The sequence below is a fragment of the Sphingomonas sp. CFBP 13603 genome (assembly GCF_014892665.1).
Classification (GTDB): domain Bacteria; phylum Pseudomonadota; class Alphaproteobacteria; order Sphingomonadales; family Sphingomonadaceae; genus Sphingomonas.
In genome coordinates, this window is record NZ_JADBIA010000012.1 from 57224 (window position 1) to 113522 (window position 56299).

A 56299-nucleotide genomic window follows, 5' to 3' on the forward strand; every position below is an offset into this window, starting at 1 on the left:
GGTGCCGGCGAACTACGCAGGCTCGCTCAGCGATTACGCGGCGTTGAAGAAGGCGGGCGTGCCGCTGCTCGGCTATGGCGCGTTCGCAACGCAGCTGGTCAATTTCGTGATCGTCGCGGGTATCATCTTCATGATCCTGCGCGTGGTGAACCGGACGGCGGCGTTGATCGAGCGCGAGACGGCGCGGTTGAAGCGCGAGGAAGAGGCGGTTGTCGTCGCACCTGCGCCTGAGCCGGTCGAGATCGCGCTGCTTCGCGAGATCCGCGACGAGTTGAAGGCGCGGGGGTGACGTACCTGTCCCTCTCCCCGCTGGGGAGAGGGAGGGAGGAGCCTTGGGCGACGGAAGGGTGAGGGGCGTGAGGCTCGGGACGGGATCCCAACTCCCCCTCATCCGACGCTGCCGCGCCACCTTCTCCCCGAGGGGAGAAGGATAGGGTTACGCCGCTACCAGTTCCTCGGCGTTCGCATCCGCCAAGCTGGTGCCGTCCAGAATCCGCGCGGTCTCGTCGCGCACGCGCATCATCGCAAAGCGGATCGCACAATCCGCCTCGCTCTTGCAGTCGAGGCACGGCCGGTATGCGGTCCGGCTCACGCACGGCACCAGCGCCAGCGGCCCCTCGATGATCCGGATGATCTCACCCAGCGAAATCAGATGGCTCGGCCGCGACAGGCGGTAGCCGCCCATCTTGCCGCGATGGCTGTGCAACAGGCCGGACTCGCGCAGGTCGGCGAGGATCAGCTCGAGGAATTTGCGCGGCACGTTCGCCTCAGCGGCGATGCGGGTCATCGGGATGGGAGGGCCACCGGCGGGGGCGCCGCCAAGGAAGATCATCGCGCGGAGCGCGTAGCGGGAGCGCTGCGTCAACATAATGCAGGTTGCTATGCACGCGCTTTGTGGCGAGCGGAAGGCGGTTTGGCACGCTGTGTGCTAACCCGTTAGCGATTTATCCGGGGAGGGCGCTGCCACGGCACCAGTCTTTTCATTTGGCCGGGCTTTTCAGATCGATGCAGCCCCCCTATATCGGTGTTGCCGTCGGGGGAATCTTCTCTTGGCGGCTATGGCGATAAACCGTGGCGTGTCATAGACACAGCGGACCCGGGGGCAGTACCCGGCGACTCCACCACCGCCCTCTTCGCGAGAGGGGGACGATGACGGGGTCGAACTAGGATCGACGTGTGTTCAACGACGCTATGTTTCGCTCGGAATGGGACCACCGCAACGGCCCATACACAAGTGCCAACGATAACGAAGCACTCGCAATTGCCGCATAACTGACGGTCTAACGACCTAGGTTATACGGACGAAAGCGCGGTTCGGGCCACACCGGGCAACAGAAGTGGACACCAGCGGTACGGGGGGCACCGAGCAACAGAAGCTCCCCACTAACCCAATATTGGCGCCGATCATGCAGCCCCGATCACGCGGCAAGGCGCTCGACCAGTCGCAGCACCGGCGGGCTGAAGCCGAGCGGGCCGACCAGAACGTTGGTCAAGACCAGCACGCCGCCACCCCAATAATAGGCCGGATGTATCTTCCCGCGTAGGCGCAGGTCGAAGATCATGCCTGCGATGACGAACACCGCCATCGACGCGAACACCGCGAGCGGCGCGAACTGGCCAAGCAGCGGCATCGGCAGGATCCGCCCGAGCGCCGGCGACATGACCAGAATCGTCCCGCACAGCATCAGGCGCTTGTGCCACGCCGCGTGTTTCCGCAGCACAATCGCCCAAGCCGTCAGGATGCCGAACCCGATCACCCCCAGGACGTCGAGCACGAGGAAAATACCCGGTGGGAAGAACGGCGGTACGCGGTGCTGCTGGATCGCTGCGACGGTGGTGACGATGCCCAGCACGACCATCGACGCTGCGATAACGGCGCCGAGCAGGCCCAGCCGGCGGTGTCGGGTGATCGATCCCCGGACGATCAGCCAGTTCTGCACGACATAGAGGATGATCCACGCCAGGAATGCGGCGGCATGCAAATGAACTTGGCCGGGCAGTTCGAGAAACGTCCAATTCATCCGAGCGGCATTCAGCGTGAAGCCGAAGATCACCGTGACGGCGATCACCATCGCCATGCCGAGGAAGAAGCGGCGCTCGCTCGCGACCATATTCCGCTGCGTCGGCCGTGTAATATTCACCGATGCCATTAGGCCGCCCCTGCGAGTCGATGCTCAAGAGGCGGATGATGATCCTAATAATAAGGATCGGCAATACTTGAGATTAACAAGGAGTGCTGGGAGTAGTCGATGTCAAATGCCGGTATAATCTTCGTCATGGCGGTCGCTCAAAGCTGTAGAAGCTTGCTCAGTTGCGCACCGGTATAGGGTTTTTGTACGAATCTCGCGGCTTTGGGCAGCGCGTCGGTCGTGCCGTTATCGACCCCCGACGTGACGACGATCGCGATATCGGGACGTCGGGCATGCACCGCATTGGCAAGGTCGATGCCGTTCAGAGCTCCCGGCATGCGGACGTCGGTGAACAGGGCGGCAATATCCGGGCGCTCTTCGAGCTTGACCAGCGCGTCGGCCGCATTGCTGGCCTCGACGACTTCGTAGCCGGCATCTTCCAGCGCGAGGTTGGAGTGAACCCGGACGAGAGCGTCGTCGTCTACGACGAGAACTACGGACTTGGAATTAGCGGTCATACCGGTTTGAACCTTCGGCATGGCGCTCCGTTCCGGGTTTTCCGCCGTGTGGGTCAAACAAAGCGGCAGGGAGAGCCCGACATGAGAAAGGGGCCCGGTTTCCCGAGCCCCTCGATCATTTGCCGTTAGGCGGCAAAGGCTTAGTCGCGATCGCCGGTCAGGAACGCCGGCGCGAACTCGGGAGCCTTGTCGCCGTCGGTGCGTGCGGCACGCTCGCCGCCGCCGTTTCCGCCGCCGTCACGACGCGGGCCACGGCCACCGCCGTTGCCGCCTGCATCACGGCCACCGTCGCCGTCACGACGCGGGCCACGCGAGCCACGATCGCCGCCGCCGCCTTCGCCGCGCGGGCCACGACCACCGCCGTTGCCACCAGCATCACGGCCGCCATCGCCATCACGACGCGGACCGCGCGGACCACGATCGCCACCCTCGCGTGGCTCACGTGCAGGACGCGTGTCCTCAAGCTCTTCGCCGGTCGTCTGGTCGACGACACGCATCGACAGGCGTACCTTGCCGCGCGGGTCGATCTCGAGAACCTTGACCTTGACCTCCTGGCCTTCGGTTAGGGCGTCCGAGACCTTCTCGACGCGCTCGTTCTTGATTTCGGACACGTGGACGAGACCGTCCTTGCCACCCATGAAGTTCACGAACGCCCCGAAATCGACCAGGTTGACGACCTTGCCGTCATAGACCTTGCCGACTTCGGCTTCCTCGACGAGGCCCTTGATCCACTTGATCGCGGCTTCGATCTGCGCGGGGTCGGACGACGACACCTTGATCACGCCCTCGTCGTCGATGTCGACCTTGGCGCCGGTCTGCGCGACGATCTCGCGGATCACCTTGCCGCCGGTGCCGATGACTTCACGGATCTTCGACTTGTCGATCTGGAAGCTCTCGATGCGTGGTGCGTGGGCGCTGAGTTCCTCACGGGTGTGATCGAGCGCCTTGGCCATCTCGCCCAGGATGTGCGCACGGCCTTCCTTGGCCTGCGCCAGCGCCTTGCCCATGATCTCTTCGGTGATGCCGGCGATCTTGATGTCCATCTGCATCGTGGTGATGCCCTCGGACGTGCCCGCAACCTTGAAGTCCATGTCGCCGAGGTGATCCTCGTCGCCGAGGATGTCCGACAGAACCGCGAAGTTCTTGCCCTCGAGGATCAGGCCCATCGCGATGCCCGACACCGGACGCTTCAGCGGAACGCCCGCATCCATCATGCTCAGCGAACCGCCGCAGACCGTCGCCATCGACGACGAACCGTTGCTCTCGGTGATGTCGCTGAGAACGCGGATCGTGTACGGGAACTCTTCCTTGGTCGGCAGCACCGGGTGCAGCGCGCGCCATGCGAGCTTGCCGTGACCGACTTCGCGACGACCCGGCGCACCGAAGCGACCGACTTCACCAACCGAATAGGGAGGGAAGTTGTAGTGCAGCATGAAGTTTTCGTAGCTGAGGCCGTTCAGACCATCGATCATCTGCTCCGCATCGCGCGTACCGAGCGTGGTGGTGCAGATCGACTGCGTCTCACCGCGCGTGAACAGCGCCGAGCCATGCGTACGTGGCAGGAAGTGGACCATCGCCTCGATCGGACGGATCTGCGTGGTGGTGCGGCCGTCGATGCGGGTGCCGTCCTTGAGGATGGCGCCGCGGACGATCTCCGCCTCCAGCTTCTTCATCAGCTTGCCGGCAGCCATCTGGTCCTGCGGCGAGGCATCGGCGAACGCCGTCTTGCCCTTTGCACGAGCCGCGTTGAGCAGGTCAGACCGCTTGGACTTGTCGGTCACCTTGTAGGCAGCCGCGATGTCCTTGCCGATCAGCTTCTTCAGCTTGTCCTTGGCAGTCGAGAGATCAGCCTGCTCGGCCATTTCCCAAGGATCCTTGGCAGCCTTCTCGGCCAGATCGATGATCAGGTTGGCGGCTTCGCGGCACGCCTTGTGAGCAAACTGCACGGCGCCGAGCATGATCTCTTCCGAAAGCTCCTTGGCTTCCGATTCGACCATCATCACGGCCTGGCCGGTGGCGGCGACGACGAGGTCGAGATCGCCAGCCTTGGCTTCCTCGAGAGTCGGGTTGAGGATGTACGCGCCATCGACATAGCCGACGCGTGCCGCGCCGATCGGGCCCATAAACGGTACGCCCGAGATCGTCAGGGCTGCGGAGGCCGCGACCATCGCGAGGACGTCCGGCTCGTTCTCGCCGTCATACGACAGAACCTGGCAGATCACGTTGATCTCGTTGTAGAAACCCTCTGGGAAGAGGGGACGGATCGGGCGATCGATGAGACGGCTGGTCAGCGTCTCCTTCTCGGTTGCGCCGCGCTCACGCTTGAAGAAGCCGCCGGGGATGCGGCCGCTCGCGGAGAACTTCTCCTGGTAATGGACGGTGAGCGGGAAGAAATCCTGCCCTTCCTTGACGGTCCGTGCAGCCGTCACGGCGCACAGAACGACGGTCTCGCCGAGGGTGGCGAGCACTGCGCCGTTGGCCTGGCGCGCAACGCGGCCGGTCTCGAGCGTCAGCGTCTTGCCGCCCCACTGGGCGCTTACGGTCTTGGTATCGAACATTCTTTTTCCTTCACTCCAAACGCCAGATGCGTTTGGGGCCTATGTGCGGGCTTAGCCGGCCCGCGGCGGTGTGGAGCGAGTTGTCGCTCCTTGCCAGTCCACCGAATTGTGTCCTGGCGTTTGCCTCCGCGCGAAATGCGCGGAATCAAAACCCTATATACGAAAACGGCCCCCCGAGGGGAGCCGTTCGTGTTACTTGCGGAGACCGAGCTTCGCGATCAGATCCAGATAGCGCTGGCCGTCCTTGTGACGGAGATAATCCAGCAGCGTCCGGCGCTTGTTGACCATCATGAGAAGACCACGACGCGAGTGGTTGTCCTTCTTGTGGCCCTTGAAATGCTCGGTCAGGTTCTTGATGCGCTCGGTCAGGATCGCGACCTGGACTTCCGGCGAACCGGTGTCACCCTCGGCGCGCGAATGCTCCTTGACGAGCTCGGTCTTGCGTTCAGCGGTAATCGTCATGAATTCATGTCCTCGACATCACAGATTGAAACCGCGAACGACCCGGACGTCTCCGTCCTCGACCTCGACCAGCGCGACCGGGACAGCGTCCAGTTCGGCGAAGTATTGGCCATCGTCTGCGGCGATCCCGGCCAAGATACGCCCCTGTCGGAGCGCCCCTGCCTGGTCGGGGGTGAGGGAGAGAGCCGGGATGTCGTCCAGCGCCACCCTCAAGGGCAGAAGTACATCTTCAAGCGCGGAGGCCTTAGCGAGTTCGTCCAGTTTGTCCAGCGATATCGCTGCGCTGAGGTCGAAGGGACCGGCTTTGGTCCGGCGGAGCATGGTGACGTGGCCGACGGTGCCGAGGGCGATCGCGATGTCGCGGGCGAGGGAGCGGATGTAGGTGCCCTTCGACACATGCGCGGTAAGCGTGACCTCCTCAAGGGGAGTGTGGGGCAGGGGCGCATCCTGCAATTCCTCCCCGGCACGGGGAGGGGGACCGCCGTCCGCTTGGACGGGGGTGGAGGGGGGCTCGCCACCAACGGTACGCTCGCGGAAGCCCCCCTCCACCAGCTGCGCTGGTCCCCCTCCCCGTACCGGGGAGGATAGCGAATGGATCGTCACATCCCGGCTCGCGAGCACCACCTCATGCCCAGCCCGAGCCAGATCATAAGCCCGCTCTCCATCCACCTTCAGCGCGGAGTACGCCGGCGGCACCTGAGAAATCGGCCCGGTAAACTGCGCCAGTACCGCCTCGACTGCGGCCATAGTAGGCCGAACGTCCGAGGTAGCGATGCTCACACCCTCAGCATCCAGCGTATCCGTCTGAACCCCGAACATCACCGTAAAATCATAGATCTTGTCGCTATCGAGCATCCGCCCGGCCAGCTTGGTCGCCTCCCCGACAGCGATCGGCAGAACCCCGGTAGCGAGCGGATCGAGCGTACCCCCGTGCCCCACCTTGAACTTCCCATACCCGCCATTGCGCAACGCACGCTTCACCGCCGACACCCCCTGCGTCGAGCCAAGCCCCAGCGGCTTGTCGAGAATGATCCAGCCATGCATGTGCGTAAGTCCTAGAATTTAATTGAGGCGGGAGCGGCCACCCATCTACTTCGTCATCCTGACGAAAGTCAGGATCCAGAGTCATGTCCGCTACGGTTCGTAACTCTGGATCCTGACTTTCGTCAGGATGACGGGGAGGGGAAGAGCCTACCCCAAAGCCTCACAAAAATGCCGCCGACACAGCGCGACATACCGGTCGTTCCCGCCAATCTCGGTCTGCTGCCCCTCGGCAATCGCGCGGCCACTCCCGTCGACCCGCAGGTTCATCGTAGCCTTGCGGCCGCACCCGCAAACCGACTTGATCTCCACTAGCGAGTCCGCCAGCGCCAGCAACCGCGCCGAGCCAGGAAACAACGCCCCCTGGAAGTCGGTCCGCAACCCGTACGCCAGTACCGGAATGCCAACCACGTCGCAGATATGCGCGAGCTGATCGACCTGCGCCGAAGTTAAGAACTGCGCCTCATCCACCAGCACGCAAGAAATCGCGTCCTCGCCGTGCTGCCGAACCACGCACGCCCCGATATCCGTCCCCGCATCGAACGCGATCGCCGGCGCCTCCAGCCCGATCCGCGACGTGATCGTCCCCGCCGCGAACCGGTCGTCGATCGCCGCCGTGAACAGCATCGTCCGCATCCCCCGCTCGCGGTAGTTGAAGTCCGCCTGCAACAGGTTCGTCGACTTCCCCGCGTTCATGGAGGCGTAGTAGAAATACAGCTTGGCCATGGGGGCAAAGAGCGGGAAGGCGGGCGGATGTCCAGACCCGTTTCCATTCCCGTTCGTCCTGAGTAGCTGCTGAGCTTGTCGAAGCGGCGTATCGAAGGACAGGTTGGTAGGCGGAACCTATGCTTCGATACGAGCCCTCGATACGCTTCTGCGAAGCTACTCGGTGTCTACTCAGCACGAACGGAAAGGGGGGCGGGGGCGCGAGGAGCGGGAGGGGTCTGGGAACCGGATGGGGTGGGCGAGGTATTGCAATCGACCCGCCACCCGCCTGACTCGCTGCAACTGGGGCACTAAACGGCGGCCAGTATCAGTCTTCGGTCAGATCCCGCGCGACGTGCGGATCGCGCAACAACTGGTCGATGTGCGTGCCCTCGTCGAAGCTCTCGTCTGCGAGGAATTTCAGCTTGGCGGCATACCGCATCTGCACCCGGTTCGCGACTTCGCGCTGAAGGTAGGCGGTGTTCGTTCGCAGCGCCTTCAGTACCTTCTCCTCGTCCTTGCCGAGCAACGGCTTCACGAAGACGGTGGCGTGGCGGAGATCTGGCGACATGCGGACTTCGGTGATCGTCACGAGATGCTTTTCAAGCACCGGATCGTGGACGTCGCCGCGCGCTAGGATGTCGGACAGCGCATGACGCGCCTGTTCGCCGACTCGCAAGGAGCGGACGGCCTTTGCTTCTGGGGTATCGGTCTTCATCTTAAGCTCCCTCTCCCCCTCGGGGAGAGGGCGGGGGTGAGGGGCGCCGCATACGCCAGCGCCTGGGACAGCCCCTCACCCAACCCTCTCCCCGCAGGGGAGAGGGTTTTAGTAGTTACAAAGTGCGTTCGCGCATCTCGACTTCGAACGTCTCGAGGACGTCGCCGGCCTTGATGTCGACGAAGTTCGACGTGAACGTCACGCCGCACTCCAGCCCCGCACGGACCTCGGCGACATCATCCTTGAAGCGACGCAGCGATGCGATCTCGCCCTGGTAGATGATGACGTCGTTGCGCGTGATACGTGCCTTGAGCGCCTTGCGGATGTTGCCCTCGGTGACGAGCAGACCTGCCGCCTTGCCGTGCTTGCCCGCCGAGAAGACCTCGCGGATATCGGCACGACCGACGACCGTCTCGAACGCTTCCGGCCCAAGTTCGCCAGCCATTCCCGCCCGGATCTCGTCGATCAGGTCGTAGATCACGTCGTAATATTTGAACGCGACCTTCTGGCGCTCGGCGATCTCGCGTGCCTTGGCGTTCGGACGAACGTTGAAGCCGATGATCGGTGCGCCCGATGCCGCCGCCAACGTGACGTCCGACTCGGTGATGCCACCAACGCCCGAGCTCAGCACGCGTGCCTTGATCAGGTCGGTGGAGATCTTGTTGATCGCCCCGACGATCGCCTCGACCGTGCCCTGCGTATCCGCCTTCACGACCAGCGGATATTCGATCGCCTGCTTTTCCTTCAGCGCCGAGAACATGCTCTCGAGGCTGGCTGGAACCGATGCGGTCCGCTTGTCGGTCTTCACGCTGCGACGATATTCCGCGACTTCGCGGGCGCGTGCCTCGTTCTCGACGACCTGGAACGGATCGCCCGCCTGCGGAACACCCGACAGACCGAGGACCTCGACCGGCATCGCCGGACCGGCTTCCTTGATCTGCTTGCCCTTGTCGTCGACCAGCGCACGGACCTTGCCGCTCTCGCCACCGACCACGAAGATGTCGCCGACCCGCAACGTACCGCGGTTGACCAGGATCGTCGCGACCGGACCACGGCCCTTGTCGAGCTTGGCCTCGATCACCGTACCCTCGGCGGCGCGATCCGGATTGGCGCGCAGTTCGAGCAGTTCGGCCTGGAGCTGGATCTTCTCGATCAACGCATCGAGACCGATCTTCTTGGTCGCGGAGACTTCGACGTCCTGGACGTCGCCGCCCATGTCCTCGACCACGATCTCCTCGCTCAGCAGGCGCTCGCGCACCTTCTGCGCATTGGCGCCTTCCTTGTCGATCTTGTTGATCGCGACGATCATCGGCACGCCCGCCGCCTTGGTGTGGGCGATCGCCTCCACCGTCTGCGGCATCAGGCCGTCGTCCGCCGCCACCACCAGGATGACGATGTCGGTGACGTCCGCGCCACGGGCACGCATCTGCGTGAACGCCTCATGGCCCGGGGTGTCGAGGAAGGTGATCTTCGACTTGTCTTTCAGCGTGACCTGGTAGGCGCCGATATGCTGGGTGATGCCACCCGCTTCGCCGCGCACCACGTCGGTGCCGCGCAGGGCATCGAGCAGCGACGTCTTGCCGTGATCGACGTGACCCATGATCGTGACGACCGGGGCGCGTGGCTTCAGCGTCTCCTCGGCATCGTCGATCGTGTCGTTGGCCAGATCCTGGTCGACATCGCTGACGCGCGTCAGGTTGTGGCCGAACTCGGTGACGAGCAACTCGGCGGTGTCCTGGTCGATCGTCTGCGTCATCGTGACGGGCATGCCCATCTTGAACAGCGCCTTGACGAGGTCGGCACCCTTCTCGGCCATACGATTGGCGAGTTCCTGCACCGTGATCGCCTCTGGGACGACGACGTCGCGGATCTGCTTGGCCTGCGCCTCGCGCGGACCACCGGTGCCGCGACGCTCCTTCTCGCGCGCACGCTTCAGTGCAGCGAGCGAGCGAGCACGTGCACCATCACCATCGCCGAGCGCGCGGTTGACGGTGAGCTTGCCCGAGGTGCGACGATCATCACCCTTGCGGTCACGCTGCTGCGGACGCGCCGGCACTGCGTCGCGACGAACGCCACCGGCCGGAGCATTGACGCCGGTCGCACCGGGGCGAGCCGCGGTCGTGCCGGCATTCGCAGCCGTGGTCGGCGCTGCGGCAGCGGGAGCTGCGACAGGCTTTGGCGGCGGCGGAGGACGCTCGGGACGCGCGACCGGCGAGAACCGGCGCGGAGCCGGGAACGCCGGATCGCGGGTCAGTTCGAGAATGGGCGGCGGTGCCGGCGGAGCGACAGGCGCTGGCGCAGGCTTGGGAGCCGGCGCAGGAGCAGCCACTACGGGAGCGGGCGCGGGCTTCGGTGCAGGCGCTGGTGCCGCGGCAACCGGTGCCGGGGCAGGAGCCGCAGCAACGGGGGCTCCGACCGGAGCCGGCGCAGGCGCTGGCGTCGGTGCCGCAACCGGAGCGGGAGCCGCTTCGACCACAGGGGCCGGCGCATGCGCAGGGGCCTCGACGGGCTTCGGCGCCTTGGCTTCAGCCTCGGCACGCGCACGATCGGCGACGCGATTACGCTCGTCCTCGATTGCCTTGGCCCGCTCGGCCTCTTGGCGACGACGCCCTTCTTCCAGCGTGTTCATGCGCTGCTCTTCGGCCTCGCGGAGCAGCTTGGCCTGGCGCTCCTGCGGCGACAGATTGCTCTGCTGCTGACGCACGGGGGCGGGCGCAGGCTGCGGCGCGCGCGCCTGCGGTGCCGGGGCTGCGGGGGCAGCCGCCGGGGCGGGCGCGGCAACCGGTGCGGCATCCGCGACCTGCACGTCGGGCTCGCCCGGACGGCGCAGGACGCGCGCGCGCTTGGTTTCCACGATCACCGTATTCGATCGGCCGTGGCTGAAGCTCTGCTTCACCTGGCCGGTCTCGACCGTGCGCTTCACACCCAAAGGTGCGCGCATGCCAAGTTTCGGCTTCTCGTTGTCCGTGTCGCTCACTCAAATTCCTCAGTCATGTCCACGGCCGGGCGTGTTCCGGTCGATCCGGACGCCTGTTGTATCGGTGGCGCCCCATTTTGTGGTGACGCCGATGCGCCCTGCGAGGCCGTTTCGCAAGACACGGAAGAAGGTTCGGGGCCGATAAAATGCAGCCAACGGTCGAGCGCTTCGCTCACCCGCTTCGCTGCAGCGCGGTCGGTCAGGCCAATGTGTACCACATTTTCCCGCCCCAGCGCCAACGCCAATATGGTGCGCGATACCGGGAGTGCCAACCCCCGCAAACCCGAGCCCTCGACATCGTTGCCGATGCGCCACGCCTGATCGAGCTTGCGGTTGCCGTCCTCGGCCGCGTCGGACGCGTGATACAGCGCCTTCAGCTTGCCCTGGCGCGCGTTCTGCTCGATCCGGTCGGAGCCGATCAGCACCGTGCCGGAGCGCGATTCGAGCCCGAGCCGGTCGAGCGCGTTACGCTCCAGCGCGGATTCGATCTTGGCGGGAAGCTCGGGATCGATGGTGAACTCGCCGGTCTTGAACGCGCGGGAGAGCGCGCCCTTGAGCTTGCCCTTCTTGATCGCGGCTTCGAGCTCGACTCGAGTCACGCCGATCCACGCGCCGCGGCCGGGAGCCTTGGCGCGAACGTCGGGAAGGATCTGGCCATCGGGCGATAACGCGAGTCGCACGAGATGCGGCCGTACGTCGCGCTCACCCGAGAGGATGCACTTGCGTACGGGCGCGTCATCATCCCCCTCCCGCAAGCGGGAGGGGCTAGGGGTGGGCTCGCGCTCACCATTATGGCTGCCCTTAGCTTTGGCCTTGGACGCGTGAGACTTGGCCGAAGCGTCGCCCTTGGCCGAAGCCGGGCGCCCACCCCTCGGTCCCCTCCCGCTTGCGGGAGGGGAGGAAGGCAGGGTTTCGGTAGCGCCTAGCGCCTCATCGGGAGGGTTCCGCATGTGCGTCCTCCTGCGCCGGAGTCTTCGCTGCGTCGCGGTCGACCAGTAGCTGCCCACCCGCGCCGTAATTCTCGGTCGAGACCTCTTCGATCACGATCTGCACCGCAGCCGGGTTCTTTCCCAGCCGCTGCACGAGCGACTGGGTGACGTCGGCGACGATGCCGGACTTCTGGTCCTTGGTGGCGGACCCCGAGATGCGGATGCTGACGAAGGGCATCAGGCCTTGTCGCCCTCGCTCTTCGTGTCGGTCTTGTCCGCCGCGTCTTCAACCGAAGCGTCCTCGACCGAAGCGTCGTCCGCCGAAGCGTCCTCAGCCACGGCTTCGTCGGCGGTAGTCTCTTCAGTCGCAGCGTGCTCGACTACAGCGTCATCAGCCGAAGCCTCTTCCACCGGAGTCTCGTCCGCCTCGACGTCGTCAGCCTCGGCCTCAGGCGCCTCGTCCTCGAACCAGTGCGCACGCGCCGCCATGATGATCTCGTTGCCCTGCTCGTCGCTCAGGCCATATTCCGCGAGAATCCCGCCCTTGGGCTCAGGACGCTTCGGCGCATCTTCATTGCGACGACGCGGCTCGACGCGCTTCTTCTCGACCAGCTCGTCGGTGGCGAGATCGGCGAGGTCGTCGAGCGTCTTGATGCCCGCCTTGCCGAGCGTGACCAGCATCGCTTCGTTGAGATACGGCATGCCGGCCAGCGCGTCCTCGACGCCGAGCGCGGTACGCTCTTCGCGGCTCGCGGCGTCGCGACGCTCGAGCGCCTCGGTCGCGCGGTTCTGCAACTCGCCCGCGAGGTCCTCGTCGAAGCCCTCGATGCCGGCGATCTCCTCGACCTCGACGTACGCGACCTCTTCGAGGTTCGTGAACCCTTCGGCGACCAGCAGCTGCGCGAGCGTCTCGTCGACGTCGAGCTCCTTCTCGAACATCGCCGAGCGCTCGACGAAGTCCTTCTGGCGCTTCTCGGACGCATCCGCCTCGGTGAGGATGTCGATCGCCTTGCCGGTCAGCTGCGACGCAAGCCGCACGTTCTGGCCACGACGGCCGATTGCCAACGACAACTGATCATCGGGAACGACCACCTCGATGCGCTCTTCTTCCTCGTCGATCACGACGCGCGACACGGATGCCGGCTGCAACGCATTGACGACGAAGGTCGCGATGTCGGGCGACCACGGAATGATGTCGATCTTCTCGCCCTGCATTTCCTGCACGACGGCTTGAACGCGGCTACCCTTCATGCCGACGCACGCGCCGACCGGATCGATGCTCGAATCATGCGAAATGACGCCGATCTTCGCGCGCGAACCCGGATCGCGGGCTGCGGCCTTGATCTCGATGATGCCGTCGTAGATCTCGGGCACTTCCTGCGCGAACAGCTTCTTCATGAAGTCGGGATGCGCGCGGCTGAGGAAGATCTGCGGCCCACGGTTCTCGCGGCGGACGTTCAGGATCAGCGAACGGATGCGGTCGTTGACGCGCACCACTTCGCGCGGGATCTGCGCGTCGCGGCGGATCACGCCTTCCGCACGGCCCAAGTCGACGACGACATGGCCGAACTCGACGCGCTTGACGACGCCGGTGATGATCTCGCCCGCGCGATCCTTATACTCTTCGAACTGGCGCTCGCGCTCGGCGTCGCGGACCTTCTGGAAGATGACCTGCTTGGCAGCCTGCGCGGCGATGCGGCCGAACTCGATCGGAGGCAGCGGATCGACGATGAAGTCGCCGAGCGCCGCGTCCTTCTGGAGCTTCTGCGCGCCCTTGACGTCGACCTGCTTGAAATAATCGTCAACCGCCTCGACCACTTCGACGACGCGCCACAAGCGCAGATCGCCGGTGTTCGGATCGAGCTTCGCGCGAATGTCGTTCTCGGCGCCGTAGCGCGAGCGAGCGGCGCGCTGGATCGCGTCCTCCATCGCCTCGATCACGATCGCCTTGTCGATCATCTTCTCCGACGCGACCGAATTCGCGATCGCGATCAGTTCCGCGCGGTTTGCGGTGACTGCCGTGGCCATCAATGCTGTCCTTCTTCGGTGTCGGCCTCGTGAGCATCGGGCTCATCGGTGGGCGTATCTTGATAGAAAACCTCGTCCGCGCCTTCGATCGAAAGCGGCGCGGTCGCGGCGATGAGACGGTCGGTCATGACGAGCTTGGCGTCGGCGACCTGCGAAAAGTCGATCGTCATGAGCTTGTGCTTGTTGACGTCGACGGTGATCTTCGTCCCCTCGACGCCCATCAAATTGCCCGAGATCTGCTTGCGATCCTCGAACGGCTCGACGAGACGAATACGCGCTTCCTGGCCTTCCCAGTCGGCAAAGTCCTGGAGCCGGGTCAGCGGGCGATCGATACCGGGGCTCGACACTTCGAGACGATACGCGTCCTCGCCGACCGGATCCTTGCCCTCGGCCTCGAGCGCGTCGAACTTGTCCGAGATCCGGCGCGACAGCTCGGCGCAGTCCTCGATCACCAGCTGGCGGGTGTCGGGGCGCTCGGCCATCACCTGCAACGTCGGATCGGACTTGCCGCCCTGCATGCGCACGCGCACGAGGCTGAGGCCGAGCGCCGTCGCCTCGGGTTCGATCAGGTCGGTCAGCAGGGCGATATTCGCCATCGAAATTCCAAACAGGGCCAAAGCACAGGTGATTGCCGCCGCGGAGCAAGCCCCGCAGCCTCTTCATCTGGCGATGTAGAGAAGTGGTGCCTCTATACGCGGGGTGGCGCCCGTTCGCAAGCGGGAGCAACCTTCGTTTAGTACGCTGCGTTAGCGCAGGGATTTCCGGGAGAAGATCATGATTCGCAAAACGCTGTTCGCCACTGGGTTGCTGACAACCACGCTGCTCGCCTCGACCGCCTGTTCCGCGCAACCGGCAGCGGCGGGGAAGCCGTTCAAGGAGATGGTGGTCGCCGATTTCGAATCGCCCTGGGCCATGACGTTTCTGCCCGACAAGCGCATGCTGGTCACCGAGAAGAAGGGCCAGATGCTGCTGGTCTCCGCCGACGGCAAGTCGCGCCAGACCGTCGCGACGCTCACGGTCGATTCGGCAGGGCAGGGCGGCTTGATGGACGTCGTCCTCGCGCCCGACTTCGCGACCAGCCAGCGCGTGTATTTCAGCTATTCGACCGCAGGCGAGGGCGGCAAGGGCGTTGTGCTCGCGCGCGGTCGCCTGCGTCCGGATGGCGGCGGTGGCACGCGTCTCGGCGAGATCGAGGCGCTGTTCAGCGCGCGGCCGTTCGTCGAGGGCAACGGCCATTATTCCGGCCGCATTGCGTTCTCGCCCGACGGCAAATATCTGTTCTTCACTAACGGCGAGCGCCAGAAGTTCACCCCCGCGCAGGACCCCAAGATGACGCTCGGCAAGGTGCTGCGCCTCACGCTCGACGGCAAGCCCGCCCCCGGCAACCCGCTCGTCGCAAAGGGCTTCGCCCCCGAAATCTGGAGCTACGGCCACCGCAACCTGCTCGGCATCGCGTTCGACGCGCAGGGCAATCTCTGGGAGCAGGAGATGGGCCCCAAGGGCGGCGACGAGGTCAACCTCATCAAGCCCGGCCTCAACTATGGCTGGCCCAACGCCTCGAACGGCAGCAATTACGACGGCTCGGATATCCCCGATCACAAGCCCGGCGACGGCTATGAGCCGCCCAAGGTGTTCTGGAACCCGGTGATCTCCCCCGGCGGCCTGATGATCTATTCGGGCAGCATGTTCCCGCAATGGAAGGGCGACGCGTTCATCGGCGGGTTGTCGTCGAAGTCCCTCGTCCGCGTGCACTTGACCGGCACGAACGCGGCCAAGGGCGACCAATGGGACATGGGCGCGCGCATCCGCGAGGTCGAGCAAGGCCCCGACGGCGCGATCTGGGTGCTGGAAGACGGCGGCGACTCGCAAGGCCGCCTGATAAAACTGACCGCGAGGTAGGGCGCACCAAGATCCCCCTCCCGCAAGCGGGAGGGGCTAGGGGTGGGCACGCGCGCACCTCGATTGCTGACGTCGCAGTCTGCGCACTCGTCACATTAACGTCAGCCCACGCGGAAGCCGCGTGCCCACCCCTCGGTCCCCTCCCGCTTGCGGGAGGGGAGGAAGATCAGTCGCGCACGATCAGGTAATTCATTCGGGCTGCGGCAATCGGCTTATCGCGCTCGTCCTGCCACGCGGTCGCCTCGACATTCGCAACCCGGTTTCCCAACCGCGTCACGACGCCCGCCGCCCGCGTCGGCTTATCCCGACCACCCCGCATGAAATCGACCGTGACGTTCACCGGCTTGATCCGCCCGCCACCCTCAGCCTCCAACGCATGCTGCAAAGCCGCGATCGCCGCCATCTCCAGCAACCCCGAGATCGCACCACCATGCAGAAACCCCGGCCGGCCGAGCACGTCATCGGCAAACGGCATCAGCAATACCGGCGGCGCACCGTCCTCGGCTTCGACCGACACGCGTAGAATCTCCGCATAGGGAGGCAAACCGATCGTCACGCCTCGATCCTCCTGTCGAGACCCATGCCAGCGACATCGCCCACCACCATGAACGTCCCCGCGACATGCGCCAGCGGATCGCCCGGATCGCCGTCATGCGCCTGCCCCCGCACGAACGCGATCGACCGGGTGATCCGGTAGCATTCGCCGCGCCCGATCACCGTCTTTCCCGGCGTCGCCGGCCGCAGATAATCGACGCGAAGGTCGAGCGTCGCGTGCGGCACGAATGCATTCCGCTTGATCCAGATGGCAAGACTCGTCGCCATGTCCATCATCGTGATGATCGGCCCCGACGCGATCACGCCGCTCGCACGGTCGCCGATCAGCCGTTCGTCATAGGGCAGCGCAAGCTCCGCCCAGTCGTCGCCATGCGCGTGATAGCGCATCCCCAGCGCGGCGCCGTGCCCGCCGAACCCGCGCGTCGCAAACCATTGTGGATCAAAACCAGCCATTGCCCGCCTCTACACGCCGGGTGGCCGCACGCAACATTGCGGGCGGGCACAGGCGCGGTTAGCGTTCGCGCAAAGATCGAGAGGATCGCCACTATGAACGACCGGGTCACCATTACCGTCACGGACGGCATCGCCGACGTCCGCCTCGCGCGCGTCGACAAGATGAACGCGATCGACCCGGCGATGTTCGAGGGCATCGCCGCCGCGATCGACCAACTTAAGGGCAGGACCGACGTCCGCTGCGTTGTTCTATCCGGCGAGGGCAAGGCGTTCTGCGCCGGTCTCGACATGGCCTCGATGGCGAGCGGCGGTTCCGGGCTGGCGCTAGGCGACCGGACGGCGGAAGGCGCGAACCTCGTCCAGCAGGTCGCCTGGGGCTGGCGCACCTTGCCGATGCCGGTGATCGCCGCAGTCCACGGCGTCGCGTTCGGCGGCGGCTTCCAGATCATGTCCGGTGCCGACATCCGCATCGCCCACCCGCAAGCCCGCTTCGCGATCCGCGAGACGTACTGGGGCCTGGTCCCCGACATGGCCGGCATCGCGTTATGGCGCACGCTAGCCCGCGACGACGTGCTGCGCGAACTTACCTACACCGCCCGTGAGTTCGATGGCGCGGAGGCACTACGGCACGGCTTCGTCACGCGGCTGTCGGACGACCCGCTCGGCGAGGCGATGATGCTCGCCCGCGAGATCGCGGGAAGGAATCCCCACGCGATCCGCGGATCGAAGGCACTCTACAACCTCGCGGCGGATGCCGATGCGGTGGCGGTGCTGCACGCGGAAACCGAAGAGCAGCTGAAGGTCATCCGCACGCCTAACCAGATCGAACAGGTCCGCGCGAACATGGAAAAGCGGGCGGCGGTATTCGAGGACTGAGCCCTCCCGCCCTTTCGTCAGGATGACGGAGGGGGGCGACGTTCGGCCTTACTTCTACCACCCCGGCGAAGGCCGGGGCCCAGTTGGAAAGGTCGTTGTAACGGAGCGCTATCTTGCGCCATCATCGTCCCCCAACTGGGCCCCGGCCTCCGCCGGGGTGGCGAGTGTGTAGCGTGGGACGCCTCTACTTCACCTTGTCGTACGGCGTGAAATCGCGAAACCGGCAATATCCCGACGGAATCGACATACCCCCGGACACCGTCCGAAACCGGTCATTCCGACATAATTGCCCGCCATAGACATCGACGATCAACGTATCGAGCGGCCGAAGCGAAGCACACTCCCCGACCGGCCCCGTCTTCCAGATCCGCTTGCCCGATTGGCGATACAGGATCGTCTGCGAATCGACGATCTCGGGCCCGTTGAGCTGTTGAAGGTCGATGCACCGCACCGGCGCGCCTGCGATACGTCCCTCAAGCGGGTCCGATCGGCCAGCGAGAAGCGGCAGCGCCAACGCTGCGAGGAGCACCGCGCGCATCATGGCTTCCGATACGGCACGAAGTCGCCGAAGCTGCAACTCCCGGTCGGAAAGCGCGAGGTCTGGTCGAACGTCTGCGCGATATCGCCGCGGCACAGCTGCCCGCTTGGCGTCCGCGTCACCAGGATATCGCCGCGCGCGATCCCCTCGCAGCCACCCATGGTGTCGCTCCGATAGACGAGCCCGCGATTCACCCGGTACAGGATCGTCGCGCCGTAGCCCGAGCTCTGCTTCTGCGGGAACTGGCTGATGCACGATTCAGGCTTGCCCGGTACCAGCCCGGCGAGCTCCTTCGCCAGCTTCTCTTGCACGCCAGCCTCGCGGACCTGCGCGCGCTCGACCTCCGCCTGGGTCTGCGTGCAGGCACCGAGCATGACGGCCGGCAATATCAAGAGTGACAGGGTTCGCATTCGCATCGCAACGCTCCTCAAAATCCCCACCGCCCTCATGCGCCCTTTATCCGCGAAACGCATCCTTCGCCGCACGATAGCCGGCAAGCTGTTCGACCGACGTCGCCCGCAGGAACGGGTTGGTCGCCCGCTCGCGCCCGATCGTCGTCGGCACGGTAGGCTCACCCTTCGCGCGCGCCGCGTCGACCTCGACCATCCGCGCGACGATGTCCGCATTGTCCGGCTCGGCAACCAGCGCGTACCGCCCGTTGCTCTGCGTATATTCGTGCCCGCAGAACACCTCGGTCTCGTCCGAAAGCGTCGCGTATCGTTGCATGTTCGCAAACATGTCCGCCGGCGTGCCCTCGAACAGCCGCCCACAGCCCATCGCGAACAGCGTGTCGCCAGTGAAGATCGCTGCGTCGTCGGCGAAATGGAACGCGATATGCCCCTGCGTATGCCCCGGCACGGTCATCACGGTCGCCTCGTGCGCCCCAAGACGGACGACATCGCCTTCACCAACCTGCTCGTCGAGCGTCGGGATCTTGTCCGCTTCCGCCGCCGGTCCGACGACGGTGGCGCCATACGCCTTCATCTCGGCATTGCCGCCAGTGTGATCGGGATGCCAGTGCGTCGTCCACACCCGGTCGATCCGCCAGTCGCGCTTCTTCGCGGCGGCGATCACCGGCCCCGCCTCGCCCGGATCGACCACCACCGTCTCGCCCGAGACGGTGTCGTGGATCAGCCAGGCGTAATTGTCGGAGAGGACGGGGACGCGGACGATATCAAGCATCAGCAGGTCACCACTTGCCAGTGTTCGGCATCGACGCCCACGGCTCGGCGGGATCGAGCGGACGATCGGCCTGCAACAGCTCGATCGAGATGTTGTCGGGCGTCCGGACGAACGCCATGTGGCCGTCGCGCGGAGGCCGGTTGATCGTCACGCCCGAATTCATCAGCCGCTGGCAGGTGTCGTAGATGTTGTCGACGCGGTAGGCGAGGTGCCCGAAATTGCGGCCTTCGCCATACTCCTCGGGATCCCAATTGTGCGTCAGTTCGACCTCGGCACCCTCATCGCCGGGGACCGACAGGAAGATCAGCGTGAAGCGACCCTTCTCGTTCTCCGTCCGGCGGACCTCCTTCAGGCCCAGCGTCTCGAAGAACGCGATCGTCTTCGCCGGGTCGGTCACGCGGATCATCGTGTGGAGATATTTCATGCTGGCTCCGAGGGTTGTTCGGACCAGCAGATAGGGACGGGGGCGGTGAGGTGAAAGGGTGCCATCGATCCCCTGCGCCCTATTCCTCCGACCGGATCAGCACCGCCTCGCCGATGAAGAAGAACAGCAGGAACGGCGCCCAGGCGGCAAGGAACGGCGGGTAGGCGCCGAGATTGCCCATCGCGAGCGCGAAATTGTCCGCGACGAAGAACGCGAAGCCAAGGCCCATGCCGATCACCGCGCGCACGAACAGCTTGCCCGATCGCGCGATCCCGAACGCCGCGACCGCGCCCAGCAGCGGCATCAGCACCGACGACAACGGCCCCGACAGCTTGTGCCACAACGATCCTTCGAGCGCCTTGGTCGGCCGCCCCGCGTCGGACAGGTCGGCGATCGCCGCCTTCAGCGCGCCGAACGACAGTCCGTCCGCATCGACGCTCGCCAGCGTGAACTGGTCCGGCCGCACGTCCTTCGCGATCACCACGGCGCCCAAGGAGCGGACGGTGCCGCTCTTCACGTCGAACCGGGTCGCAGGGCTCACCTCCCAGCCGTTCGCGACGCGCCTGCCGTGATCCGCGCGCAGGATCGCGACGAGGTTGCCGCCGGTGCGATCGTACAGCGTGATGCCGCCAAGCCGCGTGGCGTCACCGCGCCCGCGGATCTGCGCGACCTCGATCAGGTCGTCGCCGTCGCGCACCCACACGTTCGCGCGGTCGCCGCGATCGATCGGCAGCGGGCCATAATTGACCTTCTGCCACTGGTTCAGCGTCGCGGTCGATCGCGCTACCACCCGGTCGTTGAACGCGAAACTGATCACCGCCACGCCGAGGCTCGCCACCAGCAACGGGGCAAGCACCTGATGCGCGGAAAGGCCGGAGCCCTTGAGCGCGACGATCTCGCTGTTCTGGTTCATCGTGATCAGCGTCAGGATCGTCCCGAGCAGCACGGAGAAGGGCAGGAACCGCGACACGATCTGCGGCACGCGCAACGCGACATATTGCCAGACCTGTGAATCGCCATTGCCGGGATAGGCGAGGATGTCGCCGGAGTTGCTCAGCAGGTCGAGCGCCTGGAGTACCAGCACGAGCGCGGCGAGCACCGCGAACGTCCGCACCAGGAACATCCGTCCCATGTAGATCGCGACCGTCCGCGACGGGAAGAAGCTGATCAGGTTCATGCGGCCTTGCTCTTACGGAAGCCCGGGATGCGCTTGGTGATCGCCTTGAAAGTCTTCGAGAAGACGCGTTCGAGCGCACCGATCGGTTGCCCGCCGGGGACATAGGCGATCGTGTAGTACATCCACAGGATCAGCCCGGCGAAGATCGTGAACGGCACCCACAGCGCGATGATCGGATCGATCCGCCCGAGTTCGCCGACGTCCGCCGCGTACTGGTTCACCTTGTGATAGGTGACGATCATCACGATCGACAGGAACACGCCGAGCGCGGACGAGGATCGCTTAGGCGGCACCCCGAGCGCGAGCGCGAGCAGCGGCAACAGGAACATCGTCGCGACTTCGGCAAGGCGGAAGTGGAACTCCGACCTGCTGCCATCGCGTTGCTCCAGAGTCGCGCCACGCTGACCCTGCTTGGCGAGTTCGGGCAGCGTGTATTCGAGGTTGCGCCCGCCTCGGACGCGGAAGCTCTCGAACTTGGGCAGGTTGATCGGCAGGTCGTGGCTGGTGAAGGTCAGCACGCGCGGCGTCTTGAACTCGGGCCGGTTGTGGACGAGCGTACCGTTGGCGAGGCGGAAGATGATGACGTTGGGATCGTCGGTCGCGAGGAACTTGCCCTTCTCCGCGGTCACACCCAGCCAGTCGCCGTTCGGGCTCTGTGCGTGGACGAAGATGCCCGACAGCTCGCGGCCCTTGTCCTTGCTCTCCTCGATCCGCAGCGTCATCTTGCTGCCGAGATTGGTGAACTCGCCGACCTTGATCGACGCACCGAGCGCACCGGTGCGCAGTTCGAACCGCAAGCCTTCGTAATAATAGCGCGCGATCGGCTGGACATAGCCGACGATCGCGAGGTTCAGCAGCGCCAGCGCAATCGTGTACATATACGGCACGCGCAGCAGACGATTGTAGCTCATCCCGACGCCGCGCAGCACGTCGAGCTCGGACGAAGTCGACAGCCGGCGGAACGCGAGCAGGATGCCGAGCATCAGCCCGATCGGAATGCCCAAGCCCAGATATTCGGGCAGCAGATTGGCGAGCATCCGCCACACGACGCTGATCGGGCCGCCTTGCGTCGCGACGAAATTGAACAGCCCGAGCATGCGATCGAGCACGAACAGCATGACGGCGATCAGCAGCGTCGAAAAGAGCGGCACCGCGATCAGCCGGGCCATATAGCGGTCGATGGATTTCATGCGCGGGTTGGGCTCGGTATGCTGGGTCGCGCGGGTATAGGGGCGCACGCGCGAGGCGTCATCCTCAATCGCAACGGATCAGTGAACGATCATTCCGCGGCGATCGGGTGGTTCGTCTCTCGGCGCTCCGTGCCCATCGCCGTCGTGACCGCACGCTCCAGCCCGTTGAGTGTGAAGGGTTTACGCAACACCTCGTGCCCGCCGAACTGCGCGACGTTCACCTCGCCGGCAAACCCCGTGACGAACAGCACCGCGACGTGCGGATAGAGCGGCGAGAGCGCAGCGATCATCTCCGGCCCGGTCTGGCGCGGCATCAGCACGTCGGAGATGATCAGCCCGATCCCCGGGTTCGCCGCCAGCAGCGCGGGCGCCGCGAGCGGATCGTCGCACGCGATCGGGTGATGCCCGATTTCCTCCAGCGCGCCGGTCGTCGCGGCCAGCACGCGCGGATCGTCCTCGACCACCAGGATCTGCAACGTCTCGGGCATCGTCGGCGCGATCGGCTCGACCATCGCGATCGGGACGGTCGGCAGGGGGAGGGCGACGAGCTCGGCAGCGCGCGGGAGATACAGCGTGACGGTCGTCCCTTCGCCCGGTGCGGAGACGATGCCGACTTCGCCGTGCAACTGCTGGACCAGCGCGAAGATCTGGCTGAGGCCCAGCCCGGTGCCCTTGCCGACCTCCTTCGTGGTGAAGAACGGCTCGAACACGCGCTCGGCGACGTCGGGCGCCATCCCGCAGCCATCGTCGCCGACCATGATCGTGACGTAATCGCCCGCCGCGCACCGCCCGACCTGCTCCGCCGCCAAGATCGTCGTGCCGGTCGCGACGGTCAGCGTGCCGCGCCCGTTCATTGCGTCGCGCGCGTTGACCGCCAGGTTCAGCACCGCGTTCTCCAGCTGGACTCGGTCGGCGCGGACGCACCCGCCCGCCGCATCGTCGCGGACGATGACGGTGATCGCGTCCCCCAAGGTGCGGTCGAGCAGGTCCGACATCCCGGCGACCAGCGCGGCGGCGTCGATCGTCTCCGCCTTCAACGAATCTTCGCGACTGAAGGCGAGCAGCCGGCGGGTCAGCGCCGCCGCGCGGTTCGCGCCCTCGGTCGCGCTGTCGATATGGCGGCGGACGCTGGCCGGATCGCTCGCGAGATTGCGCCGCGCGAGTTCGAGACCGCCCAGCACCACCGCCAGCATGTTGTTGAAGTCGTGCGCGATCCCGCCGGTCAGTTGCCCGACCGCCTCCATCTTCTGGATCTGGCGCAGCTTGGCCTCCTGCACGCGCAGTTCGGCGGTGGCGGCGGCGACCGCGGTGGTCAGCTCGTCGGCGCGCTCGCGCTCCAGTTCGGCATCGGCCAGCGCGGTCGCCCGATCGCCGACCGCGCGGATCGTGAACCAGCCAAGCACGATTGCGCCCAGCACGATCAGCACGCCAAAGATGGCAAGCACGCCCGCTACCCAGCTAGACCGCTCGACCGAGCCCATCGCTGCTGCCGTCCGGTCGTCGAGCAACGCGCGCTCGCCGGCGATCAACGTGTCGAGAGTCGTGTTGATCTCGGCGAGCGTCGGCGATTTCCGCGCCTGATAATAGCGCGCGAAGGCTTGGCCATTCTTCCCGTAGCTCGTGTTGAGCGCGGTCAGCGACAGTTCCCGGCCGCGCGAATCATAGGCGGCCCGGAGCCGGTCGACCCGCGGTTGCTGCTCGGCATTGTCGTTGGTGATCCGGTCGAGCCGGTCGATCTGCGTCCCCGCAAGTAGCCATTCGTCGAAGTACAGCTGGCCCAGTTGCTTGTCGCCGCTGATGACATAGCGCCCCAGCGACGCCTCCGACCGCGCGATCGTCCCTGACAGCGTCCGCGCAAGGATCATCACATCATAGCTGTGCGCCTGGAGTTCGAGCGCGCGGTCGCGTTGGCGGTTGGCGTGGCCGAGCGTCACGATCAGCGCGACGAGCACAGCCGCGCCGAGCAGGCCCATTACGACCAGCATGGCCAGCCGCCACTTCGCCCCGCCCCCCTGGGCCGCAGTCTCGACCTCGTCTTGCGTCACGGCCGGCATCCTAACGCGTCGTTGCCCACACGCAATGACCTGGAATGCCGGTACGGATCGAACATTTCACGGATGTTTCCTCCTCCCCGCGGGAGGAGGAAAGCGTCAGCCGATCACGCCGACGGCGCGGCCAGCGGTCTCGAACATCCCGAGGATCGTCGTGATCTGCTCGTCGGTATGTTCAGCGCACAGCGAACACCGCAGCAGGAACGTCCCCGCCGGAGTCGCAGGCGGGCGCGCCATGTTGACGTACAGACCGCCCTCGAGCAGCGACTGCCAGATCGCAATCGCCTGTTCCTGGTCGGTGAGGATCACCGCGATGATCGCCGAGTCGGACGTCTCGGTGCCGAGCTTGAAGCCCATCGCCTTGAGCCCGCCATGCAGCCGGCGCGCGTTCTTCCAGAGCTGCGCGCGCTTGTCGTGTGCGGTCATCAGTTTGCGGATCGAGGTCGCCGCGGTGGCGACCACCGACGGCGGCAACGACGCGGTGAAGATGTACGGACGGCACGCGAACCGCACCATCTCGAACTTCGGATGGTTCGACACGACGAACCCGCCGACCGTGCCGACCGACTTCGAGAACGTCCCCACGACGAAATCGACCTCGTCGGTAAGCCCCATCTCCTCGTACACGCCGCGCCCGTTGGGGCCGAAGAACCCCATCGAATGCGCCTCGTCGACCAGCACCATGCAGCCGTGCTTCTTGGCGACCGCGACCATCTCCTTCAGCGGGGCGATGTCGCCGAGCATCGAATAGACGCCCTCCAGCACCACCAGCTTGCCGGCTTCCTTGGGCAGGCGGCCGAGACGTTTGTCGAGATCGGTGACGTCGTTGTGGCGGAAGCGGACGATCTCGGCATTGCCCTGCTTGCAGCCGTCGTAGATCGAGGCGTGGCTGTCGGCGTCGAGGATGACGTATTCGCCCTTGCCGGCGAGCGTCGAGATGATCCCGAGATTGGCCATGTACCCGGTCGAGAACACGATCGCGCCGGTCATGTCGTAGAATTCGCGGAGCGCCTGCTCGACGTCGATATGGTCGTGGAACGTGCCGTTGAGCATCCGGCTGCCGTTGGTGCCCGACCCGAACGCGTCGAGCGCGTCCTTGCCCGCCTGGATGACGTCGGGGTCGAACGTCATGCCCATGTAGTTGTACGTGCCGAGCAGGATCGTGTCCTTGCCGCGGATCACCGCCTGCGTCGGCCCCTTCACCTCGTCCATCACGATCGCGAACGGATTGCGCACGCCACTGGCGATCAGCGCCTCGCGTTCGGCGATCAGCGCGTCGAATTTCGACATGAGGTCGCGTTTCGGGGCGACCTCCGGAGCGTCGACGGGGAGGGCGTGGGCAGTGGTGGCGGCTTCGGTCATATCGGATTCCATGAGGTTGGAATGTGTCGGTCTATGCCGTTCGTGCCGAGTAGGGATCGAGCGAAGCCGAGAGCCCGTATCGAGGTACATGTCCTTCGATACGCCATCTCGACAAGCTCGATGGCTACTCGGGACGAACGGTGTTTTTCAGTTCTGCTTCAACTTCGCGACCGCATCGACCAGCTGGCCGACCGTCTCGATCTCGGCCTGCATGTTCATCGTGATGATGATGTCGAATTCGTCCTCGATCGCCGCGACGAAATCCATGACGGTCAGGCTGTCCCACTCCAGGTCGCCCTGGAACGTCGTCGCATCGGCGAGAGCGACGCCCTTCTTGTTGAACGGCTCGATCTGCGCGGTGACGGTGTCGTAGATCTGCTGGCGGTCGCTCATGATAATCCCTTCGGTGTCGGCGCAGTCCTGACAGGGAATTGCGGCGGCTTTTCGGCGCTATAGCAGCCCGGCGGCGCGATACCACGCCGCGGTTTGCGCGAGCGCCTGCGGTGTCGGGACGGACGGCGTCCACAGTGCGGCCGGCGGCGGCTTGTGCGAGACCCAGTCGGGGTGGCAGAAATAGCCCACCCGGTCGCGTGTGAGCTTCGCCTTGCGACGGCGAACGAGCCGGTCGGCGGCGGACGCCAGTTTCAGGAGCGCGCGGGGCGTCGAGAAGACCTTGACCGGCTTGCCCACGGCCACGCCGATCGCGCGCGCGAAATCGCGGTTGTCCCAGCCGTTCGGCACCCCGTCGTCGGGCTCCATGATCGACGGCGCATCGTCACTCTCGGCAAGCGCGAGCAGCAGCGCGGTCAGGTCCTCGACATACAGCAACGAAACGCGCGTGCCGGCGGGGGGCATCGGGATGTAGCCGGACCGTGCCGCCTTGAAGACGTCGAGCAGCTCGTGGTCGCGCGGGCCGAATATCGCGGGCGGGCGGACGATCGTCCAGTCCAGCCCCGACGTCTGCACACGCGTCTCCGCTTCGGCCTTCGACCAGCCATAGTTCGACAGCGTCGGCTCGCGCGCGGCCAGCGAGGAGACGTGGACGAATCGGCGGATGCCGGCCGCCCGCGTCGTCTGGAGGATGCCTTCGGTGCCGGCCACGTTGCCCTTGCCAAAGCCTGCGCGGTCGGGCGCATTGACGACACCGGCGACGTGGATCACCACGTCCGCGCCTTCGACCAAGGTCGCGAGGCTCTTCGGGCGATCCAGCGCGCCTTCGATCCAGGTCACGCCGATGCGCTTTGCCTGCGGCTTCCGCGCGAGCGCACGGACGGTGTGCCCGGTCTCCAGCGCGTGGTCGATCAGATGGCTGCCGACGAACCCGGTGCCGCCAGTGATCGCGAGAATCATGAGCCCATTCCCCAGACAGAAGCTTGTTCACCCGCGAAGGCGGGTGCCCAGTCTGGGCACCCGCCTTCGCGGGTGAACAAGGCCCGGCCCATCATATGAGCGCCAGATGATTGCGGTGCACCAGCGCGGATCTCGGAGCGTACCCAAGGATCGCCGGATGATCGTCGCTATGTCGACCGAGGAGGCGCGCGGTATCCGCCGCATCATACTCCGCAAGACCCCGCGCGACAGTCCCAGCAGGCCCTTCGATCGTCACCAGATCGCCGCGAGAGAAAACCCCATCGATCCGAGTCGCGCCAGTGGCGAGCAAGCTCCGCCCCTGGCCGAGCGCTGCCGCGGCCCCCGCATCGACATGGATCGCCCCCTTCGCGGTCAGCCCACCCGCCAGCCAGGCCTTCCGTGCAGACGCAGTCCGCTCGGCAGTAAAGATCGTGTGGCGGGCAGGGGTGGACAGCGGATACTCGATCCGCCCTGAAGCGATCGCCAGCGGAATGCCCGCACCCGTCGCGATCCGCGCCGCAGCAATTTTCGAGGCCATCCCACCCGAACCCATCCCCGAGCCCGACCCGTCATCCGCCATCCCCGCAACCGCATCGATCCGACCCACGCTGGCAATATGAGTCGCGGACGGATCGGCATGCGGGTTGGCGGTGTAGAGCCCGTCGACGTCGGACAGCAGGATCACGCCCTGCGCGCCGGCGGCTTGCGCAACGCGGGCGGCAAGACGGTCATTGTCCCCGAACCGGATTTCCTCGGTCGCGACGCTGTCGTTCTCGTTGATGACCGGCACGACCTTCAGCGACAACAGCCGGTTGAGCGTGGCCGCGGCGTTGAGATAGCGGCGGCGATCCTCCAGGTCGTCGAGCGTGACGAGCATCTGCGCGGCAGTAAGGCTTTGCGCTGCGAGCAGCTCGGCCCAGACCTGGCTGAGCGCGATCTGGCCGGTCGCCGCGGCGGCCTGCGCGTCTTCAAGGCTGGCGCGACCGCCCTTGGGTAGGCCGAGACGACGCGCGCCGAGCGCGATCGCGCCGGACGATACGATGGCGACCTGCTGCCCGGCGCTAGTCCGGGCGGCGATGTCCGCGACAAGCCCGGTCAGCCACTCCCGCCGAACGCTCCCATCGGGGTCGACCAGCAACGCCGAACCAATCTTCACGATCAGCCGGGGGCAAGACGAAGGTAAAAACATCACTGCTCCCTCTCCCCGTCGGGGAGAGGGCCGGGGTGAGGGGCTGCCAAGCAGTGCTCCACCCGGAACAGCCCCTCACCCAACCCTCTCCCCGCAGGGGAGAGGGCTAAGCAAGACGTCAGAGCGGCGACCATGCGACCGGCACTTCGCCTTCTTCCAGTTCCTTCGCCGCGCCCGGAGCCGGCCCGATCGCCTCGATCAGCTGGTCCAGCACCGCTTCGATACCGGCGCCGCTAGCCCCCGAAATCGCCATCACCTCGGCACCGCTCGCCTCGGCCAGCTCCGCCGACAACGCCGCGATCAGCTCCGGATCGAGCATGTCGATCTTGTTCAGCGCGACGATCACCTTCTTGTCGGTGAGCCCCTCGCCGTAATTCTCCAGCTCGTCGCGCACGATCCGGTACGATTCGGCCACGTCACGGTCGTTCGCATCGACCAGATGCAGCAGCACCCGGCACCGCTCGATATGCCCCAGGAACCGGTCGCCGATCCCCGCACCCTCGGCCGCACCCTGGATCAGCCCCGGAATATCCGCGACCACGAACTCGCGCTGCTTGTGGCGCACCACGCCCAGCTGCGGGCGGGTGGTGGTAAAGGCATATTCGCCGACCTTGGCCTGCGCGTTCGTCACCTGGTTGATGAAGGTCGACTTGCCCGCATTCGGCAGCCCGACCAGACCCGCATCGGCGAGCAGCTTCAGCCGCAGCCAGACCCACGCCTCGCCGAACGGCCAGCCGGTGCCGTGCTGGCGCGGGGTGCGGTTGGTCGACGTCTTGTAGCTCGCGTTGCCGCGCCCGCCATCGCCACCGCGGAACAGCACTTCGCGCTGGCTGACCTCGGTGAAGTCGATCAGCACCTCTTCCTTGTCCTCCGACAGCACCTGCGTGCCGAGCGGAACGCGGATGACGAGGTCCTTGCCGCCCGCGCCGGTGCGGTTCGAACCCGATCCGCCCGAGCCGCGGGGTGCACGGAAATGCTGCGTGTAGCGGAAGTCGATCAGCGTGTTCAGGCCGGCGATGCATTCGAACACGATGTCGCCGCCCTTGCCGCCATTGCCGCCGTCGGGGCCGCCATATTCGATATATTTCTCGCGGCGGAAGCTGACGGCACCGGGGCCGCCCTCGCCCGAACGTACGTAGATCTTGGCTTGGTCTAGAAAATGCATCGCCGCCCCATAGCGAAATTGGCGAAAATCTCCACCCTCTGCGGCTCGCCTCGCGATTCGAGCCCCGAACCGATGCGCTCAGCAGCGGGCAGGGGCGGCGGCGTCCTTGCTCGCGAGCAGTGCGTCGAGCGCGAGTTCGCGTGCCTTGCCGACCGGCAGCCCCAGCGCGCGCGCCATCGGTGCCCCCATCAACGCATCGCCGAGCGCCATCAGCACCAACGTCAACGTCTGCTCCTGGATCGGCTGGTCGCCGGGCATATCGCCCTCCGCCAGCTCGTCGACGAGGTCGTGGATCGCGGTCAGGATCGGATCGAGCGCATTGGTATTGCCCGACAGGATCATCCAGCTCGCCAGCGCCCCCGCGCCGCCCTTGCCGAACGCGTCGAAGGTCATCTCGACGACCTCGCGAGGGTCGAGCTCGCCCGCCCGCACGCGCAGAACCGCTGCACCTATAGTGCCGACGATATCCGCCGCCATCCGCGTGATCAGCGCGGTATGCAGCGCCTCCGCCGAGCCGAAATGGTGGAGCAGATTGGCGTGTGTCCGTCCGACGCGACCTGCCACGGCCTTAAGCGTGACGGCGCTGGGGCCGCTCTCCACGAGCAGGGCTCGCGCAGCCTCGACGGCGGCTTCACGCGATTCGGTGGGGGAGAGTCGCTTGCGCGGAGTTGACGTCACGGACCGGGAAACCTATTTACATCAATGTAAGTAACGAGTGTTCATTCCTGTTTGGAGGTTTCCGTGGCGAAAGCAACCACGCCTGCCGATCTGACGATCACCCCGCGCGACCGCCGCTTCGGCCGCGGTGCCGCGATACGCCGCTGGTGGCTGAACGACGATTCCGTAGCGACCGCGTTCTACAATGCGCTGTCGGTGACGTTTCCGAAGGGCGAGGGCTATTTCGTCGACAGCGTGCGCAAGTTTCGCGAGGGCACGCCGCCGAAACTCCACGCCGAGATCAACGCCTTCATCAAGCAGGAGGTGATCCACACCCGTGAGCACGTTGCGTTCAACCGCCACGTCACCGACCAGGGCTATGACGTCGCGCCATTGATCGTGGATGTCGACGCAGCACTGGCGCTGACCAAGGGGCGCCCGGAGATCGCGAGCCTCGCCGCCACCACCGCGCTCGAGCATTTCACCGCGATGCTGGCGCACGAACTGATCGCGAATCCGAAGCACCTTGCGGGCGGGGACCAGCAGGCGGCGGCACTGTGGCTGTGGCATGCCGCCGAGGAGATCGAGCACAAGGGCGTCGCCTACGACACGTGGCTGCACGCAACGCGGGACTGGCCACGCTTCACGCGCTGGCGGGTGAAGTCGCTGGTGATGCTGATCACGACGTGGCGGTTCTTCACGGGACGCGCACAGGGGATGGCGGAACTGTTGCGGCAGGACGGGCTGACCGGACCGAAGGTGTGGGCGCGGATGGCGTGGTACGCGTTCGGCAACCCGGGGATGGCGCGGAAGATCGCGGGCGTCTGGGCCGCGTATTTCCTGCCGGGGTTCCATCCGTGGAAGCACGACGATCGCGCGCTGATCGGCTTGGCGGAGAGCGAGTATGAGGCGGCGGTGTTGCCGGTTGCTAAGCGGGTTGTGGCCGTGGCCTGAGCCTCGGACTCCAAGCTTCCCTCTTACGTCCTAGTTCTCCCGCGAAGGCGGGAGCCCAGGATACCAAACGGCACGGCCCGTGATTCCTGGCCCCCCGCCTTCGCGGGGGAACAGCTAGTGCTGAGGGGCTACCCACATAAACTGAGGCACCACCCCGGCGAAGGCCGGGGCCCAATTGGGGAACGTTGCTAAACGGAGTACATCGCTCCGTTACTGCGACCTTTCCAACTGGGCCCCGGCCTTCGCCGGGGTGGCGTTTGATTATGCGGCGACGGTGCTGCGAATCACGCCGCGAGCGGCATCGGCGCACATCGGTCGTCATCCAGATCCAGCTCGAACATCACTGCAGGCGCCTCGCCACCCCGCCCCCGCGACGTCCGCGGCTCGACCCGCCCCGTAGGCCGAAACCCGAGCTTGGCCAGCACGCGCCCCGACGCCGGGTTGTCCACGAAATGAAAAGCATCCAGCCGGTGCAGGCCCAGCGCATGCCGCGCCATCGCCACCACGGCTTCACCAGCCTCGGTAGCATACCCGCGCCCCCAGGCATCCGGCGTCAGCCAATAGCCGAGTTCATGGCCCGATTCGGCAACCTGAAGTCCGATCCCACCGACGAGTCGCGGCGCACCGGTCTCCATGGTCTCGATCAGGAATCGCGGCTCGTGCGGCCCACGCGACTCCGAGAGAAACGCCTGGGCATCGCCCAGCGCATACGGCCAGGGCGCACGCGCCAGCTTGGCGACCACCGACTCGTGGCCGATCGCCCGCGCCAACGCAGGCGCATCTTCCGGCCAACCCGGCCGCAATGTCAGTCTCTTGGTGCGCGCGAACACGGCTCTCTCCTTCACGCATCGCGCCTGACGAATACCATGTCCGGATGACACGGCAGCGACAGGCGAGGGGGGAGGGAGCAATAAAAAAGGGAGCCGGGGTGACCCGTCTCCCTTGTTCAGGTTCGCTTTCGCAACCCGGGTCACCCTGGTGGGCAACCCGGATGGTTACCCGATGTTATTCGGCTGCGGCTGCCATGTCGCCAGCATCTTGGCCGACGTCGTTCGCTGCCAGCTCGACCGAGCAGAACTTGCGTCCGAGTTTGCCCTGGCTGAACACGACGCGGCCATCGACCAGCGCGAACAGCGTATGGTCGGTACCAATACCGACGTTCGTGCCCGGGTAGAACTTCGTCCCGCGCTGACGCACGAGAATGTTGCCGGCGACGCACGCCTGGCCACCGAACTTCTTGACGCCGAGGCGACGACCGGCCGAATCGCGACCGTTGCGCGAAGAGCCGCCTGCTTTCTTATGTGCCATCTGAAGCTACTCCTTATGCCTGAGCGGCCGGGGCGGTGTCGCCCTCGTTGCTCTTTGCAGTCTGGCCGCCGACCGACACGATCTTCAGGATCGTATGCTGCTGGCGATGGCCGTTCTTACGACGATAGTTATGACGACGACGCTTCTTGAAGACGATGACCTTGTCCGCCTTCGCCTGCGCGATGATCTCTGCAGCGACGACGAAGCCCTCGACGGACCGCAGCTCGGAGCCTTCGCCCGCCAGCAGAACGTCACCCAGCGTCACCGACGCACCTGCATCGCCCTCGATCTTCTCGATGACGATCTTATCTCCGGCGGCGACGCGATACTGCTTGCCGCCCGTGCGCACGACTGCGAACATGGCCCTTGTCACTTTCCAAATACGTGTACCCCACGAACGCAGGGTCCGCCGGGAGAAGCCGGGCAGCTAAGCGAGGGGGGGAGAGTTGTCAACCGCGAAGGGGCGGAAAGGGGTGGTTGAGGTAGGGCAATCACCGCCACTCCATCAGCCCGGACTTGTTCCGGAGTCCACCGCGCAGCGAATCGACCGCCGATGATCAAGCAGACCAGTAATGCCGGAACAAGTCCGGCATGACGAAGATTCGATTCGCTCCTTAGTGCCGATGAACCTGCCGCAGCGCGTACCGACCATCCGCATATTCGCTGAACAACCCGTCGATCGCCGGATGGTCGACCGGCTCGTCGCTATCGTCGGGCACCAGGTTCTGCTGGCTGACATAGGCGACGTAGCTCGACTCCATGTTCTCCGCGAGCAGGTGGTAGAACGGCTGGTCCTTCCGCGGACGAATGTCCTCGGGAATCGCCGCATACCATTCGTCGCTGTTCGCAAACACCGGATCGACGTCGAAGATCACCCCGCGGAAATCGAACAGCCGGTGCCGCACGACGTCGCCGATCGAGAAATTCGCATGCGAGATCGGCGGTGCGATCACCTCGGCCGGAATAAGCGGGCCGGTGATGTCGTGAGCGATACTGTCGTGTCGGGGCATATCCGCCAATTTAGGGTCTGTTTTGCGCTGCACAAGGAAAACGCGTCGAGCGGTGCCCGGAGCGCTCAAAACCCTCTTGCATCGCTGCGGTCACTTCATTAGAGGCCGCGCTTCGACCGATCGGAGGCGCTGTTCGCAGAGCTTCGGATGACCTGCGGAGAGGTGGCAGAGTGGTCGAACGTACCGCACTCGAAATGCGGCGTACCCGCGAGGGTACCGTGGGTTCGAATCCCACCCTCTCCGCCATTACTTTCTGATATCGCTGAATAGACACCCCTCGGGGTCGTGCGCCTGACCGACTGCGACGTCTTGCGCGCGAGGCTGGTGGTTAACGGTAGTTCCCCTCGATTAGCGCTTTGGAAACCGTTAATTTTCGGCGGATCGATACGAATCCGCGGTTAGGCCCGGTCCCGACATTTCGGGGGACGATCGTGAAAACACCAAGACTGACGGCGCCAAGACCAACAGGGCCGAGGCTGCCGGGATCTATACTTGCGGGCGCCGTATCCGTTGCCACAGCATTGGGTATGCTCGCGACACCCGCCGCCGCGCAGAACTTCGTCTATTGGCCTGCGCCGGCTGCGGTCACCGGAACGCCTGTTCCGATGTCGTACTTCCCGATGGGAACGCCGCTGACGCTGCGATCACGCACTCAGGTCTCGACAAAGGTGAACAAGCCAGGCGATCGCCTCTATCTCGACGTCGCGGAAAGTCTCTCGTACCGCGGCCAAGTCGTCGTCCCCGCTGGATCGGTGGCGGTGGCCGAAGTCGCCGCGGTGCAGCGCAACGGGCATTTCGGCAAGAAAGGCAAGCTAGAGATCCGGCTGCTCTATATCGACACGCCGAGCGGCCCGGTCCGGCTGAGCGGACAGGCAAACGACGAAGGGACCAGCGGCACGATCACGTCGGTTGCGACGATATTGTTTGCCTCGCCGCTCGGTTTTCTCGTTCACGGTACCAGCGCGCAGCTTCCGCCGGGCACCCTGGTGCGCGCCTATCTCGCCGACGACATGCAGTTCGCGGTCCAGCCGCAGTCCCAGGTTATGGCGATGCAGGCCTATCCCGACAGGACGCTGCCGGTGAGTTTCGAGGCGGCGAAGGGCCAACGGCAGGGAATGCCCTCTGTTTCGCGATAAAGGGCAGGGCGCCGGCGGACCGATCAGGTCCGCCGGTAGTGCGGACGGTAGGTAGTGGGTGTGATCTTGCGCGCGCCTTGGCCAGCATCGTGAAGCACTGAAGGGGGCTAATTCTGCGCTCCATCGAACAGTGGCGACACATCATCGCTCCGTTTCAATGGTGCCCAAGTATAGTTTTTCAGGAAAACTGCGCCGGACAAGCAAACGCCCGGACCGTTGCCGATCCGGGCGCCTGCGTGACGATCGCTCGTCAGCCCCCATTTTTTTGCTCTCGCATCTCGTCTTGCGACGGAGCGGAAAAGCAGTCCCCGAACCACGGCCGTTGCCTGTGTCTCAGCGAGTTTGTTGCTAGTTACGTCGGTGGATTTTGTCACGGTCTTTGCGCGGGGCGGCTTACGATTGAACTGCGCCTGTGGCGCTTACGCAACAGACCAATCTAGACACTTCCGGATCGGGACTAATCCGGTTCGATCCGGGGAGGTCGTTGCACCTCGCCGGCAGGCCCGACAGTTGCCTCGCAACGGGCCGCGTCCTAGAGCCGCTGCACTGTATCCCTAACGATCGAACCTGGCCGCCCATGATCCTGTCCCGCTACGAACGGATGATAGCCCGCCGCTATCTGCTGCCGGGCAAGGGCGAGGCATTCATCTTCCTCGTCGCCTCGATCAGCCTGGTCGCGGTCATGCTCGGCGTCGCCGCGCTGGTGATCGTCATGAGCGTGATGAACGGCTTCCGTGCGGAACTGTTCGACAAGATTGTCGGGCTGAACGGCCATGCGGTGGTGCAGGGCGTAGGCGGGCGTCTTCCCGACTGGCGCGAGATCGTCGCGCAGGCGCAGAAGACTCCCGGCGTGACCAGTGCCGTGCCGCTGATCGAGCAACCGCTTGCCGCCACCTATAATGGTCGCGCCGAGGCGGTGCTGGTGCGCGGCATGCGCGTCGACGACATCCGGCACAACTCGACGATCCAGAGCAAGGTCGTCATGGGCAACCTTTCGAGCATCACGACGGGCAGCGAACGGATTGCAATCGGCTCGCGCCTCGCCGAATCGCTTGGCGCGCAGGTCGGCTCGCAGGTCGCCATCTTCAGTCCGCTCGGCCAATCGACGCCGTTCGGCACGGTGCCTCGGATCGTGACCTATACGGTCGGCGCGATCTTCGAGATCGGCGTTTATGATTACGACAAGGCGTACATCATCATGCCGATCGAGGACGCGCAGACGCTCCTCCTGATGGGCGACGCCGCCGGCATGGTCGAGCTGAAGACGGTCGATGCGGACCGCGTCGGCGAGATCCTGAAGCCGCTCGCGGACAAGATCGGCGGCAACGCGGTGATCGCCGACTGGCGGACGATGAACGCGCAGCTGTTCGAGGCACTCGCGGTCGAGCGCGTCGCGATGTTCACCGTGCTGTCGATCATCATCCTGGTCGCGGTGTTCAACATCCTCTCGTCGCTGATCATGCTGGTCCGCGCCAAGACGCGCGACATCGCGATTTTGCGAACGATGGGCGCGACGCGCGGCTCGATGATGCGGATCTTCATCGTCGTCGGCACGACCATCGGTGCGCTCGGCACGGTCGCCGGGCTCGTGCTCGGCTTCATCTTCCTGTTCTACCGACAGGGCGTGGTGAACTTCGTCCAGCTCGTCACCGGCCAGAATTTGTGGGATCCGTCGATCCGCTACCTGACCGAACTCCCATCGAAGACCGACCCCGTCGAGATCATCGTGATCGCACTGATGGCGCTCGTCTTCAGCTTCCTCGCAACGCTCTATCCGGCCTGGAAAGCGGCGAGTACCGACCCCGTGCAGGTGCTGCGTTATGAATGAAGGCCTTCGTATCGACCGCCAGATCGAGAAGTTCGACGATTATGTCCTCCAGACCAGCGGACTGACCAAAAGCTTCACGCAAGGTGGCGCGACCATCGACGTGCTGCGCGGTGTCGACCTCGCGATCGCGCCGGGCGAGATCGTCGCGCTGCTCGGACCGTCGGGCTCGGGCAAGTCGACGCTGTTGCAAGCCGTGGGCCTGCTCGAGGGCGGCTTCCAGGGATCGATCAGGATCGCCGGCACCGAGGCGGCCAGGCTCAACGCGCATGAGCGTACCGTGGTGCGCCGTGACAGCCTCGGCTTCGTCTATCAGTTCCACCATTTGCTGCCGGACTTCAACGCGACCGAGAACGTCGTCCTCCCGCAGCTCGTCCACGGCGCGACGCGGGTCGAGGCGGACAGGCGGGCAGCGGAATTGCTGACCCAGCTCGGTCTCGGCCACCGCCTGACGCATCGCCCGAGCCAGCTATCCGGCGGCGAGCAACAGCGCGTCGCGGTCGCCCGCGCGCTCGCCAACAAGCCCGCGCTGGTGCTGGCGGACGAGCCGACCGGCAACCTCGACGAACACACCGCCGACATCGTCTTCGCGGAGTTCATCCGCCTGGTTCGCGAACAGGGCACGGCGGCGGTGGTCGCGACGCACAACGAGCGGCTTGCGGCCCGCATGGACCGCGTGCTGCGACTGCACGAGGGACGGCTGGCGTGACCTGGGGCGAGACGCCGACGCTGACCGGGCGTCACGTCACGCTCCGCCCGCTGGTCGCCGACGACATGGACGCGCTGGTGGCGGCGGCGTCGGCGGACAATTTGTGGGACACGTTCTACGCCAACGTCTCGATGATGAAGGCGCCCGACCGCTGGCTCGCCGCCGCGTTGCGCGAGCAGGACTTTGGGCGGGCGCGGTTGTTCGCAGTAGTGGTTGGCGGGACCGTGGTCGGCACCACGCGCTTCATGCGGATGAACGAGCCGAACAAGCGCCTCGAGATCGGCGGCACCTTCTACGCCAGGTCCGTCCAGCGCACCGGCGTCAATACCGAAGCCAAGCTCATGCTGCTGACCCACGCGTTCGACGCACTCGGCTGCGAATGCGTCCAGATCCGCACCGACTCGCTTAACAAGAACTCACAGCGCGCGATCGAACGTCTCGGCGCCAAGCGCGACGGTGTGCTCCGCGGGCATCAGGTGATGGCCGACGGTCGCTTGCGCGACACGGTGGTCTACAGCATCCTCCGCCACGAATGGCCCGGCGTGCGTCAGAACCTGACGTATCTGCTGGCCCGCAACGAGGACCGCCCATGACCGCGATCACCGACTTCACCGTGAAGAGCGCCGATGGCAGCGCGGCGTCGCTCGAACCGTATCGCGGCAAGGTGCTGCTGATCGTCAACACCGCCTCGAAATGCGGCTTCACCCCGCAATATGATGGCCTCGAAGCGCTGCATCGCGATTATGCTGATCGCGGGTTCGAAGTGTTCGCGTTCCCGTGCAACCAGTTCGGCGGGCAGGAGCCGGGGGATGCGGCGGAGATCGCCAATTTCTGCACGCTGACCTATGACGTGACGTTCCCGGTATTCGCGAAGGTAGACGTCAACGGGGCAGGGGCGGACCCGCTGTTCGAGCGGCTGAAGTCGGATGCGCCGGGCGTGCTTGGCTCGAAGGCGATCAAGTGGAACTTCACTAAGTTCCTGGTCGGGCGCGACGGGGAGGTCGTGGATCGCTACGCCCCAACAACTAAGCCAGAGGACATCCGCAAAGATATCGAGAAGCTGCTGTAGAAGCCGTCACCCCACATTTGGCACCACCCCGGCGAAGGCCGGGGCCCAGTTGGAAAGGTCGCAGTAACGTAGTGCTGACCGCAGTCGGCTACGTCCCCCAACTGGGCCCCGGCCTACGCGGGGTGGTGGGGTTGAGGTGGCTCATCCAACAGAAGCTTGTTCCCCCGCGAAGGCGGGGGCCCAGACTGGACTCCCGCCTTCGCGGGAGAACAATCAGGCGCTCACGCCGAAAACGCCGGCGCGCCCTTCTTATGCGCCAGCGCCGAAGCAACCGACGTCACCCCACCAAACAAAAAGCTGATCCCCAGCACATACCCCGGCAACGTCAACGCCGACCAAGGCAGCGTCGCCAGCACGATCACCGCCAGCACGATGTTCACCACACCAAGCGCGATCATCAGCCTCTTACCCCGCCGAAACCGCGCACCAAGCCCAATCTCCAACGCGCCCCGCACACCAAGCCAAACCGCAATCAGCAACGTCAGCGAGATCGCCCCCGTCGCCGGCTCGAACGCCATGATCAGTCCGATCACCAGCGACACCAACCCAAACCCGATCGCATAGCCGCGCCCCTCATGCCCCTTGCCGGCAAACCCCGACACGATCGATACGATCCCGGCGGCGATGAAGAACGCCCCGATCACCAGAGTCGCGGCATAGGTCGCGGAAAACGGCGACGCGAACGCCATGATCCCGAGCACCACCGACAGCACGCCGTAAGCCAGGATCCACCCCCAGCCGGCCCCCGCACGCGGCGTTCCCGCAGCAGTAGTTTCGGTATCGGCAAAGCGCCCGCGTGGATCGGTCATGTAGAATGCTCCCAGAAGTCCCCGCCGCAACGGCTCGTCGTGTCCACGGTTCCGATCGGACTCATCCCCGCTGGTCGAATCACGCCGCAGCGCCTACCTCCGGTCGATGCATTCCGGTTACGTCCCCCTCCGCGTTTTCTCCTGCTACACCATGCTCGACGGCGCCATCGATCCCAAGGCGATCGCCAAGCAGGCACGCGCGCTGGGCTTTCCCGCCGCCGCGCTGACCGATCGCAACGGGCTCTACGCCGCGATGGCCTATTCGGATGCTGCCAAGAAGGACGGCGTCCAGCCGATCATCGGCGTCATGCTCGGCGTCGGGCGCCCCGACATGCCCGACGGCGTCGCGACGCAGTTCGACTGGCTCGCGCTGTATGCGCAGAACATGACGGGCTACGACAATCTCTGCGCGCTCGTCTCGATGGCGCATCTCGACCGCCCGATCGAGATGCCCGCGCACGTCGATTTCGCCGCGCTCGAACGCCACACCGACGGCCTGATCGCGCTGACCGCAGGCGGCGAAGGCGGCCTCGCCCGGTTGTTCGCGGAAGGCCAGCCCGCCCGCGCCCGCGCCTATCTCGATCGCCTCCAAGGCCTGTTCGGCGACCGCCTCTACATCGAACTCTCGCGCCGCAACGACGCGATCGAGACGGCCGCCGAAGCCGACCTCATCGACATCGCCTACGACCGCAACCTCCCGCTGGTCGCGACCAACCCGTGCTGCTTTACCGAGAGCGCATTCGGCGACGCGCACGACGCCATGCTCTGCATCGCGCACTCGACCTATGTCGAGACCGAGGACCGCATCCGCAGCTGCCCCGAAGCCTGGATGAAGCCCGCGCCGGTGATGCACGAGATGTTCGCCGACCTACCCGAGGCGATCGCCAACACGCTCGTCGTCGCGCAGCGCTGCGCGGTGATGGCACCGTATCGGAAGCCGATCCTCCCCAGCCTCGCCGGCGATATCGAGGGCGAGGCAAAGCTCCTCCGCGACGACGCCGAAGCCGGTCTCGAGGCACGCCTCGCTCGCATCACCGAACTTCACGGTGAAGGCGAGGACGGCTGGCGCGATGTCTACCGCAAGCGGCTCGCGTTCGAAGTCGACGTGATCGTCCAGATGGGCTTCCCCGGCTATTTCCTGATCGTCGCAGACTTCATCAAATGGGCGAAGGACCACGACATTCCCGTCGGCCCGGGCCGTGGCTCGGGCGCGGGCTCGGTCGTCGCCTGGTCGCTGACCATCACGGACCTGGACCCGATCAAGCTCGGCCTGCTGTTCGAGCGATTCCTGAATCCAGAACGCGTGTCGATGCCCGATTTCGACATCGATTTCTGCGAAACCCGCCGCGTCGAGGTGATCCGCTACGTCCAGGAGAAATACGGCCGCGATCAGGTCGCGCAGATCATCACCTTCGGAAAACTGAAGGCGCGCGCGGTGCTCAAGGACACCGGTCGCGTGCTGCAGATGAGCTACGGCCAGATCGATCGTCTCGCCAAACTGGTCCCGAACCACCCGACCGACCCCTGGACGCTGGAGCGCGCGCTGAACGGCGTCGGCGAACTGGCGAAGGAATACGCCAACGACAACGGCGTCCGGAAGCTGCTCGATCTGGCGATGAAGCTGGAGGGCCTGCCGCGCCACTCGTCGACGCACGCCGCCGGCGTGGTGATCGGCGATCGGCCGCTTGCCCAGCTCGTTCCGCTCTACCGCGACCCGCGCTCCGACATGCCTGTCACGCAGTTCGACATGAAATATGTCGAGGGCGCCGGCCTCGTGAAGTTCGATTTCCTCGGCCTGAAGACGCTGTCGGTGCTCCAAAAGGCGGTGCAACTGCTCGCCAAGCGCGGCGTGACGGTCGATCTCGAGGCGCTCGAATGGGACGATGCGGGTGTCTACGCGCTCCTGCAAAAGGGCGACACGGTCGGCGTGTTCCAGCTCGAGTCGGAGGGCATGCGCCGCACGCTGTCCGCGGTGCGCCCGTCCAATTTCGGCGACATCATCGCGCTCGTGTCGCTCTACCGACCGGGCCCGATGGACAACATCCCGTCGTTCGGCCGCCGCAAGAACGGCACCGAGGCGATCGACTACCCCCACCCGCTGCTCGAACCGATCCTGTCCGAGACCTACGGGATCTTCGTCTACCAGGAACAGGTCATGCAGGCCGCGCAGGTGCTCGCCGGCTTCTCGCTCGGTGGCGCCGATCTGCTGCGTCGCGCGATGGGCAAGAAGGTGAAGGCCGAGATGGACGCGCAGCGCGCGGGCTTCGTCGAGGGGTGTCTCACGGTCAACGGCATCAAGAAGGCCGAGGCGAACGCGCTGTTCGACTTGATCGACAAGTTCGCCGGCTATGGCTTCAACAAGAGCCACGCCGCCGCCTACGCGCTGCTCGCGTACCAGACCGCATGGCTGAAGGCGCACCACCCGCACGAATTCTTCGCCGCGTCGATGTGCTACGACCTCCACCAGACCGACAAGCTGGCGATCTTCACGGACGACATGCGCCGTCTCGGGATCACCGCGCTGCCGCCGTGCATCAACGCCAGTCAGGCCGAGTTCGACGTCGAGGTTCTGCCCGACGCCCAGGAAGAAGCTTGTTCACCCGCGAAGGCGGGTGCCCAGACTGGGTCCCCGCCTTCGCGGGGAAACAATCTGGCGGTTCGCTACGCGCTAGGCGCCCTCAAGAGCGTAGGCGAAGGCGCGATGGAAAAGCTCATCGTCGAGCGCGTCCAGAACGGCCCGTTCGCCGGCCTCGACGATCTCGCCAAGCGCGTCGACCCGCGCTTGCTCAACAAGCGCCAGCTCGAAACGCTCGCCGCTGCCGGCGCCTTCGACGGCCTCGACCAGAACCGTGCCGGCATCCACGCCACCGCCGAGACGATCCTCGCGATCGCCGCGCGCACGCACGAACAGAAGACCAGCGGGCAGGGCGGCCTGTTCGGTGACGCCGAACCCGCCGGGGACGCGATCAAGCTCCCGCCCTCGGTCCGCTGGACGCTCAGCCAGCGCATGGACCAGGAGAAGGAGGCGTTCGGTTTCTATTTCTCCGCGCACCCGGTCGATCGCCACCGCCACATCGCGGTCAGCCACGGCGCCCGCGCCTACACCGCGCTGTCCGAACTCAACATCCCCGACGACGGCAGCCGCGCCGGCGCGACGATGGCGGTGCTGGTCGAGGACGCCCGCTACCGCACGTCCGCGCGCGGCAAGCGCTTCATGATGGCGCAATGCTCCGACGCCAGCGGCCAGTTCATGGCGACCTGCTTCGACGACCAGGTCTCGAAGGATCTCGAAGAGGCAGCAAAGGCCGGCGGCTGCGGGCTCATCACCGTCGAGCTCGATCGCAAGCCCGGCGAGGACACGCCGCGCGTCAGCATCAAGCGCATCCAGCCATTCGAGGGCCTCGCCAACCTCGCGCGCTTCCAGGTGGTCGTGACGATCTCCGACATGGCCGCGTTTGCAGGCCTCGCGTCGTTGCTTGCCGAACACCGCGGCGCGCGCGGCGAGGTTCGCGTGCGCGCGCAACTGCCCGACGGCGAGGTCTGCATCCTGCTGGGTCGCGACTTCCTGCTCGACGGAGAGCTTGTCGAGCACATCGAGTCGTTGCACGGTGTCGCCAAGGTGGAGATGAAGACCTCGGAAACGAGGCTCGCTCTGGTCGGTTAACAGCTTGGGAGAGCATGAATGCTGGGCGGAATGCAGGATTTCGAGCTTCGTGTTCCCCGCCTGATAGACCACGCGGCGCGGGAGCATGGGGCGAGGGAGCTCGTCAGCTACTGGGCCGACGGTCGCGAGACACGCACCGACTGGGCCGGCATCGCGCGCGACGCCCGCAAACTGGCCCAAGCACTCGAAAAGCTCGGCGTAGCGCCCGGCGACCGGGTCGCGACGCTGGCCATGAACCACGCCCACCACCTGGTCGCCTGGTACGGCACGATCGGGATGGGCGGCGTGATCCACACGATCAACCCGCGGCTGTTCGACGAACAGCTCGTCTACATTGCCAACCACGCCGAAGACCGCGTGATGCTCTACGACAAGGCGTTCCAGCCGCTGGTCGATCGCCTGCGGGGCCAGTGGGGCAGCATCCGCCACTATATCTGCTTCGATGATCTTGGCCCCGACGGTTTCCAGGCGGTGCTCGACGCCGAGGACGGCGACTATGACTGGGTCGAGGGCCCAGAGCGCGAGCCGTGCATGCTCTGCTACACCAGCGGCACCACCGGCAATCCCAAGGGCGTGCTTTACACCCACCGCTCGACGCTGATCCACGCGATGGCCGAGGTCGCGCCGTGGGTGTTCGATCTCTCCCCCAACGCGGTCGTGCTTCCGGTCGTGCCGATGTTCCACGCCGCCGCCTGGGGGCTGCCGTTCGCCTGTGCGCTCTCGGGGGCGAAAGTCGTCTATTCAGCGGTCAACGATCCGGCCGTGCTGTGCCGACTGATGAACGACGAGAAGGTGACGCATTCCGCCGGCGTGCCGACCGTCTGGCTGGCGATGTTCGGTCACATGGACGCGACCGGTGACGCGCCCGCGCATTTGCGGCTGGTCACGATCGGCGGCTCGGCCGCGCCGCGCGCGATGATCGAGCGGATCATGGGCATGGGCGCCACGGTAAAGCACCTCTGGGGCATGACCGAGACCTCGCCGATCGGCACCGCCGGCTTCGCGCCCCCACACTGGGAGGACATGAGCCACGAGGAGAAGCTCGATCTCGTCGGCAAGCAGGGCAGCGTCCCGTTCGGCATAGAACTCCGCATAATCGACGACGAAGGCACGGTCCTCCCCCGCGACGGCAAGGTCGCCGGCAGGTTGCAGGTGAGGGGCCCCTGGGTAGTCCAACGCTATTTCGGCGCCGACGAGGACGCGGTCGACGCTGACGGCTGGTTCGACACCGGCGACGTCGCGATGCTGCATTCGGATGGCACGATGCAGATCACCGATCGCTCAAAAGACGTCATCAAATCCGGCGGCGAATGGATCAGCTCGGTCGACCTGGAGAACGCGGCGGTCGGCTGTCCGGGCGTGGCGGAGGCGGCGGCGATCGGCATTCACCATCCGAAATGGGACGAGCGCCCGCTGTTGCTGGTAGTCCGCAAACCCGGCAGCGACGTCGGAGAAGCCGAGATCCGCGACCACCTGGCCAGGCACGTCGCCAAATGGTGGCTCCCCGACGCGATCGTGTTCGTCGACGATCTGCCGCATACGGCGACGGGCAAGCTCCTCAAGACAGCCCTACGCGAACGCTTCAAGGACTTCACGCTGGCGACGGCTTAATCTCCCCCGTCATGCCGGGTTCGTCCCGGCATCCACCGGCCCTTGAAGGCGGGAGCCCAGTCTGGGTCCCGCCTTCATGGGGAACATGCTCGTCCGCGTGATCGGGGGCGCCGCACCCCCCGATCATTTCGCACTTGCACAATTCCCGCGATGCAGCGAGCTTGTCACAATGACCGAGGCCACCCCGATCATTCGTACCGGCGCGAACGAGGCGAACGCCGTCACGTTGCCCGCACGGCCGGAAGCGCTCCGCCTCGATCCCGCGGAAACCGCGGTCGTCGTCATCGACATGCAGAACGCCTACGCCTCCCCCGGCGGCTACGTCGACACGGCCGGCTTCGACATCGCAGGCTCAGCCGGCACCATCGCCCAGATCGCCAAGGTCCTGGACACCGCCCGCGCGGCGAAAATGCCCGTCGTGTTTCTCCAGAACGGCTGGGACCCCGACTATGTCGAGGCCGGCGGCCCCGGCTCTCCAAACTGGCACAAGTCCAACGCGCTGAAAACGATGCGCGCGCGCCCCGAACTCCACGGCCAGTTCCTCGCGCGAGGCGGCTGGGACTATGAGATCGTCGACGCGCTCGCTCCCCAACCCGGCGACATCCGCGTCCACAAAACCCGCTACAGCGCGTTCTTCAATTCGCAGCTCGACAGCATCCTGCGCAGTCGCGGCATCCGCAACATCGTCTTCGTCGGCATCGCCACCAACGTCTGCGTCGAAAGCACGCTGCGCGACGGCTTCCACCTCGAATATTTCGGCGTGATGCTGGAGGACGCGACGCACCACCTCGGCCCGCCCGAGATGCAGGCGGCGACCGTTTACAACGTCGAGAAGTTCTTCGGCTGGGTCAGCACGGTCGGCGATTTCTGCGGTTCGTTCGGGCAGTTGCCGAAGTGACCCTTCCTTGTTCCCTCGCGAACGCGGGGGTCCAGGAATCACGAACGCGACCGCCCGCAACCCTGGACCCCCGCCTCCGCGGGGGAACGGCGATGACTTGAAAGGAAAGCAGATGCCGTTCGAAGCCATCAACCCACCCCAGTTCCCGACCCCGATCGCGCCCTATTCGGCCGCCGCGAAGGCCGGCAACACGGTCTACGTCTCGGGCGTGCTGGCACTAGGCGAGGGCGGCACGGTCCTCCATGTCGGCGACGCCGCTGCCCAAACCCGCGCCGTCCTCGATACCATCAAGACCACGCTCGAGGCCGCCGGCGCGACGCTGGCCGACGTCGCCTTCAACCACATCTTCCTGAAGGACCTCCCCGACTACGCCGCCTTCAACACGGTCTACGCCGAGTATTTCCCCGGCCCCAAGCCCGCGCGCTACTGCATCAAGACGGACCTCGTGAAGCCCGACTGCCTCGTCGAGATCGCCAGCATCGCTCATCTCGCCTGATGGGGATCGCAGGCGGCATCCATTGGGAGGAATACGGCCAGCCCGACGGCCCCGCGATCCTCCTGTCGAGCGGCCTCGGCGGCTCGGGCAGCTATTGGCAGCCGAACCTCGCAGCGCTCGGCGCCGGTCACCGCGTCATCACCTACGACCACCGCGGCACCGGCCGCTCCGACGCCCACGTCCCCGGCGACCTGACCGTCGACGCAATGGCCGCCGACGTCGTCGCGCTCATGGACGCGATCGGGCTCGAGTGCTGCACCTTCATCGGTCACGCGCTCGGCGGCCATATCGGTCTCGCGCTGGCCCTGTCCGCGCCCGAACGGCTCGAACGCCTCGTCGTCATCAACGGCTGGGCCAAGCTCGACCCGCATACCGCGCGCTGCTTCGATACCCGGCTCGCGCTGCTGAAAGACAGCGGCCCGCGCGCGTATCTCCACGCGCAACCGCTGTTCCTCTACCCGCCGCAATGGATTTCGGACCATCACGACCGGATTCAGGACGAGGAGGAGGCGATGCTCGCGCATTTCCCCGGCGCGGAAATGATTCAGCGACGCGTCGCGGCAGTGCGCCGGTTCAACATCGCCGGCCGGCTCGACGAGATCCGCGTCCCGACGTTGCTGGTAGCCTCGGACGACGACATGCTCGTCCCCCCGTCCGCGTCCGAGAAACTTGCCGCCGGCATCCCCGGCGCGCAGCTTGCGCGGATGGCGGCGGGCGCGCACGCCTGCAACGTGACGCGCGCGGAGCATTTCAACATGTGGCTGCTCGACTGGCTCGACGGCGAATAGGAGCGGCATATGCAGGTCGGCGTCTTCGTGCCCATCAACAACAATGGCTGGCTGATCAGCGAGAACGCGCCGCAATACAAACCGAGCTTCGACCTCAACAAGGCGATCGCGCAGGCGGCCGAGAAGCACGGGCTCGATTTCCTGCTGTCGATGATCAAGCTGCGCGGGTTCGGCGGCAAGACCGAATTCTGGGACTACGGGCTGGAGAGCTTCACGCTGATGGCCGGGCTCGCCGCCGTCACCGAAAAGATCAAGATCTACGCGACCTGCGCCACGCTGCTCGTCCCGCCCGCCTATGCCGCGCGGATGTGCAACACGATCGATTCGATCAGCCACGGGCGGTTCGGGCTCAACCTCATCACCGGCTGGCAACCGCCCGAATATACGCAGATGGGCATGTGGCCCGGCGACGAACATTTCCGCAATCGCTACAAGATGCTCGACGAATACGCGCACATCCTCCGCGAGCTGTGGGAAGAGGGGACGTCCGACTTCAAGGGCGACTATTACCAGATGACCGACTGCCGCGTCTGGCCCAAGCCGACCGGCGACATGAAGATCATCTGCGCCGGCTCCTCCGACGACGGCTTGGCGTTCTCGGCGAAATGGGCCGACTACGCGTTCTGCCTGGGCAAGGGCGTCAACACCCCGACCGCTTTTGCGTTCAACAACGAGCGGCTGGCCGCCGCGACCGCGAAAACTGGCCGCGACGTGCAGATCTTCGTCCTGATCATGATCATCGCCGCCGAAACCGACGACGAGGCGATGGCGAAATGGAAGCACTACAATGCCGGCGTCGACGTCGACGCGATCGCTTGGCTGATCGATCAGGGCGCCAAGGACACGCACAACGCGGACACCAACGTCCGCCAGCTCGCCGCCCCCGAAGGCGCGGTCAACATCAACATGGGCACGCTTGTCGGCTCGTACGAAAGCGTCGCGCGGATGCTCGACGAGATGGCCGCCGTCCCCAACACCGGTGGCGTGTTGCTGACGTTCGACGATTTCCTGGAGGGGGTGGAAGCATTTGGGACGCGTATCCAGCCGCTGATGAAGAGCCGCAAAGGTGTCGTCCCAGGCTGAAGTAGCCGCTTGTCGGCCTAACCCGCCCCGACCGTCTTTTGTCTCGCCCTCTCGCACCGGGAGAGGGAAGTGCCTCGCGGCGTCTTCGCCGTGGGAAGGGTGAGGGCAAGAGGATAGCGCCTGACGAAGCGATCACCGCGCAACCACCACCCCGGCGAAGGCCGGGGCCCAGTTGGGAAACGAAGATAATGGAAGCCAGCCCTCCGTTACGACCACCTTTCCGCTTGGACCCCGGCCTCCGCCGGGGTGGGGGGGGCGCGATTTGGGGCAAGGTCCCGTGAGCCAACAGTGTTTCCCCGCGAAGGCGGGGACCCAGACTGGACTCCCGCCTTCGCGGAAGAACAACCTGCTCACGGAACAGCGGAGGTTACACCGCGCGAGGCGTCCGCTTCGCTTTGCGAATCCGAGGCTCGGCAATCATGTCCGCCGCCTTCTTGATCTCCTGCCGAAGCTCATCCCGCTTCTCATGGATCGAAGCGATCACCGGCCCCATTGCCACCCCCAGATCGACCAGCACAGCCTCCGCCAGCTGCAACGAACTCTCCAGCGTCTCCGGCACCGCATCCGTAACACCAGCCCGGTACAGCTCCGCCGCATGCGCCGTATCCCGAGCCCGCGCCACGATCGGCAAGTCCGGCGCCAGCGCCCGCACCCGCCGCGCCAGCCGCACCGTCAACACCGGATCGTCCATCGTGAGGATCAGCGCCTTGGCGGTATGCAGCTTGAGCCGATCCACCAGCTCCGGGCGCGCCACGTCCCCGAACAACACAGGATGCCCCTGGGCCCGCGCGGCCTCGACGGAATCGATATCCGCCTCCACGGCAACGTACTTCTGTCCGTGGACCGCCAGCATGTCTGCCACCATCCGGCCCACGCGACCAAAGCCGATCACGACGGTTCCCGGTCCATCGTCGTCGATCTCGATATCGCCAGCATCGGCACCCGACCGGCTTTCGAGTTGACGCGAAACGGTGCGGCCGAGCTTTGCCAGCAGCGGCGTAATCGTCAGCCCGATCGCAGTGACGGTCTGCCAGAAAGCGGCGGTCGACGGCATGATCAACTGCGCCTGCGCGGCCGTCGCAAGCACGATCAGCGTCGTCTCGGAAGGGCTACCCATGAGCAACCCCGTCTCCGCCGCAACGCCGCGCCGCGAATTGGCGACGCGCAGGAACAGGAACGTCACGATCGCCTTGGTCGCCACCACGCCCGTCACGGCCAGCAGCAACGACGGCCAGTTCTGCGCGATCAGCCGTAGGTCGAGACTCATGCCGACGGTGATCAGGAACACACCGAGCGCGAGCCCCTTGAACGGCGCGGTGATGACCTCGACCTCGCTGTGATATTCGGTCTCGGCGATCAGCAACCCCGCCAGCAGCGCGCCGACGATCGGCGACAGCCCGGCGGCCGTTGTCGCGACGCTGGCGACGATCACCACCAGTAGCGACGCGGCCAGGAACAGCTCAGGGCTCTTGGTGCGCGCGGCCTGCCCGAACAGCCGGGGCAGGACGACCCGCCCGCCGATATACATCGCGACGACGGTCAGCCCGCCGCGCAGCCCGACACCGGCGATGTTCGACCAGCCGTCCGCGCTCGCTGTCGGCGCCAGTGCACCAAGCACGAAGATGATCGGGACGAGCGCCAGATCCTCGAACAACAGCATCGCGAACGCACCACGCCCGACCGCGCCGGTGGTGCCGACGAGCGGCAGGACCAGAGCCGTGGACGACAACGCGAGGGCAAACCCCAGTCCGATCGCGCCCGCCCATTCCTGGCCGATGAAGTGAAGCGCCACGCCGATGATCAGCGCCGAGCCGATCAGTTCGGCGGCGCCGGTGCCGAACACGAGTTGCTTCATCGACCACAGTCGCTTGAACGAGAGCTCGAGGCCGATCGAGAACAGCAGCAGGATGATGCCGAACTCGGCGAACGGCTCGATCGATTCCGGGTTCGAGATGGTCAGGTAATAGAGCCACGGCGCGGAGCCGGTGAGCGAGCCCAGCCCCGCGGGGCCGACGAGCAGCCCAACCAGGATGAAACCGATGACCGGGCTAACCCTGAACCGCGCGAACGCGGGGATGACGAGCCCGGCCGCGCCAAGAATGACGAGCGCGTCGCTGAAACCTTGATTGTCGAGCCGTAATGCCATGCGTGCGACCTTAGGGGACGCATGATGGATTTGTCAGGAAGAAATACTGCGTGATCGAGAGGGGAGGGCGCCGGTAGCTATTATCGCTTCGGACGATGCGCCCCCCCCGGCGAAGGCCGGGGTCCAGTTGGTGAGGTCGCGGTAACGAAGCGCGGCGGCGATCAGCGACGTTGCCCAACTGGACCCCGGCCTTCGCCGGGGAGGTGCGCAGGATGGCCAAGCACAAACCCGAAGGCGCATGCTCGATTAGGTAGCCCCGCTCCCGTTTCCGGGAACGGGGCGCCAGGTCAGGCCCAGTTGGCCATTTCCGTCTCGAGGTTCGACCGCACCTGCTCGAAGAACTGCTCGGTCGTCATCCAGGGCTGGTCCGGCCCGATCAGGATCGCGAGATCCTTGGTCATGTGGCCGTTCTCGACCGTCTGGACGCAGACGCGCTCGAGCGTCTCGGCGAACTTCGTCACGTCGGGCGTATCGTCGAACTTGCCGCGATACTTCAGGCCACCGGTCCACGCGAAGATCGACGCGATCGGGTTGGTCGAGGTCGCCTTGCCCTGCTCGTGCATGCGGAAGTGACGCGTGACGGTGCCGTGCGCCGCTTCGGCCTCGACGGTCTTGCCGTCCGGGGTCAGCAGGATCGAGGTCATCAGGCCGAGCGACCCGAAGCCCTGTGCGACCTGGTCCGACTGGACGTCGCCGTCATAGTTCTTGCAGGCCCAGACGAACTCGCCGTTCCACTTCAACGCCGATGCGACCATGTCGTCGATCAGGCGATGCTCGTAGACGATGCCCGCTTCCTTGAACTTGTCCTTGAACTCGGCCTCGAACACCTCGGCGAACAGGTCCTTGAAGCGGCCGTCATAGGCCTTGAGGATCGTGTTCTTGGTCGACAGGTACACCGGCCACTTCAGGTTGAGGCCGTAATGCATCGAGGCGCGCGCGAAATCGCGGATCGAGTCGTCGAGGTTGTACATCGCCATCGCGACGCCCGCCGACGGGAACTGGAACACCTCGCGGTCGATGACCGTGCCGTCGTCGCCTTCGAAGACGAGACGCAGCTTGCCGGGACCCGGGACCAGATAGTCGGTCGCGCGGTACTGATCGCCGAATGCGTGACGGCCGACGACGATCGGGTGCGTCCAGCCCGGGATCAGGCGGGGCACGTTCTTGATCACGATCGGCTCGCGGAAGATGGTGCCGCCGAGGATGTTGCGGATCGTGCCGTTCGGCGACTTCCACATCTTCTTCAGGCCGAACTCGGTCACGCGCTGCTCGTCGGGCGTGATCGTCGCGCACTTGACCGCAACGCCGTGCTTCTGCGTGGCGAGCGCGCTGTCGATCGTGACCTGGTCGTCGGTCGCGTCGCGATGCTCGACGCCGAGATCGTAATAATCGAGCTGGATGTCGAGATACGGCTTGATCAGGCGCTCGCGGATCCATTCCCAGATGATCCGGGTCATCTCGTCGCCATCGATCTCCACGATCGGATTCTTTACCTTGATCTTCGCCATATCCGGGTCCTTCGGGGGAGGGGTTTGGGGAGCGTCTAGGGGAGCATGCCGCGGCGATCAACCGCTGGCCAACCGTTGGTGCTGTAAGGAAAAGCCGGTTCATCGTTGTATCGCGCGTCGTGCACGGATAGACCCGCAGGTTATGGCATCGCTCGACAAGCCGCCCGTCACGACCTCCACGGTCAAATGGCGATTTCCCGCAGTCCATCCGGAGGGCCACAAATACGTCGCGATCGCGACCGGCATCACGCTGCTGCTGACGATTCTCAGCCACGTGCTGTTCTGGCCGATGGTCGGCGTCGTGATCTGGGTCGCGACGTTCTTCCGCGATCCGATCCGCACCACTCCCCAGGGCGAAGGCCTGATCGTCGCCCCCGCCGACGGACTGATCACGATGATCCAGCGCGTGCCGATCCCGCGCGAACTCGCCGGCGAGAACGGTCTCGGCGACGCACCGCTGGTCCGCGTGTCGATCTTCATGTCGGTGTTCGACGTGCACATCAATCGCACCCCGATCGCCGGGACTATCCGCCAGGTGGTCTATATCTCGGGCAAGTTCCTCAACGCGGATCTCGACAAGGCGAGCGACGAAAACGAGCGCCAGCATTTCGTCGTCGAGGACCGCAACGGCATGCGGATCGGCTTTACGCAGATCGCCGGCCTGGTCGCACGCCGCATTCTCGGCTTCGTGAAGGCCGGTGACATGGTCGCGGTCGGCCAGCGCATCGGCCTGATCCGGTTCGGCAGCCGAGTCGACGTGTACTTGCCCGATCACGTCGTGCCACAGGTGTGCCTCGGTCAGCGTAGCATCGCGGGTGAGACCGTGCTCGGTCGCGTCGGTGGCGTTCCGGTCGGTGGTATCGCGCAGTGATGGACCGCGACGGTTCGACCGATCCGATCGAGGAGCGGGGCCGGGGGCGGTTCGGTCGCACACGTCGGGCACCGCGCGGACTTCCCCTACGCGCCGTCGCTCCCAACGCGGTTACCGCGCTAGCCCTGTGCTCGGGCCTCAGCGGCGTGCGATTCGCGATCGGTGGGCAATGGGAAAGCGCGGTCGCGATGATCATGGTCGCGGGCGTGCTCGACGGCCTGGACGGCCGGATCGCCCGGATGCTGCACGGTGAAAGCCGGTTCGGCGCCGAGCTCGATTCGCTCTCCGACGCAATCTCATTCGGCGTTGCGCCTGCCCTGATCGTCTATCTCTGGTCGCTGACGGCGTTGCCGCGCGTCGGCTGGATTTGCTCGCTGATCCTGGCCGTGTTCTGCGCGTTGCGTCTCGCACGCTTCAACGCAAAGATCGACGAGAGCCACCAGCCTCACAAGTCGGCGGGCTTTCTTACCGGCGTTCCGGCTCCGGCCGGCGCGGGACTTGCGCTGATGCCGATGTTCTTCTGGTTCTGGACCGACGAGCCCAGGTTCGCGTCGCCGTATTTCGTCGCGCCTTGGGTCGCGTTCGTCGCGCTACTGATGGTGTCGAGTATCGCGACCTATTCGTGGAGTTCGGTCAAACTCCGCAGCAACATCCGGTTCGAGGCCATCGCGCTCGTCGTACTGCTCGGCGCCGCCATCGTGAGCGCGCCGTGGCATACGCTCAGCATCATCTGCGTGCTCTACCTGCTCTCGATGCCGTTCAGCATCGCGAGTTACGCAAAGATCAGGCGGCAGCGTTCCAGCGGCGGGCGGGCACCGGAGCCGACGTCGAAGCCCAGCGCCTGACCGCGATCCGGCGCTCCGCAACGGCCAGCGTGCGGAGTGGCTGGAACGCGGGTTCGACGTTGCCCATCGCGAGGCGGACGATACGGTCCCACTGCGGCGCGATCGACGAGACGATCATCATGCCCGCGACCGCGAATGCACCAGCAAAAACCATGAAGCTCAGAACCAACATCACGTCCGCCTTCCTATGAGTTGCGAACAAATTCCTAATATCCGCAAACACTTGGTCAGAAACATCGTTCCACTCGTCGCATTTCGAATCCCGTCATGCCGGGGTGATTCCGCGCCGAGTCGAACGTCTGTTCCCCTCTGAGCCCTTTATGTTCTCATTGCGTTCCGTGAGTCAAGCGGGCCTTGTGCGATTGCTTTTCGAATAGAGCCACGCTAAGGGCCGCGCCTCTAACCCCGCATGGGAGGCATCATAGCCCGGTGCGTCACGGTCATTCGGCCACGACGTCATCCGCTTCCCAGAGGCACAACCGGAAGGATATATCCCTATGGCGGCTCCAGTCGTCTCCATGCAGCAGCTCATCGAAACGGGCGCGCATTTCGGCCACCAGACTCATCGGTGGAACCCCAAGATGAAGCCTTACATCTTCGGTGATCGTAACGGCGTCCACATTCTCGACCTCTCGCAGACCGTGCCGCTGTTCGCGCGCGCGCTCGAATTCGTCTCGTCGGCTGTAGCCGGTGGTGGCAAGGTCCTGTTCGTCGGCACCAAGCGCCAGGCACAGGATCCCGTCGCCGACGCAGCGCGTCGTTCGGGCCAGCACTTCGTCAACCATCGCTGGTTGGGCGGCATGCTCACCAACTGGAAGACCATCTCGGGTTCGATCAAGCGCCTCAAGACGCTCGAGGAAATGCTGTCGGGCGACACCGTCGGCCTGACCAAGAAGGAAGTTCTCCAGCTCACCCGCGAGAAGGACAAGCTCGAGCTTTCGCTCGGCGGCATCCGCGACATGGGCGGCATTCCCGACGTGATGTTCGTGATCGACGCGAACAAGGAAGAGCTGGCGATCAAGGAAGCGAACACGCTGGGTATTCCCGTCGTCGCGATCCTCGATTCGAACGTGTCGCCGGACGGCATCGCCTTCCCGGTTCCCGCGAACGACGACGCAGCCCGCGCCATTCGCCTGTACTGCGAGGCGATCGCGATCGCAGCGACGCGCGGCGGCCAGGAGCAGCAGCGCCGCACCGGTGCCGACATCGGCGCGATGATCGAGCCGCCGAAGGAAGAGGCGTTGAGCGCAGACCCCGTCGTCGAGGCATCTGCCGACACGACCGAGGCTGCGGCGAACGCCGACATCGCTGCCGAGCTGGCAGCCGAGGGTGAGCGCCAGATCGACGCATAAGCGTCGTCGCCGAACCGTCATGCGGGCGGGGTAGGGCGAAAGCTCTGCCTCGCCCGCAACCATATTCAGACCTAAAAAGGATTAGAGACATGGCCGATATCACGGCAGCAATGGTCAAGGATCTGCGCGAGAAGAGCGGCGCGGGCATGATGGATTGCAAGAAGGCGCTGAGCGAGAACGCCGGCGACATGGAGCAGGCAATGGATTGGCTGCGTACCAAGGGGCTCGCAGCCGCCGCCAAGAAGTCCAGCCGTACCGCGGCCGAGGGCCTGGTCGGCGTCGCCGTGTCGGGCACCAAGGGTGCCGCGGTCGAAGTGAACTCGGAAACCGATTTCGTCGCGAAGAACGACCAGTTCCAGTCGTTCGTCCGTGACGTCACGCAGATCGCGCTCGCAACGGGTGGCGACATCGAGGCGCTGAAGTCGCAAGCGATGCCATCGGGCAAGACCGTCGAGGAAGTCCTGACGAACAACGTCGCGACGATCGGCGAGAACCAGTCGCTGCGCCGCTCGCGCACGCTGGAAGTCAGCAAGGGTGCGGTCGTTCCGTACATCCACAATGCAGCGGCCCCCGGCCTCGGCAAGATCGGCGTTCTCGTCGCGCTCGAGTCGGAGGCTTCGGACGAGGTTCTCCAGGCACTCGGCAAGCAGCTCGCGATGCACATCGCAGCCGCGTTCCCGAAGGCGCTCAACGAAGCCGACCTCGACGAGTCCGAGATCGAGCGCGAGCGCGCGATCGCGACCGAGAAGGCCGCCGAGTCGGGCAAGCCTGCCGACATCATCGCCAAGATGGTCGAGGGCGGCATCGCCAAGTACCGCAAGGAGCATGCTCTGGTCAGCCAGCTGTTCGTGATGGACGGCAAGACCAAGATCTCCGACGTCGTCGCCAAGGCCGGCAAGGATGCCGGCGCCGATATCAAGCTGGTGGACTATGTCCGCTTCCAGCTCGGCGAAGGCATCGAGAAGGAGCAGTCCGACTTCGCAGCCGAGGTTGCTGCTGCTTCGGGCGTGCCCCAGGCGTAAGCTGACTGCCTCCCTCGCCCCCACGGGGAGAGGGAAGGGGCCCGCGGCCACTTGGCCGTGGGAAGGGTGAGGGGAGTGGTGAGGTCTCGAACCTCACTCCCCCTCATCCGGCCCTGCCGGGCCACCTTCTCCCCGAGTGGAGAAGGGTAGCGGGGTAGCCTTCGGGCTGCCTCGTCATCCCCGCGTAGGCGGGGATCCATATACTCCGGAGCGGGTGATCCATTGGGACGCCAGCCCAAATGGGTTCCCGCCTCCGTGGGAATGACGATAATTCTCTGGTGCGCGAGTTTCGCGAACGACGATTTTCCGTCCGATCTCCACCCAGTTTCGATGCACGCGCCGCACGGCGCTTCACATCCTAGGCCTCGCCGCCTAAGGTCCGCGCCGCCCCGCCAATCACAATTCGAGATTTATGACGCCTCCGCGCTACAACCGTATCCTGCTGAAACTGTCGGGCGAAGTCCTGATGGGGCCGTCGGGTCTTTCGATCGATCCGACCGTCACCGCGCGCGTCGCGCAGGAGATCGCGGACATCAAGGCGAAGGGCTACGAGATCTGCATCGTCGTCGGTGGTGGCAACATCTTCCGCGGCATGGCGGGGGCGGCACGCGGCATGGACCGCGCGACCGGCGATTACATGGGCATGCTCGCGACCGTCATGAACGCGCTCGCCGTGCAGAACGCGCTGGAGCAGATCGGCGTGGACACGCGCGTCCAGTCGGCGATCCCGATGGCGTCGGTGTGCGAGCCGTTCATCCGTCGTCGCGCCGAGCGTCACCTGGAGAAGGGCCGCGTCGTGATCTTCGCGGCGGGCGTCGGCAGCCCCTATTTCACCACCGATTCTGGCGCCGCGCTGCGTGCTGCCGAGATGAAGTGCGATGCGCTGTTCAAGGGTACTTCGGTCGACGGCGTCTACAACGCCGACCCGAAGACGCACCCGGACGCAGTGCGCTACGAAACGGTCACGTACAGCCGCGTGCTGTCCGACGACCTCAAGGTCATGGACGCGAGCGCGATCGCGCTGTGCCGCGACAACAATATCCCGATCGTCGTCTTCAACAT

General features: G+C 65.4%; 56 protein-coding genes, 1 tRNA gene and 1 other RNA gene (2 of these 58 cut by a window edge). 22 read left to right on the forward strand and 36 right to left on the reverse strand.

Features of this window, described 5'->3' with window-relative positions:
* Positions 1-289: the 3' portion of a large conductance mechanosensitive channel protein MscL gene (gene mscL / locus IFR23_RS16595; RefSeq protein WP_056065888.1), read on the forward strand. Its footprint begins 182 nt before the window's first position; the window shows 289 of its 471 coding nt (coding positions 183-471); its start codon lies beyond the left edge, outside the window; its stop codon occupies positions 287-289.
* Positions 290-436: 147 nt separating this feature from the next.
* On the opposite strand, the gene IFR23_RS16600 is transcribed toward mscL, so the two are convergent.
* Positions 437-868, reverse strand: coding sequence for an RrF2 family transcriptional regulator (locus IFR23_RS16600; protein ID WP_107954747.1), 432 nt, complete (start codon positions 866-868; stop codon positions 437-439).
* A 122-nt stretch (positions 869-990) separates the two neighbouring features.
* Between IFR23_RS16600 and ssrA the strand changes: the two genes are divergently transcribed.
* Positions 991-1346: a transfer-messenger RNA gene (gene ssrA / locus IFR23_RS16605) on the forward strand.
* A 72-nt stretch (positions 1347-1418) separates the two neighbouring features.
* On the opposite strand, the gene IFR23_RS16610 is transcribed toward ssrA, so the two are convergent.
* From IFR23_RS16610 to rimP, 12 genes are all read right to left on the reverse strand, one after another.
* Complete coding sequence (locus tag IFR23_RS16610) at positions 1419-2150, reverse strand: hypothetical protein (RefSeq protein WP_192976852.1); 732 nt, start codon at positions 2148-2150, stop codon at positions 1419-1421.
* A 137-nt stretch (positions 2151-2287) separates the two neighbouring features.
* The gene (locus tag IFR23_RS16615; protein ID WP_192976853.1) at positions 2288-2668 is read right to left on the reverse strand and encodes a response regulator; all 381 of its coding nucleotides are present in this window, start codon (positions 2666-2668) and stop codon (positions 2288-2290) included.
* A gap of 119 nt (positions 2669-2787) precedes the next feature.
* Complete coding sequence (gene pnp / locus IFR23_RS16620) at positions 2788-5205, reverse strand: polyribonucleotide nucleotidyltransferase (RefSeq protein WP_192976854.1); 2418 nt, start codon at positions 5203-5205, stop codon at positions 2788-2790.
* Positions 5206-5397: 192 nt separating this feature from the next.
* On the reverse strand, positions 5398-5667 hold the full coding sequence (gene rpsO / locus IFR23_RS16625) for a 30S ribosomal protein S15 (protein WP_055881152.1): 270 nt from the start codon (positions 5665-5667) through the stop codon (positions 5398-5400).
* 18 nt (positions 5668-5685) lie between these two features.
* Positions 5686-6711 carry a tRNA pseudouridine(55) synthase TruB gene (truB, locus tag IFR23_RS16630; protein WP_192976855.1) on the reverse strand — a complete coding sequence of 342 codons (1026 nt, stop codon included), beginning with the start codon at positions 6709-6711 and terminating at the stop codon, positions 5686-5688.
* A 147-nt stretch (positions 6712-6858) separates the two neighbouring features.
* A complete protein-coding gene (locus IFR23_RS16635; protein WP_056051578.1) occupies positions 6859-7434 on the reverse strand; it encodes a thymidine kinase in 576 nt (191 codons plus the stop codon).
* A gap of 307 nt (positions 7435-7741) precedes the next feature.
* Positions 7742-8131, reverse strand: a complete 390-nt coding sequence (gene rbfA / locus IFR23_RS16640; RefSeq protein WP_056051571.1) for a 30S ribosome-binding factor RbfA — start codon at positions 8129-8131, stop codon at positions 7742-7744.
* A gap of 115 nt (positions 8132-8246) precedes the next feature.
* Positions 8247-11108: a translation initiation factor IF-2 gene (infB, locus tag IFR23_RS16645; RefSeq protein ID WP_192976856.1), complete on the reverse strand. Its 2862-nt coding sequence runs from the start codon at positions 11106-11108 to the stop codon at positions 8247-8249.
* A complete protein-coding gene (locus IFR23_RS16650) occupies positions 11105-11863 on the reverse strand; it encodes a DUF448 domain-containing protein (RefSeq protein ID WP_244655746.1) in 759 nt (252 codons plus the stop codon). Before IFR23_RS16650 ends, infB begins: the two co-directional genes overlap by 4 nt.
* Before the next feature lie 175 nt (positions 11864-12038).
* Positions 12039-12275 carry a tautomerase family protein gene (locus IFR23_RS16655; protein WP_132735838.1) on the reverse strand — a complete coding sequence of 79 codons (237 nt, stop codon included), beginning with the start codon at positions 12273-12275 and terminating at the stop codon, positions 12039-12041.
* Entirely contained in the window at positions 12275-14065 is a 1791-nt protein-coding gene (gene nusA / locus IFR23_RS16660; RefSeq protein WP_192976858.1) for a transcription termination factor NusA, read from the reverse strand. The genes IFR23_RS16655 and nusA overlap by 1 nt, the downstream gene beginning before the upstream one ends.
* Entirely contained in the window at positions 14065-14661 is a 597-nt protein-coding gene (gene rimP, locus IFR23_RS16665) for a ribosome maturation protein RimP (protein WP_056051561.1), read from the reverse strand. Before rimP ends, nusA begins: the two co-directional genes overlap by 1 nt.
* Positions 14662-14839: 178 nt before the next feature.
* Between rimP and IFR23_RS16670 the strand changes: the two genes are divergently transcribed.
* Positions 14840-15964 carry a PQQ-dependent sugar dehydrogenase gene (locus IFR23_RS16670; RefSeq protein WP_192976859.1) on the forward strand — a complete coding sequence of 375 codons (1125 nt, stop codon included), beginning with the start codon at positions 14840-14842 and terminating at the stop codon, positions 15962-15964.
* Positions 15965-16130: 166 nt separating this feature from the next.
* Here the strand turns inward: IFR23_RS16670 and IFR23_RS16675 are convergent, their stop codons facing one another.
* Together IFR23_RS16675 and IFR23_RS16680 are read right to left on the reverse strand one after the other, a co-directional pair.
* Positions 16131-16514 (reverse strand): hotdog fold thioesterase, encoded by a 384-nt coding sequence (locus tag IFR23_RS16675; protein WP_192976893.1) that lies wholly within the window; start codon positions 16512-16514, stop codon positions 16131-16133.
* A gap of 2 nt (positions 16515-16516) precedes the next feature.
* Positions 16517-16972 carry a PaaI family thioesterase gene (locus tag IFR23_RS16680; protein WP_192976860.1) on the reverse strand — a complete coding sequence of 152 codons (456 nt, stop codon included), beginning with the start codon at positions 16970-16972 and terminating at the stop codon, positions 16517-16519.
* Positions 16973-17065: 93 nt separating this feature from the next.
* Between IFR23_RS16680 and IFR23_RS16685 the strand changes: the two genes are divergently transcribed.
* On the forward strand, positions 17066-17848 hold the full coding sequence (locus tag IFR23_RS16685; RefSeq protein ID WP_192976861.1) for a crotonase/enoyl-CoA hydratase family protein: 783 nt from the start codon (positions 17066-17068) through the stop codon (positions 17846-17848).
* 184 nt (positions 17849-18032) lie between these two features.
* On the opposite strand, the gene IFR23_RS16690 is transcribed toward IFR23_RS16685, so the two are convergent.
* The 13 genes from IFR23_RS16690 to IFR23_RS16750 all read right to left on the reverse strand — a co-directional run bounded on the left by IFR23_RS16690 (position 18033) and on the right by IFR23_RS16750 (position 30154).
* Positions 18033-18386 (reverse strand): hypothetical protein, encoded by a 354-nt coding sequence (locus IFR23_RS16690; protein ID WP_192976862.1) that lies wholly within the window; start codon positions 18384-18386, stop codon positions 18033-18035.
* Positions 18386-18802, reverse strand: a complete 417-nt coding sequence (locus IFR23_RS16695) for a hypothetical protein (RefSeq protein ID WP_244655743.1) — start codon at positions 18800-18802, stop codon at positions 18386-18388. Before IFR23_RS16695 ends, IFR23_RS16690 begins: the two co-directional genes overlap by 1 nt.
* A 40-nt stretch (positions 18803-18842) precedes the next feature.
* Positions 18843-19568, reverse strand: coding sequence for a hydroxyacylglutathione hydrolase (gene gloB, locus IFR23_RS16700; protein WP_192976863.1), 726 nt, complete (start codon positions 19566-19568; stop codon positions 18843-18845).
* Positions 19569-19575: 7 nt separating this feature from the next.
* Complete coding sequence (locus IFR23_RS16705) at positions 19576-19992, reverse strand: VOC family protein (RefSeq protein WP_192976864.1); 417 nt, start codon at positions 19990-19992, stop codon at positions 19576-19578.
* Between the two features lie 79 nt (positions 19993-20071).
* Positions 20072-21169: an LPS export ABC transporter permease LptG gene (lptG, locus tag IFR23_RS16710; protein WP_192976865.1), complete on the reverse strand. Its 1098-nt coding sequence runs from the start codon at positions 21167-21169 to the stop codon at positions 20072-20074.
* A complete protein-coding gene (lptF, locus tag IFR23_RS16715; RefSeq protein WP_181321191.1) occupies positions 21166-22359 on the reverse strand; it encodes an LPS export ABC transporter permease LptF in 1194 nt (397 codons plus the stop codon). The genes lptG and lptF overlap by 4 nt, the downstream gene beginning before the upstream one ends.
* An 89-nt stretch (positions 22360-22448) precedes the next feature.
* The gene (locus IFR23_RS16720) at positions 22449-24344 is read right to left on the reverse strand and encodes an ATP-binding protein (protein ID WP_244655747.1); all 1896 of its coding nucleotides are present in this window, start codon (positions 24342-24344) and stop codon (positions 22449-22451) included.
* 165 nt (positions 24345-24509) lie between these two features.
* On the reverse strand, positions 24510-25772 hold the full coding sequence (spt, locus tag IFR23_RS16725; protein WP_192976867.1) for a serine palmitoyltransferase: 1263 nt from the start codon (positions 25770-25772) through the stop codon (positions 24510-24512).
* A 147-nt stretch (positions 25773-25919) separates the two neighbouring features.
* A complete protein-coding gene (locus IFR23_RS16730) occupies positions 25920-26165 on the reverse strand; it encodes an acyl carrier protein (RefSeq protein ID WP_107963249.1) in 246 nt (81 codons plus the stop codon).
* Between the two features lie 57 nt (positions 26166-26222).
* Positions 26223-27122 carry an NAD-dependent epimerase/dehydratase family protein gene (locus IFR23_RS16735; protein ID WP_192976868.1) on the reverse strand — a complete coding sequence of 300 codons (900 nt, stop codon included), beginning with the start codon at positions 27120-27122 and terminating at the stop codon, positions 26223-26225.
* Between the two features lie 91 nt (positions 27123-27213).
* On the reverse strand, positions 27214-28311 hold the full coding sequence (gene proB / locus IFR23_RS16740) for a glutamate 5-kinase (protein ID WP_192976869.1): 1098 nt from the start codon (positions 28309-28311) through the stop codon (positions 27214-27216).
* Between the two features lie 118 nt (positions 28312-28429).
* Positions 28430-29476, reverse strand: coding sequence for a GTPase ObgE (obgE, locus tag IFR23_RS16745; RefSeq protein ID WP_192976870.1), 1047 nt, complete (start codon positions 29474-29476; stop codon positions 28430-28432).
* Positions 29477-29554: 78 nt separating this feature from the next.
* Complete coding sequence (locus IFR23_RS16750; RefSeq protein WP_056055838.1) at positions 29555-30154, reverse strand: TetR/AcrR family transcriptional regulator; 600 nt, start codon at positions 30152-30154, stop codon at positions 29555-29557.
* 63 nt (positions 30155-30217) lie between these two features.
* Here IFR23_RS16750 and IFR23_RS16755 point away from each other — a divergent pair, with 63 nt between their 5' ends.
* Positions 30218-31087 (forward strand): metal-dependent hydrolase, encoded by an 870-nt coding sequence (locus tag IFR23_RS16755; protein WP_192976871.1) that lies wholly within the window; start codon positions 30218-30220, stop codon positions 31085-31087.
* A 284-nt stretch (positions 31088-31371) separates the two neighbouring features.
* On the opposite strand, the gene IFR23_RS16760 is transcribed toward IFR23_RS16755, so the two are convergent.
* The 4 genes from IFR23_RS16760 to hspQ all read right to left on the reverse strand — a co-directional run bounded on the left by IFR23_RS16760 (position 31372) and on the right by hspQ (position 33405).
* Positions 31372-31917, reverse strand: a complete 546-nt coding sequence (locus tag IFR23_RS16760) for a GNAT family N-acetyltransferase (RefSeq protein WP_342344985.1) — start codon at positions 31915-31917, stop codon at positions 31372-31374.
* A gap of 175 nt (positions 31918-32092) precedes the next feature.
* Complete coding sequence (gene rpmA, locus IFR23_RS16765; protein ID WP_060527420.1) at positions 32093-32395, reverse strand: 50S ribosomal protein L27; 303 nt, start codon at positions 32393-32395, stop codon at positions 32093-32095.
* Between the two features lie 13 nt (positions 32396-32408).
* Positions 32409-32756, reverse strand: a complete 348-nt coding sequence (gene rplU / locus IFR23_RS16770; RefSeq protein WP_107963253.1) for a 50S ribosomal protein L21 — start codon at positions 32754-32756, stop codon at positions 32409-32411.
* A 253-nt stretch (positions 32757-33009) separates the two neighbouring features.
* Positions 33010-33405 (reverse strand): heat shock protein HspQ, encoded by a 396-nt coding sequence (gene hspQ, locus IFR23_RS16775; RefSeq protein ID WP_056055845.1) that lies wholly within the window; start codon positions 33403-33405, stop codon positions 33010-33012.
* Between the two features lie 156 nt (positions 33406-33561).
* On the opposite strand from hspQ, the gene IFR23_RS16780 reads away from it, so the two are divergent.
* The 6 genes from IFR23_RS16780 to IFR23_RS16805 all read left to right on the forward strand — a co-directional run bounded on the left by IFR23_RS16780 (position 33562) and on the right by IFR23_RS16805 (position 38144).
* Positions 33562-33651, forward strand: a tRNA-Ser gene (locus IFR23_RS16780).
* A gap of 281 nt (positions 33652-33932) precedes the next feature.
* Positions 33933-34541, forward strand: a complete 609-nt coding sequence (locus IFR23_RS16785) for a hypothetical protein (protein ID WP_192976872.1) — start codon at positions 33933-33935, stop codon at positions 34539-34541.
* A 577-nt stretch (positions 34542-35118) separates the two neighbouring features.
* Positions 35119-36369, forward strand: a complete 1251-nt coding sequence (locus tag IFR23_RS16790; protein WP_192976873.1) for a lipoprotein-releasing ABC transporter permease subunit — start codon at positions 35119-35121, stop codon at positions 36367-36369.
* The gene (locus IFR23_RS16795; protein ID WP_192976874.1) at positions 36362-37075 is read left to right on the forward strand and encodes an ABC transporter ATP-binding protein; all 714 of its coding nucleotides are present in this window, start codon (positions 36362-36364) and stop codon (positions 37073-37075) included. The genes IFR23_RS16790 and IFR23_RS16795 overlap by 8 nt, the downstream gene beginning before the upstream one ends.
* Positions 37072-37668 (forward strand): GNAT family N-acetyltransferase, encoded by a 597-nt coding sequence (locus tag IFR23_RS16800; protein WP_342344986.1) that lies wholly within the window; start codon positions 37072-37074, stop codon positions 37666-37668. Before IFR23_RS16795 ends, IFR23_RS16800 begins: the two co-directional genes overlap by 4 nt.
* Complete coding sequence (locus IFR23_RS16805) at positions 37665-38144, forward strand: glutathione peroxidase (protein WP_192976875.1); 480 nt, start codon at positions 37665-37667, stop codon at positions 38142-38144. Before IFR23_RS16800 ends, IFR23_RS16805 begins: the two co-directional genes overlap by 4 nt.
* A 221-nt stretch (positions 38145-38365) precedes the next feature.
* Here the strand turns inward: IFR23_RS16805 and IFR23_RS16810 are convergent, their stop codons facing one another.
* Positions 38366-38953 (reverse strand): HdeD family acid-resistance protein, encoded by a 588-nt coding sequence (locus IFR23_RS16810; protein ID WP_192976876.1) that lies wholly within the window; start codon positions 38951-38953, stop codon positions 38366-38368.
* Positions 38954-39059: 106 nt separating this feature from the next.
* Here IFR23_RS16810 and dnaE point away from each other — a divergent pair, with 106 nt between their 5' ends.
* The 6 genes from dnaE to rutA all read left to right on the forward strand — a co-directional run bounded on the left by dnaE (position 39060) and on the right by rutA (position 47493).
* Entirely contained in the window at positions 39060-42617 is a 3558-nt protein-coding gene (gene dnaE, locus IFR23_RS16815) for a DNA polymerase III subunit alpha (RefSeq protein ID WP_192976877.1), read from the forward strand.
* Positions 42618-42635: 18 nt separating this feature from the next.
* Complete coding sequence (locus tag IFR23_RS16820) at positions 42636-44228, forward strand: long-chain fatty acid--CoA ligase (protein ID WP_192976878.1); 1593 nt, start codon at positions 42636-42638, stop codon at positions 44226-44228.
* Between the two features lie 169 nt (positions 44229-44397).
* On the forward strand, positions 44398-45126 hold the full coding sequence (gene rutB, locus IFR23_RS16825) for a pyrimidine utilization protein B (protein WP_060527378.1): 729 nt from the start codon (positions 44398-44400) through the stop codon (positions 45124-45126).
* A gap of 112 nt (positions 45127-45238) precedes the next feature.
* On the forward strand, positions 45239-45622 hold the full coding sequence (rutC, locus tag IFR23_RS16830; protein WP_192976879.1) for a pyrimidine utilization protein C: 384 nt from the start codon (positions 45239-45241) through the stop codon (positions 45620-45622).
* Positions 45622-46410: a pyrimidine utilization protein D gene (gene rutD, locus IFR23_RS16835; protein WP_192976880.1), complete on the forward strand. Its 789-nt coding sequence runs from the start codon at positions 45622-45624 to the stop codon at positions 46408-46410. Before rutC ends, rutD begins: the two co-directional genes overlap by 1 nt.
* Positions 46411-46419: 9 nt before the next feature.
* On the forward strand, positions 46420-47493 hold the full coding sequence (gene rutA / locus IFR23_RS16840) for a pyrimidine utilization protein A (RefSeq protein WP_192976881.1): 1074 nt from the start codon (positions 46420-46422) through the stop codon (positions 47491-47493).
* 367 nt (positions 47494-47860) lie between these two features.
* Here the strand turns inward: rutA and IFR23_RS16845 are convergent, their stop codons facing one another.
* Positions 47861-49639: a cation:proton antiporter domain-containing protein gene (locus IFR23_RS16845; protein WP_192976882.1), complete on the reverse strand. Its 1779-nt coding sequence runs from the start codon at positions 49637-49639 to the stop codon at positions 47861-47863.
* A gap of 287 nt (positions 49640-49926) precedes the next feature.
* Positions 49927-51147 (reverse strand): NADP-dependent isocitrate dehydrogenase, encoded by a 1221-nt coding sequence (locus tag IFR23_RS16850; RefSeq protein ID WP_056055940.1) that lies wholly within the window; start codon positions 51145-51147, stop codon positions 49927-49929.
* 142 nt (positions 51148-51289) lie between these two features.
* On the opposite strand from IFR23_RS16850, the gene IFR23_RS16855 reads away from it, so the two are divergent.
* Both IFR23_RS16855 and IFR23_RS16860 read left to right on the forward strand, forming a co-directional pair.
* Positions 51290-52018, forward strand: coding sequence for a phosphatidylserine decarboxylase (locus IFR23_RS16855; protein ID WP_060527374.1), 729 nt, complete (start codon positions 51290-51292; stop codon positions 52016-52018).
* The gene (locus tag IFR23_RS16860) at positions 52018-52863 is read left to right on the forward strand and encodes a CDP-alcohol phosphatidyltransferase family protein (RefSeq protein ID WP_192976883.1); all 846 of its coding nucleotides are present in this window, start codon (positions 52018-52020) and stop codon (positions 52861-52863) included. Before IFR23_RS16855 ends, IFR23_RS16860 begins: the two co-directional genes overlap by 1 nt.
* Here the strand turns inward: IFR23_RS16860 and IFR23_RS16865 are convergent.
* Complete coding sequence (locus IFR23_RS16865) at positions 52802-53035, reverse strand: hypothetical protein (RefSeq protein ID WP_056489532.1); 234 nt, start codon at positions 53033-53035, stop codon at positions 52802-52804. The genes IFR23_RS16860 and IFR23_RS16865 overlap by 62 nt on opposite strands.
* Positions 53036-53360: 325 nt before the next feature.
* Here IFR23_RS16865 and rpsB point away from each other — a divergent pair, with 325 nt between their 5' ends.
* From rpsB to pyrH, 3 genes are all read left to right on the forward strand, one after another.
* Entirely contained in the window at positions 53361-54215 is an 855-nt protein-coding gene (rpsB, locus tag IFR23_RS16870; RefSeq protein ID WP_133029272.1) for a 30S ribosomal protein S2, read from the forward strand.
* Positions 54216-54304: 89 nt separating this feature from the next.
* Positions 54305-55237 (forward strand): translation elongation factor Ts, encoded by a 933-nt coding sequence (gene tsf / locus IFR23_RS16875; RefSeq protein WP_192976884.1) that lies wholly within the window; start codon positions 54305-54307, stop codon positions 55235-55237.
* A gap of 412 nt (positions 55238-55649) precedes the next feature.
* A protein-coding gene (gene pyrH / locus IFR23_RS16880) for a UMP kinase (protein WP_056066004.1) crosses the window boundary here: on the forward strand, positions 55650-56299 show its 5' portion. It continues 79 nt past the right edge of the window; 650 of the gene's 729 nt are visible here — the first part of the coding sequence; its start codon is at positions 55650-55652; its stop codon lies beyond the right edge, outside the window.

Excerpts from the sequence above, each read along its gene's own strand:
- truB (WP_192976855.1), bottom strand. The coding sequence starts at position 6,711 with ATGCATGGCTGGATCATTCTCGACAAGCCGCTGGGGCTTGGCTCGACG.
- nusA (WP_192976858.1), bottom strand. The coding sequence starts at position 14,065 with ATGGCCACGGCAGTCACCGCAAACCGCGCGGAACTGATCGCGATCGCG.
- IFR23_RS16635 (WP_056051578.1), bottom strand. The coding sequence starts at position 7,434 with ATGGCCAAGCTGTATTTCTACTACGCCTCCATGAACGCGGGGAAGTCG.
- IFR23_RS16805 (WP_192976875.1), top strand. The coding sequence starts at position 37,665 with ATGACCGCGATCACCGACTTCACCGTGAAGAGCGCCGATGGCAGCGCG.
- rimP (WP_056051561.1), bottom strand. The coding sequence starts at position 14,661 with ATGGCGAATATCGCCCTGCTGACCGACCTGATCGAACCCGAGGCGACG.
- lptF (WP_181321191.1), bottom strand. The coding sequence starts at position 22,359 with ATGAAATCCATCGACCGCTATATGGCCCGGCTGATCGCGGTGCCGCTC.
- IFR23_RS16615 (WP_192976853.1), bottom strand. The coding sequence starts at position 2,668 with ATGCCGAAGGTTCAAACCGGTATGACCGCTAATTCCAAGTCCGTAGTT.
- IFR23_RS16810 (WP_192976876.1), bottom strand. The coding sequence starts at position 38,953 with ATGACCGATCCACGCGGGCGCTTTGCCGATACCGAAACTACTGCTGCG.
- dnaE (WP_192976877.1), top strand. The coding sequence starts at position 39,060 with ATGCATTCCGGTTACGTCCCCCTCCGCGTTTTCTCCTGCTACACCATG.
- rbfA (WP_056051571.1), bottom strand. The coding sequence starts at position 8,131 with ATGAAGACCGATACCCCAGAAGCAAAGGCCGTCCGCTCCTTGCGAGTC.
- IFR23_RS16720 (WP_244655747.1), bottom strand. The coding sequence starts at position 24,344 with ATGCTGGTCGTAATGGGCCTGCTCGGCGCGGCTGTGCTCGTCGCGCTG.
- IFR23_RS16820 (WP_192976878.1), top strand. The coding sequence starts at position 42,636 with ATGCTGGGCGGAATGCAGGATTTCGAGCTTCGTGTTCCCCGCCTGATA.
- IFR23_RS16795 (WP_192976874.1), top strand. The coding sequence starts at position 36,362 with ATGAATGAAGGCCTTCGTATCGACCGCCAGATCGAGAAGTTCGACGAT.
- tsf (WP_192976884.1), top strand. The coding sequence starts at position 54,305 with ATGGCCGATATCACGGCAGCAATGGTCAAGGATCTGCGCGAGAAGAGC.
- spt (WP_192976867.1), bottom strand. The coding sequence starts at position 25,772 with ATGACCGAAGCCGCCACCACTGCCCACGCCCTCCCCGTCGACGCTCCG.
- rpmA (WP_060527420.1), bottom strand. The coding sequence starts at position 32,395 with ATGGCACATAAGAAAGCAGGCGGCTCTTCGCGCAACGGTCGCGATTCG.
- IFR23_RS16610 (WP_192976852.1), bottom strand. The coding sequence starts at position 2,150 with ATGGCATCGGTGAATATTACACGGCCGACGCAGCGGAATATGGTCGCG.
- lptG (WP_192976865.1), bottom strand. The coding sequence starts at position 21,169 with ATGAACCTGATCAGCTTCTTCCCGTCGCGGACGGTCGCGATCTACATG.
- IFR23_RS16730 (WP_107963249.1), bottom strand. The coding sequence starts at position 26,165 with ATGAGCGACCGCCAGCAGATCTACGACACCGTCACCGCGCAGATCGAG.
- IFR23_RS16685 (WP_192976861.1), top strand. The coding sequence starts at position 17,066 with ATGAACGACCGGGTCACCATTACCGTCACGGACGGCATCGCCGACGTC.
- IFR23_RS16865 (WP_056489532.1), bottom strand. The coding sequence starts at position 53,035 with ATGTTGGTTCTGAGCTTCATGGTTTTTGCTGGTGCATTCGCGGTCGCG.
- IFR23_RS16785 (WP_192976872.1), top strand. The coding sequence starts at position 33,933 with ATGCTCGCGACACCCGCCGCCGCGCAGAACTTCGTCTATTGGCCTGCG.
- rutA (WP_192976881.1), top strand. The coding sequence starts at position 46,420 with ATGCAGGTCGGCGTCTTCGTGCCCATCAACAACAATGGCTGGCTGATC.
- rutC (WP_192976879.1), top strand. The coding sequence starts at position 45,239 with ATGCCGTTCGAAGCCATCAACCCACCCCAGTTCCCGACCCCGATCGCG.
- IFR23_RS16600 (WP_107954747.1), bottom strand. The coding sequence starts at position 868 with ATGTTGACGCAGCGCTCCCGCTACGCGCTCCGCGCGATGATCTTCCTT.
- rplU (WP_107963253.1), bottom strand. The coding sequence starts at position 32,756 with ATGTTCGCAGTCGTGCGCACGGGCGGCAAGCAGTATCGCGTCGCCGCC.
- IFR23_RS16860 (WP_192976883.1), top strand. The coding sequence starts at position 52,018 with ATGGACCGCGACGGTTCGACCGATCCGATCGAGGAGCGGGGCCGGGGG.
- IFR23_RS16790 (WP_192976873.1), top strand. The coding sequence starts at position 35,119 with ATGATCCTGTCCCGCTACGAACGGATGATAGCCCGCCGCTATCTGCTG.
- proB (WP_192976869.1), bottom strand. The coding sequence starts at position 28,311 with ATGTTTTTACCTTCGTCTTGCCCCCGGCTGATCGTGAAGATTGGTTCG.
- obgE (WP_192976870.1), bottom strand. The coding sequence starts at position 29,476 with ATGCATTTTCTAGACCAAGCCAAGATCTACGTACGTTCGGGCGAGGGC.
- IFR23_RS16695 (WP_244655743.1), bottom strand. The coding sequence starts at position 18,802 with ATGCGAATGCGAACCCTGTCACTCTTGATATTGCCGGCCGTCATGCTC.
- IFR23_RS16735 (WP_192976868.1), bottom strand. The coding sequence starts at position 27,122 with ATGATTCTCGCGATCACTGGCGGCACCGGGTTCGTCGGCAGCCATCTG.
- gloB (WP_192976863.1), bottom strand. The coding sequence starts at position 19,568 with ATGCTTGATATCGTCCGCGTCCCCGTCCTCTCCGACAATTACGCCTGG.
- IFR23_RS16845 (WP_192976882.1), bottom strand. The coding sequence starts at position 49,639 with ATGGCATTACGGCTCGACAATCAAGGTTTCAGCGACGCGCTCGTCATT.
- IFR23_RS16850 (WP_056055940.1), bottom strand. The coding sequence starts at position 51,147 with ATGGCGAAGATCAAGGTAAAGAATCCGATCGTGGAGATCGATGGCGAC.
- IFR23_RS16705 (WP_192976864.1), bottom strand. The coding sequence starts at position 19,992 with ATGAAATATCTCCACACGATGATCCGCGTGACCGACCCGGCGAAGACG.
- IFR23_RS16855 (WP_060527374.1), top strand. The coding sequence starts at position 51,290 with ATGGCATCGCTCGACAAGCCGCCCGTCACGACCTCCACGGTCAAATGG.
- IFR23_RS16690 (WP_192976862.1), bottom strand. The coding sequence starts at position 18,386 with ATGCGCGCGGTGCTCCTCGCAGCGTTGGCGCTGCCGCTTCTCGCTGGC.
- rutD (WP_192976880.1), top strand. The coding sequence starts at position 45,622 with ATGGGGATCGCAGGCGGCATCCATTGGGAGGAATACGGCCAGCCCGAC.
- pnp (WP_192976854.1), bottom strand. The coding sequence starts at position 5,205 with ATGTTCGATACCAAGACCGTAAGCGCCCAGTGGGGCGGCAAGACGCTG.
- rpsB (WP_133029272.1), top strand. The coding sequence starts at position 53,361 with ATGGCGGCTCCAGTCGTCTCCATGCAGCAGCTCATCGAAACGGGCGCG.
- rutB (WP_060527378.1), top strand. The coding sequence starts at position 44,398 with ATGACCGAGGCCACCCCGATCATTCGTACCGGCGCGAACGAGGCGAAC.
- rpsO (WP_055881152.1), bottom strand. The coding sequence starts at position 5,667 with ATGACGATTACCGCTGAACGCAAGACCGAGCTCGTCAAGGAGCATTCG.
- hspQ (WP_056055845.1), bottom strand. The coding sequence starts at position 33,405 with ATGCCCCGACACGACAGTATCGCTCACGACATCACCGGCCCGCTTATT.
- IFR23_RS16680 (WP_192976860.1), bottom strand. The coding sequence starts at position 16,972 with ATGGCTGGTTTTGATCCACAATGGTTTGCGACGCGCGGGTTCGGCGGG.
- IFR23_RS16670 (WP_192976859.1), top strand. The coding sequence starts at position 14,840 with ATGATTCGCAAAACGCTGTTCGCCACTGGGTTGCTGACAACCACGCTG.
- IFR23_RS16655 (WP_132735838.1), bottom strand. The coding sequence starts at position 12,275 with ATGCCCTTCGTCAGCATCCGCATCTCGGGGTCCGCCACCAAGGACCAG.